38 protein-coding genes (1 of these 38 running past the window's edge) are annotated in these 57671 nt (G+C 69.2%); 23 read left to right on the forward strand and 15 right to left on the reverse strand.

Annotated features, from left to right (window positions below):
- Positions 1-236 precede the first annotated feature (236 nt).
- Positions 237-533: a DUF2288 domain-containing protein gene (locus KEG38_RS36420; protein ID WP_272425005.1), complete on the reverse strand. Its 297-nt coding sequence runs from the start codon at positions 531-533 to the stop codon at positions 237-239.
- A gap of 57 nt (positions 534-590) precedes the next feature.
- Between KEG38_RS36420 and KEG38_RS36425 the strand changes: the two genes are divergently transcribed.
- The 9 genes from KEG38_RS36425 (at position 591) to KEG38_RS36465 (ending at position 10011) form a co-directional block, all read left to right on the forward strand.
- Complete coding sequence (locus KEG38_RS36425; protein ID WP_272425006.1) at positions 591-1313, forward strand: HisA/HisF-related TIM barrel protein; 723 nt, start codon at positions 591-593, stop codon at positions 1311-1313.
- Between the two features lie 72 nt (positions 1314-1385).
- Positions 1386-2723, forward strand: coding sequence for a tetratricopeptide repeat protein (locus KEG38_RS36430; protein WP_272425007.1), 1338 nt, complete (start codon positions 1386-1388; stop codon positions 2721-2723).
- The gene (pgsA, locus tag KEG38_RS36435; protein WP_272425008.1) at positions 2713-3405 is read left to right on the forward strand and encodes a CDP-diacylglycerol--glycerol-3-phosphate 3-phosphatidyltransferase; all 693 of its coding nucleotides are present in this window, start codon (positions 2713-2715) and stop codon (positions 3403-3405) included. The genes KEG38_RS36430 and pgsA overlap by 11 nt, the downstream gene beginning before the upstream one ends.
- 13 nt (positions 3406-3418) lie before the next feature.
- Complete coding sequence (locus KEG38_RS36440) at positions 3419-3841, forward strand: hypothetical protein (protein WP_272425009.1); 423 nt, start codon at positions 3419-3421, stop codon at positions 3839-3841.
- 10 nt (positions 3842-3851) lie between these two features.
- Positions 3852-5123 carry an EF-P lysine aminoacylase EpmA gene (gene epmA, locus KEG38_RS36445; protein WP_272425010.1) on the forward strand — a complete coding sequence of 424 codons (1272 nt, stop codon included), beginning with the start codon at positions 3852-3854 and terminating at the stop codon, positions 5121-5123.
- Positions 5114-5677: a hypothetical protein gene (locus tag KEG38_RS36450; RefSeq protein ID WP_272425011.1), complete on the forward strand. Its 564-nt coding sequence runs from the start codon at positions 5114-5116 to the stop codon at positions 5675-5677. Before epmA ends, KEG38_RS36450 begins: the two co-directional genes overlap by 10 nt.
- 13 nt (positions 5678-5690) lie before the next feature.
- Positions 5691-7022, forward strand: a complete 1332-nt coding sequence (locus KEG38_RS36455; RefSeq protein WP_272425012.1) for an MFS transporter — start codon at positions 5691-5693, stop codon at positions 7020-7022.
- Between the two features lie 161 nt (positions 7023-7183).
- Entirely contained in the window at positions 7184-9064 is a 1881-nt protein-coding gene (locus KEG38_RS36460) for a protein-arginine deiminase family protein (protein ID WP_272425013.1), read from the forward strand.
- Positions 9061-10011, forward strand: a complete 951-nt coding sequence (locus tag KEG38_RS36465) for a hypothetical protein (RefSeq protein ID WP_272425014.1) — start codon at positions 9061-9063, stop codon at positions 10009-10011. Before KEG38_RS36460 ends, KEG38_RS36465 begins: the two co-directional genes overlap by 4 nt.
- Before the next feature lie 332 nt (positions 10012-10343).
- Here the strand turns inward: KEG38_RS36465 and KEG38_RS36470 are convergent, their stop codons facing one another.
- From KEG38_RS36470 to KEG38_RS36485, 4 genes are read right to left on the reverse strand one after another with little or no spacing between them, the layout of a single operon-like run.
- The gene (locus KEG38_RS36470) at positions 10344-10997 is read right to left on the reverse strand and encodes a radical SAM protein (RefSeq protein WP_272425015.1); all 654 of its coding nucleotides are present in this window, start codon (positions 10995-10997) and stop codon (positions 10344-10346) included.
- A gap of 14 nt (positions 10998-11011) precedes the next feature.
- Positions 11012-11869, reverse strand: a complete 858-nt coding sequence (locus tag KEG38_RS36475; protein WP_272425016.1) for a biotin--[acetyl-CoA-carboxylase] ligase — start codon at positions 11867-11869, stop codon at positions 11012-11014.
- Positions 11866-12714: a carboxylating nicotinate-nucleotide diphosphorylase gene (nadC, locus tag KEG38_RS36480; RefSeq protein WP_272425017.1), complete on the reverse strand. Its 849-nt coding sequence runs from the start codon at positions 12712-12714 to the stop codon at positions 11866-11868. The genes KEG38_RS36475 and nadC overlap by 4 nt, the downstream gene beginning before the upstream one ends.
- A gap of 9 nt (positions 12715-12723) precedes the next feature.
- Complete coding sequence (locus tag KEG38_RS36485; RefSeq protein WP_272425018.1) at positions 12724-13719, reverse strand: 3-oxoacyl-ACP synthase III family protein; 996 nt, start codon at positions 13717-13719, stop codon at positions 12724-12726.
- A gap of 201 nt (positions 13720-13920) precedes the next feature.
- Here KEG38_RS36485 and KEG38_RS36490 point away from each other — a divergent pair, with 201 nt between their 5' ends.
- The 3 genes from KEG38_RS36490 to KEG38_RS36500 all read left to right on the forward strand — a co-directional run bounded on the left by KEG38_RS36490 (position 13921) and on the right by KEG38_RS36500 (position 18012).
- Positions 13921-14763 (forward strand): hypothetical protein, encoded by an 843-nt coding sequence (locus KEG38_RS36490; RefSeq protein WP_272425019.1) that lies wholly within the window; start codon positions 13921-13923, stop codon positions 14761-14763.
- Positions 14764-15055: 292 nt separating this feature from the next.
- Complete coding sequence (locus KEG38_RS36495) at positions 15056-17035, forward strand: serine/threonine-protein kinase (protein ID WP_272425020.1); 1980 nt, start codon at positions 15056-15058, stop codon at positions 17033-17035.
- Positions 17036-17091: 56 nt separating this feature from the next.
- Positions 17092-18012: a hypothetical protein gene (locus KEG38_RS36500; RefSeq protein WP_272425021.1), complete on the forward strand. Its 921-nt coding sequence runs from the start codon at positions 17092-17094 to the stop codon at positions 18010-18012.
- 4 nt (positions 18013-18016) lie between these two features.
- Here KEG38_RS36500 and KEG38_RS36505 read toward each other — a convergent pair whose 3' ends face one another.
- The gene (locus KEG38_RS36505; RefSeq protein ID WP_272425022.1) at positions 18017-18718 is read right to left on the reverse strand and encodes an aldo-keto reductase family protein; all 702 of its coding nucleotides are present in this window, start codon (positions 18716-18718) and stop codon (positions 18017-18019) included.
- Between the two features lie 138 nt (positions 18719-18856).
- Here KEG38_RS36505 and KEG38_RS55125 point away from each other — a divergent pair, with 138 nt between their 5' ends.
- The gene (locus KEG38_RS55125) at positions 18857-19393 is read left to right on the forward strand and encodes an FKBP-type peptidyl-prolyl cis-trans isomerase (protein WP_276074184.1); all 537 of its coding nucleotides are present in this window, start codon (positions 18857-18859) and stop codon (positions 19391-19393) included.
- 4 nt (positions 19394-19397) lie between these two features.
- Here the strand turns inward: KEG38_RS55125 and KEG38_RS36515 are convergent, their stop codons facing one another.
- Entirely contained in the window at positions 19398-20258 is an 861-nt protein-coding gene (locus KEG38_RS36515; RefSeq protein WP_272425023.1) for a serine/threonine protein kinase, read from the reverse strand.
- A gap of 74 nt (positions 20259-20332) precedes the next feature.
- Entirely contained in the window at positions 20333-20758 is a 426-nt protein-coding gene (locus tag KEG38_RS36520) for a tellurite resistance TerB family protein (protein ID WP_272425024.1), read from the reverse strand.
- Positions 20759-20878: 120 nt separating this feature from the next.
- Between KEG38_RS36520 and KEG38_RS36525 the strand changes: the two genes are divergently transcribed.
- From KEG38_RS36525 to KEG38_RS36535, 3 genes are all read left to right on the forward strand, one after another.
- Positions 20879-21601, forward strand: coding sequence for a tetratricopeptide repeat protein (locus KEG38_RS36525; protein WP_272425025.1), 723 nt, complete (start codon positions 20879-20881; stop codon positions 21599-21601).
- 27 nt (positions 21602-21628) lie between these two features.
- A complete protein-coding gene (locus tag KEG38_RS36530; protein ID WP_272425026.1) occupies positions 21629-22351 on the forward strand; it encodes a nucleotidyltransferase family protein in 723 nt (240 codons plus the stop codon).
- A 150-nt stretch (positions 22352-22501) separates the two neighbouring features.
- Positions 22502-22705: a hypothetical protein gene (locus KEG38_RS36535; RefSeq protein ID WP_272425027.1), complete on the forward strand. Its 204-nt coding sequence runs from the start codon at positions 22502-22504 to the stop codon at positions 22703-22705.
- Between the two features lie 74 nt (positions 22706-22779).
- On the opposite strand, the gene ileS is transcribed toward KEG38_RS36535, so the two are convergent.
- Positions 22780-26532, reverse strand: coding sequence for an isoleucine--tRNA ligase (gene ileS, locus KEG38_RS36540; protein ID WP_272425028.1), 3753 nt, complete (start codon positions 26530-26532; stop codon positions 22780-22782).
- 72 nt (positions 26533-26604) lie between these two features.
- The gene (locus tag KEG38_RS36545) at positions 26605-26889 is read right to left on the reverse strand and encodes a tetratricopeptide repeat protein (protein ID WP_372518217.1); all 285 of its coding nucleotides are present in this window, start codon (positions 26887-26889) and stop codon (positions 26605-26607) included.
- Positions 26890-27317: 428 nt separating this feature from the next.
- Here KEG38_RS36545 and KEG38_RS36550 point away from each other — a divergent pair, with 428 nt between their 5' ends.
- The 6 genes from KEG38_RS36550 (at position 27318) to lpxB (ending at position 37645) form a co-directional block, all read left to right on the forward strand.
- On the forward strand, positions 27318-29450 hold the full coding sequence (locus KEG38_RS36550) for an OmpA family protein (RefSeq protein ID WP_272425030.1): 2133 nt from the start codon (positions 27318-27320) through the stop codon (positions 29448-29450).
- Positions 29451-29678: 228 nt separating this feature from the next.
- Positions 29679-33554: a MopE-related protein gene (locus tag KEG38_RS36555; protein WP_272425031.1), complete on the forward strand. Its 3876-nt coding sequence runs from the start codon at positions 29679-29681 to the stop codon at positions 33552-33554.
- Between the two features lie 189 nt (positions 33555-33743).
- The gene (locus KEG38_RS36560; RefSeq protein WP_272425032.1) at positions 33744-34352 is read left to right on the forward strand and encodes a hypothetical protein; all 609 of its coding nucleotides are present in this window, start codon (positions 33744-33746) and stop codon (positions 34350-34352) included.
- Positions 34330-35265 carry a matrixin family metalloprotease gene (locus KEG38_RS36565; protein ID WP_272425033.1) on the forward strand — a complete coding sequence of 312 codons (936 nt, stop codon included), beginning with the start codon at positions 34330-34332 and terminating at the stop codon, positions 35263-35265. Before KEG38_RS36560 ends, KEG38_RS36565 begins: the two co-directional genes overlap by 23 nt.
- Positions 35262-36506: an HRDC domain-containing protein gene (locus KEG38_RS36570; RefSeq protein WP_272425034.1), complete on the forward strand. Its 1245-nt coding sequence runs from the start codon at positions 35262-35264 to the stop codon at positions 36504-36506. Before KEG38_RS36565 ends, KEG38_RS36570 begins: the two co-directional genes overlap by 4 nt.
- The gene (lpxB, locus tag KEG38_RS36575) at positions 36503-37645 is read left to right on the forward strand and encodes a lipid-A-disaccharide synthase (protein ID WP_272425035.1); all 1143 of its coding nucleotides are present in this window, start codon (positions 36503-36505) and stop codon (positions 37643-37645) included. The genes KEG38_RS36570 and lpxB overlap by 4 nt, the downstream gene beginning before the upstream one ends.
- 18 nt (positions 37646-37663) lie before the next feature.
- On the opposite strand, the gene KEG38_RS36580 is transcribed toward lpxB, so the two are convergent.
- A complete protein-coding gene (locus KEG38_RS36580) occupies positions 37664-38590 on the reverse strand; it encodes a hypothetical protein (RefSeq protein ID WP_272425036.1) in 927 nt (308 codons plus the stop codon).
- A 1-nt stretch (position 38591) separates the two neighbouring features.
- Positions 38592-40118: a hypothetical protein gene (locus KEG38_RS36585; protein ID WP_272425037.1), complete on the reverse strand. Its 1527-nt coding sequence runs from the start codon at positions 40116-40118 to the stop codon at positions 38592-38594.
- 229 nt (positions 40119-40347) lie between these two features.
- Between KEG38_RS36585 and KEG38_RS36590 the strand changes: the two genes are divergently transcribed.
- A complete protein-coding gene (locus KEG38_RS36590; protein WP_272425038.1) occupies positions 40348-44286 on the forward strand; it encodes a serine/threonine-protein kinase in 3939 nt (1312 codons plus the stop codon).
- A gap of 388 nt (positions 44287-44674) precedes the next feature.
- On the opposite strand, the gene KEG38_RS36595 is transcribed toward KEG38_RS36590, so the two are convergent.
- The 3 genes from KEG38_RS36595 to KEG38_RS36605 form a co-directional block, all read right to left on the reverse strand.
- Positions 44675-55951 (reverse strand): tetratricopeptide repeat protein, encoded by an 11277-nt coding sequence (locus KEG38_RS36595; protein ID WP_272425039.1) that lies wholly within the window; start codon positions 55949-55951, stop codon positions 44675-44677.
- Between the two features lie 68 nt (positions 55952-56019).
- A complete protein-coding gene (locus KEG38_RS36600; protein WP_272425040.1) occupies positions 56020-56931 on the reverse strand; it encodes a tetratricopeptide repeat protein in 912 nt (303 codons plus the stop codon).
- Between the two features lie 346 nt (positions 56932-57277).
- A protein-coding gene (locus KEG38_RS36605; RefSeq protein ID WP_272425042.1) for an AgmX/PglI C-terminal domain-containing protein crosses the window boundary here: on the reverse strand, positions 57278-57671 show its 3' end. 1667 nt of this gene lie beyond the right edge of the window; only the last 394 of its 2061 coding nucleotides appear in the window; the start codon falls outside the window, past its right edge — the gene reads right to left on this strand; it ends in the stop codon at positions 57278-57280.

Below are 57671 nucleotides of genomic sequence, written 5' to 3' on the forward strand. Positions count from 1 at the left end.
CTGCGCGATGCGCAGTTCATCGAACGAGCCGGGGGTTCAAGACCGGCGACGATCTTGCCAACCAAGACAGCAGCGCTGACGTCTCGACGGGCGGGGCGGTCCCACCGGCCTGTGGGAAGAACTGCGCGATGCGCAGTTCTTCCCCCTGAGGTCCAGGGCTTGCCCTGGTCCGGGTCGAGGGGCGGATAGCCCCCGCGGGGCCCGGGGCAGCGCCCCGGCGCAACGGCTCCGGCCCTCTAAGACAAAGCCTTCGCGGCGGGCCGTCGGATCAAAACGAACGGCTGCACGATGGCTGCGCGGAAACGCGTGCTCGCGTCGAGCGACCAGCGTGTGAGCTCCTCGGCCGTGGGCTTCTGGAGTTTGCCTGCGCGGATCCATGCGTCGACGGAGGGCACGTCGTTCTTCGCGAGGGCCACGCCCACGTCGAGCAGATCGAGCGCGTCGTCGACGATGATGACCGCATCGCGCGCGACGTGCGCGCGGAGGTCGCTCCAGTGGACGTCTCCGAGGGTCTCGGCGATGCGTTCGCGCATGATGCGCGAGAGCGTAGCTTTTCCTCGGCCTGGTTCCATCGTAGGCCACGGGTCGTCATGCTGATCCTCCCTGCGATCGATCTCTTCGAGGGCAAGGCCGTCCGCTTGCATCAAGGGCGCTACGACGCCGTCACCGTCTACGACGCGGATCCCGTGGGGCTCGCGGCGAAGCTCCGGGGCAAGGTCGAGGCGCTGCACGTGGTCGATCTCGAGGGCGCGCGGGACGGTCGTCCCGTGCAGAAGGAGCTCGTTCGCGCGGTCGTGCAAGCGTTCGGGCCGGGCGTCGAGGTCGGCGGCGGGGTGCGATCGGCCGAGACTGCGGAGGAGTACCTCGCGCTCGGGGCTGACAAGGTCGTGCTCGGCACCGCGGCGATCCGTGATCTTGCGATGGTGCGCGCGCTCGCGACGGCGCACCCGGGGCGTGTGGTGGTCGCGCTCGATGCGAAGGATGGGTTCGTCGCGGTGGAAGGGTGGGTGCAGACGTCGACGCGCATGGCGCTCGACGTCGCGCGGGATCTCGCGGGCGCGCCGGTGGCCGCGCTCCTGTATACCGACGTTTCGCGGGATGGAACGCAGGCTGGGCCGAACGTCACGGCGACTGCGGCGCTCGCCGAGAAGGGAGGGTTTTCCGTGATCGCGTCGGGTGGCGTGGGCACCCTCGAGCACCTCCGCGCGCTCGCGCGTGTCCCGGGCGTGGCTGCCGCGATCGTGGGGCGCGCGCTGTATGAGCGCGTTTTCACGCTGGAAGAGGCGATCGCCGCGGCGGCCTCCGTTCCCTGACGCACCTGGTTCGGTACGCGAAACACAGCGCCCGCCCTTTTCCTGCGGCGATCATCGTGTACCCTTCGCGCCGTGGCCGATCGAGTATCCCCGCCGCGCCCTCCCTCGGGTGATCCCGGGGAGGACTTTCTCTTCCACCTGTACCGCGGCGGCGAGCTCCTGCAGGACAACCGCGTCGTGGAGGCGCGGGTCGAGCTGGAACAAGCGCTCGAGCTCTCGCCCGCGGATCCGCAGGGCCAGGACCTGCTCGGCGTCGTCTACTTCCGGCTCGGCCTCTATCCGCGGGCCATCGCGATCTACGAAAAGCTCGTCCTGGCGCACCCGGAATCCTTCGAGCCGCGCGTGAACCTCGCGCTCTGCTTCCTGAAGACGGGGCAACCCGCGCGGGCACGGCTGGAGCTCGAAAGAGTGGTCGCGCAGCACGCGAACCACCAGCGCGCGTGGGGCTACCTCGGCCTCGCGCACCAGGCGCTCGGCGACACGGAGCGCGCGCTCCACGCGTTCACGCGCGGCGGTCACGAGGCGATGGCGCGACGGCTCGCGGATGCGACTGGAGGCACGTCGAACCCCCAGCGCAAGCCCTCGATGCCGCCGGGATCGTTCACCGAGCTCGATCGCACGATGGACCTCAACCCTTCGAGCGCGCTGCCGCAGTCGGTCTCGGCCGGCTGGGATGCGCTACTCGCCGCCGCGGAGGGTCCGCCCGCGCGCGCCACGCCTGCCGCGAACGCGACGACCAACGGCGCGGCGAAGTCCGACTCGCCGCCGCGCGGACCGCTCTCGCCGACCGACCTCGGCCGGCGACATACGTTGACGTTTCCCGCGGAGGGGAAGATCGCGGCGCACCCGGGCGGCGTCTTGCTCGTGGCGGCGAGCAGCGGTTTTGCGGTGCGTCCCTCGCTCGTCCGCTCGATGGCCTACACGAACGGCCTTCGTCACAAGTCGCTGATGCGCAGGATGCGCGGGAAGTCGCTCGAAGAGCCGCTCGGCGGCGAGGGGGATGTGATCGTCGAGCTCGAAGGCCGCGGCGATCTCGTCCTCGCGCCGCCGCCCGATCACGAGCTCGTGTCGATCAGCCTCGAAGAAGAGCCGCTCTACCTGCGCGAGGATCTGCTCGGTGGCTTCGAAGGGGCGATGAGCTACGAGAACGGCCGTATGCCCGTGGGTGACGGTGAGGCGGTCGGCATGGTGCAGCTCCGCGGCCCGGGCACGCTCGTGGCGCGCCTCAAGGGGCCGATGCTCGCGCTCGACGTCCGCGAGGGCAAAAGCTCCGCGCTCTACGCGCCGAGTGTCCTCGGCTGGATGGGCCGCGTCATCCCGCGCGCGTTGCCCCCGAGCGAGGCGCCCGCCGGCGCGAAGAGTTTTGTGGTCTTCAGTGGCGAGGGCACGGTGCTGCTCCATGGTCGCTAGCGGCTCGAAGGTGGACAAGGCGTCGCTGCGGCAGATCAAGGCCGCGCGACGGAAAACGCTCTGGGAGGACGCGCGAAACGTCCCGAACCTCCTGACGTTCGCCCGGATCGTCATGATCCCGATCGTGCTGATCCTGCTCGGTCGCGGCAGCCCGCACGACTGCTTCTGGGCCGCGGCCGTCTACGCGCTCGCCGCGATCACGGACATGCTCGACGGCTGGCTCGCGCGACGGCAGGGCCTCGTGAGCGTGCTCGGCAAGTTCCTCGATCCGCTCGCGGACAAACTCATCGTCACGGGCACGCTCGTCTGGCTCGTGCCGATGGGGCGGATCTCGGCGTGGGCCGTGGTGCTCCTGATCTCACGCGAGATCACGATCACGGCCCTGCGCTCGATCGCCTCGTCCGAGGGCATCATCATCGCCGCGGGCGAGGGTGGGAAGACGAAGACGGCGCTGCAGATGATCGGGATCGTGTGCCTGATCCTCGGCTACCCCTACTGGTTCACGATCGGCATCTTCGACTTCGGCGTCGTCGACCTCGTGCACGTGGGGCGGCTGCTCATCTACACGTCGCTCGTGTTCTCGTTGTGGAGCGCGGGCCGGTACATGAGCCTCTTCGTGGACGCCATCGACGCGAAGAACAAGGCGGCGTACGAGGGACCGGAGCAGGCGCGGGAAAAATGATAAGAGAGCCGGCGTGATTTCACGCCGTATCTTCCCGGGGTTCGTCCTGGTTGCGCTCACCGCGGGCCTCGCCTTCGCCGCGTGTTCGAACCAGGGCGTGGGTCAGGCCTGCAGCATCGACAACAACAACACGGACTGCGAGGACGGCCTCGTGTGCGTGTCGAAGGCCGAGTTGCTCGGCAACTCGGACATCTGCTGCCCGCCGACGGGCAGTGACGAGCCCGCGTGCACGCCCGGGGCGCTCACCGGCGGCGTCGGTGGCGCAGGCGGGGCCGGGGGCACAGGTGGCGAAGGCGGCGAAGGCGGCGCAGGCGGAACCGGCGGCGCAGGCGGAACCGGCGGCGCAGGCGGCGCGGGCGGCGCAGGTGGCGCGGGCGGCGCGGGCGGCGCAGGCGGGGCTGGTGGTGCGGGCGGCGCCGGGGGCAGCGGGGGCTAGGGCCCAGCGCGTGCCGACGTCGACCGAACCTCTTTCGCTTCCGTTCGCGCCGAGTGATCTCGACACGCTCGCGGGCGCGCCCGGGCCGATCCGCGTGGCGGGTCGGGTGCTCGAGGTCGTGGACGACGAGGTCGTCCTCGCCGATGCGTTCGCGCGCGTGACGATCACGCTCGCCGAAGGATCTCTCACGCCCGCGGATCTCGCCGTCGTCGAGGTCTCGTTCGTCGCGGGCAAGCTCGCAGAGGGCCGCGTGATCGAGCGGCGCACGCCGAACGCGCCGAACGTCTCGCAAGGCGCGGCGAGCGAGGCGCCGAAGACCGAGGCCGAGCGGCTCGTGTTCCGTGGCGTGGGGCGCGCGCTCCGGGCCCGGGCCGAGGCGCTCGCCGAGGTGCGATCGTTCTTCGTTCGTCGGGGTTTTCTGGAGGTCGAGACGCCCTCGATGGTCCCCTGCCCCGGCCTCGATCTGCACCTCGATGCGTTCGGGGTGGAGGGTGCTCCCGAGGGTCGCCCGCTCTGGCTCATCACGTCGCCCGAGTACCAGATGAAGCGTCTGCTCGCGGGCGGCGTGCCGCGCTGTTTCCAGCTCGCGCGCTGTTATCGCCGCGGCGAGATCGGCAGCCGGCACAACCCCGAGTTCACGATGCTCGAGTGGTACCGCGCCTTCGCGCCGATGGACGCGGTCGTCGCGGACACGGAAGAGCTCGTGCGATCGGTCGTGTCGAAGCTCGCGGGGACGAGCGTGATCGAGGTCGAGGGAACGCGCGTGGATCTCGCAGCGCCGTTCGAGCGGATCTCGGTCGGCGAGGCGTTCGCGCGGTACGCGGGCACGAGCGCGGACGAGGCGATCACGATGGCGAGCGAGGACGAGGACCGGTTCTTCCGGCTGCTCGTCGACGAGGTCGAGCCGAGCCTCGCGCGCCTCGGTCGGCCGGTCTTCCTCGTCGAATACCCTGCCCCGTTCGCCTCGCTCGCGCGCCTCTGCCCGGACGATCCACGTGTCGCCGAGCGCTTCGAGCTCTACGTGGGCAGCTTGGAAGTGTGCAACGGCTTCGGCGAGCTGACGGATCCGATCGAGCAACGCGCGCGGTTCGAGCGGGATCAGGCGCAGCGGCGCGCCGAGGGCAAAGCCGTCTATCCGATCGACGAGCGGTTCCTCGCGGCGCTCGCGGAGGGCATGCCCCCCGCGGCGGGCAATGCGCTCGGCATCGATCGGCTCGTCGCGCTCGGCCTCGGCGCGCGGGCGATCGGCGACGTGACGGCCTTCCCGTACGCGTGGCTGTGAAGGCGCCCGCGCCGAGCCGCGAGGCGCTCGTGGCGCTCGAAAGCAAATACGCCGAGATCGCGGAGCTCCGGCGCGCTCGGGATCGCGGCGAACCGATCCCCGAGCGCGCCGTGTTCAAGGCCCTCGCCGAGCGCTTCCCAGGCGCGCTGCACGAGCTCGACACCTTGCCGCTCGACGTCATCGACACGCGCCTCGCCGCGGTCCGAAGAGCTCTCGCGGGCGGCGCGATCGAGCCGTGGATGGCGTGGATGGCGAGCTACCACGCGCTGCTCCGCGCGGGCCTGCGCATCCGCATCCGCACGACGAAGGACCGCGATCGCGGCGCGGAACGGGCGAGCGAGCTCGCCGCGGACGCCTCGTCGCACGCGGGCATCGAGGTCGATGTCGCGTTCGTACACGCCACGCTCCGCCCGCCGAAAGGCCGGCTCGTGGGCGTCGTCTACGCGCGCCTCGAAGCGCTCTTCGGCGAGCCGGCCGCGTCGATCCGCGCGACGCTCTTCCCGAGGCTGCGCGATCGCCGCGCCCCGGAGACCTCGGGCGACGACGAGGCGTGATAGCCTCGGCTCGATGAGCGAGCCGGCCGAGAACCCCTACCTGGCTCCCGCGGAGGTCGATCCACCGAAGCCGCCGCGCGGCACGACGCTCGCGGAGAGCCGCATCCTCCGCTTCATCTTCTTCGGCTTGCTCTACCTCGCGCAGGGCATCCCGTGGGGCTTCCTCGCGGGCGGCTACCGCGTCTTCCTGATCGATCGCGGCCTCAGCAACGAAGCCCTCGGCACGGTCATGGGGATCGCCTACCTGCCCTGGAGTTTTAAGGTCTTTTATGGGCCGCTGCTCGATCGGTACCGCGGCGGCCGGTTCGGACGGCGGCGCCCGTTCATCATCCTCGCCGAGATCCTGATGGGCCTGCCGCTGCTCGCGCTCGCGGCCGCGGATCCGAGTCGGCTCGGCTTGATCAACGTGCTCCTGTTCGCGCACAACACGTTCGCCGCGCTGCAGGACCTGGCCGTGGACGGGCTCGCGGTGGACATCCTGCCGGCGAACGAGACGGGCCGCGCCAACAGCATCATGTGGGCCGGCAAGACCCTCGGCGTCACGCTCGGATCGAGCGGCGCGGTGATCGCAAAGCACATCGGATGGCAGGCGACGTTCGTCGCGATGACCTTGCCCGTGTGGCTGATCATGATCGTGCCGCTGCTCGTGCGGGAGCGGCCGCCGAGCGAGGACACGCGCCTCGGGCGTGAGGGCAGGCGTCTCGACGTCCATGAGCTCATCCGCACGCTCAAGTTCCCCTCGACGCTCGCGGGGTTCCTCGTCGCGTTCCTCGCGCCGGCCGGCTTCGCGCTCGTCGGAACGTTCACGACGCGTCTCTACCGCAAGGACCTCGGGCTCTCCGAGGAGGCGCTCTTCCTGCTGAGCGTCATCGATGCGCCCGCGGGGATCGTGGGCTCGCTCGTCGGCGGCGCGCTCGCGGACCGCTTCGGCATGCACAAGGCGATCGCCGCGGGCATGGCCTGGATCGGAGGCGTCATGGCGCTCTTCGCGACGCTCTCCGGTCTCTGGCCTCATTACGGGTTTCTCGTCGCCTACCAGGCGCTGCTGCAGATCGGGATCTGCTTCTACAGCGCGGCGGCGCTGAAGTTCTTCATGCGGCTCACGAACCCGGCCGTCGGAGCCACGCAGTTCACGGCCTACATGGCCATGACGAACCTCTGCTACTCGTTCACCGCGCGGTACGGCGGATGGATGGCAGATCATCTCGGCTACGCGCGCGCGATCCTCATCGCCGCGATCGTGCAGGTCGCCGCGATCCCGCTTCTGCTCATCTGCGATCCCAAGAAGGCCGAGGCGCGCTTCCGCGGCGACGAAAAAGACGCGCAGACTGCAACGCGGGGGTGAGCTCCACAGCGTGCGTTTTCCCGCCCAGAGCACACTCGACGAAACATTCTCACCTCACGTGAACCCACACAGTTCGTAACGATTCGGCCGTTGCGGCGCGGCTTTCGATCGGCCTACATCGATTCCCTCACGCGGGACGATACTCGTTCGAGGTGAAACGAATGCGTAGACGATGGACGTGGCTGTGCGCCGCGACGCTCTCGGGAGCCGCGCTCGCGGCAGGGTGCGGCGGAGCCGACGAGGATCTCGGGTTCAACTCGGGCCCAGGCGTCGGGGGCGGCGCAGGACAAGGCGGCGCGGGTCAGGGCGGCGCGGGACAAGGCGGCGCGGGACAAGGCGGCGGAGGGCCGAAGGGCCCCGTCGATCTGCGCGCCGACGTGAACCGCAACGGCACGATCGATCTCGACGATCCCACCGAAGATCAAGGCGAGGACACGTGGGACGGCGCGCACGGCGCGATCTTCCTCGCCAACGTCGACGACGATCAGGAGCTGTGCCCCCCGAGCGGCCAGGCCGATGCGCAGCTCGTCGCGTGCAACGACGCCGCCGACACGGTGGTGAACGGGGAGGACGATCTCGCAGATCTCGCGCGGATCGTGGCCGCTCCGTGGCCGGAGGCATACGCCGACGCCGAGGGCACGATCACGGTGAGCGCGCCGGAGCAGGTCCGGCTCTTCCGGAAGACCGCGCTGGGGTCGTTCGAGGTCTTCAATGTCGCGACGAAGCTCCGCTCCGCAGATCTCGCGGCCGGCGTCGAGTTCGCGATCGAGGCGCGCGACATCGTGCGCGATGAGACGGTGTGGGACGGGTTCGTCGACGTCTCGCTCACGGTGACGGGCACCGATCCCTCAGGCGCGCCGATGCCGGAGACGAAGGACACGGTGCGGCTTCGCGTGGCGCCGGTGCTGTTCCGCCACCACCTGCACCCGGCGCGCACGATCTACGCGGCGAACGTGCAGGGGCAGTCCTCGTCGACCGCGTTCCGCAACGACCTGAAGGCGGCCATGCAGACCGCGGGTCTGTCCGAGTCGCTCTACGAGCACGCGAGCTCGGATCAGTGGACGCAGGACTACTTCGAAACGGCGTACACCTCGATGCCCGGCGCCGGCGGCAAGCAACAGGTGATGCACGTGAACTTCCGCTCGGCGAACCACACGGGCAGCCTGCGCCCCGCGGGCCGGATCGTGTTCGCGCTCCGCGGCAAGGACGTCGGGGGCCTCGCGCAGTTCGATTCAGCGCACTCGAACCAGATGGATTCGCTGAACTCGTTCGGCAACCTGGAGACCGTTCCGCCCTACACGCATGGCGGCAAGAGCTACCCGAACGGTCGGGTGCTGCGCGGCTCGACGCCCTCGTACTACCCGGACAAGAGCTTCGATCGCATGGTGAGCGCGCAAGGCGCGCAGCCGATCATCTACATCGACACGGAGTGGCTGCTGGTCGGTCACGTCGACGAGACGACGACGTTCATCAAGGCAAACACGCCGCGCGGCTGGGCACTCGGCCTGAACGACGCCGCGCTCGCGAAGCAGATGCTCGAGGACGCGCAGGCGGCCGGGCACGGCGACGTGCCCATGTTCGTCGGCCAATACTGGTGGGGCAACGTGCCCGCCGAGGTCACGATCGACGAGGTGCTGAACGACCCCGACGTGATGAACGAGAGCGCATCCTCCGCGGTCGAGGTCGCCGGGCAGCTCGAGGTGCTGAAGCAGGAGACGGGCATCACGGACGCCGAGATCATCCGCATCCCGTTCTTGCACCAGCCGGCGGAGGGTTACTCGGTGGCCTACCAGCCGGGCACGGTGAACGGCATCTACCTCTCGGACACGGTCTTCGGCGCACCGAAGCCGCACGGCCCGACCATCAACGGAGAGGACATCTTCGAGGCGCAGCTCATCGAGGCATTCAAGCCCTACGGGATCACGGTGAGCTTCATCGAGAACTGGAACCTCTACCACCGCAACGACGGAGAGGTGCATTGCGGGTCGAACACGACGCGGGTCGTGCCGGAAACGAACCCCTGGTGGGAAGGTGCACTATGAAGGCGAAGCGTGTCTTGGGGATCGGGCTGCTCGCAGCAGGGCTCTTGCTCTCGGCGTTCACGGGCGCAGCGAGCGCGGCCGAAGGCGTGTGGATCGGGCCGGATCGGATCGCAGCGCAGGATCGGGCGACGCTCGTCCAGGCAATCGGTGTCGCGCGCAAGGAGAACCCCGCAGCGTTCGACACGCTCGCGCGGCTGCGCGAGGACATGCCCGCGCTCGACGCGCAAAAGCGCGGCCGGTACGTGCCCGTCGCGGCGATCTTGAAGGGTCTCGGCAAGGACGCGCTGCTGCCGATGCTGAACGAGCTCGCAGTCGAAGCGAAGCCGCGCGGAGACATGCCCGACGACGCGTGGCACGCGTGGCGCGTGGGCCTCGTGGAAGCCGTGGGCGCGCTCAGGGACGGTCGCGCAGCACCCGTGCTCTTCGCGGTCATCGACGTGACGGAGATGGACACGGATCTCGTGCGTGCCGCGGCCTCGGCACTCGGCAAGCTCGGCACGGACGCAGCGGCGCGGAAGCTCGTCGAGATGGCGAAGAAAGAGGGCCCGAAGCAGAAGGGCGTGCTCGCAGGGATGGGCGATTGCCGGAGGCTCGTGGTGGCCGAGGCACTCGCATCCACGCTGCGCGCGCGTCCGGACGCGGAGACGGCGATCCTCGTGGCGCGATCGCTCGGCGACGTGGGCTCCGCATGGGCCTGGAAGACGCCAATCATCGCGGCAAGCGGCGAGGAAGATGCCGTGCGCGCAGCCGCAGCGCAGGCACTCGTGGATTCGTACCTGCGCTACGAGGGCGAGGCGCGTACAGCCATCACAAAGGCCGTGCTGATGGTGGATCACCCGTCAACGCCAGCACTCGTGGAAGCCGCGAAGCGCAGCGCTCGCCCGGGAGATCAGCCAGCACTCGACGCGCTGATCGAGCGGTTCAAGAACAGCCCGCTCCACCGCTGAACGAGGCCGAAGCCGCTGCGCTGGGGCGTTGCCCCAGGCCCCACCAGGGGCTGTCCGCCCCTGGACCCGGACCAGCCAGGGGCTGGACCCGGGGTCGATGAACTGCGCGATGCGCAGTTCATCGAACAGGCCGAGGCAAGACCAGCGAAGGCCCTGCCAACCAAGACCGCCGTGACTGGCAACGCTGTCCCTGGTCTTGCCACCGGCCCGTTGGAAGAACTGCGCATCGCGCAGTTCTTCCACCACGAGTCCAGGGCTTGCCCTGGTTCGGGTCGAGGGGCGAACAGCCCCCGCGGGGCCCGGGGCAGCGCCCCGGCGCTACGGCGCCAGTATCAAACGCCCTGCGTGTCCGCGCCCCAGATCACCTTGTGGAGCTGGATCTGCACGCGCACGAGCAGGCTGTCCTCGAGCACCCAGGCTACGAGATCCTTCGGGGAGAGTTTGCCCCAGACGGCGGACGCGAGCAGCGTGCAGTTGAGCTGCGCGAGGTTGCGCTCGTGGATCACGGTGCGCATCCACTCGTAGTCGGTGCGATCGGCCAGCACGAACTTGATCTCGTCGCGCGGGCTGATGTGCACGAGGTTCGACCAGCGGTTGCGATGGCTCTCGCCGCTGCCGGGTGCCTTGAGGTCCATGATCTTGTGGACGCGTGGATCGACGCGCGAGACGTCGGCCTCGCCGCTCGTCTCCACGAGCACCGTTCGTCCTGCGTCGCAGAGCTCGCGCAGGAGCGGGATTGCGCCGGGCTGCAGGAGTGGCTCGCCTCCCGTGAGCTCGACGAGCGGCGTGCCGAATGCGAGCGCCTTCTCCCGTACCTCGCTGCGCGGCATTCGTTTTCCGCCGTGAAAGGCCTGCGTCGTGTCGCACCAGGAGCAACGCAGGTTGCAGCCGGTCAAACGCACGAACGTGCACGGCAGCCCGGCGAACGTGGATTCGCCCTGGATGCTCGAATAAATCTCGTGGACGACGAGGGTGTCTTCCTTCACGGCCGGGGACGTTCTTACCCCTCGGCTTCGCCTGCGCCAGGCCCGCCGCGAACCCGAGTGCCCGGCGAGCCGAGCGGACCGTGCGTCGTGACGCTCCCCGAGCCGATGCGATGTGTGGCGCCGTCGCTCGTGATCACACGGAGGTAGCCCTCGCGATCGATGCCTGCGGCCGTGCCCGAGATGCCCGAGACGTCGATGGGCACGCCGCGAAGGACGTCGCGGTGGTCGAGCTCGGCGAGGAACGGGTCGAGCCCGTTGGCCTCGAAGACGCGCACGGTGCGGCCGATCTCGACGAGCAAACGCGCGGCGATCGACGAGCGGTCGAGCCCGCGTCCGCCGAGCACGTGGAGCGAGGTCGCGCGGGAGGCGAGCTCTTCGGGGAACGAGGAGGCGTGCACGTTGAGCCCGATGCCCGCGACGACGGCGTCGATCGCGCCGCCGCGTAGGGCCGTCTCGACGAGCAGGCCCGCGAGCTTCTTGCCGTCCACGAGCACGTCGTTCGGCCATTTGACGCCCGCGCGTGGGCCGCTCGCTTTGCTCGCCCCGAGCAGCTCGTCGACGACACGCGCGACGCAGACGCCGAGGACGAGTGCGAGTGGTGGCAACGCTTGCGGCGCGAGCTTGGGGCGCAGGACGACGGAGAGGTACAGGTTTTCCCCGGCCGGCGAGTGCCACGTGTGGCCGCTGCGGCCGCGGCCCTGGGTCTGCGCGTTGGCGAGGAACGATGCGCCGTGGGGCGCGCCTCCGGATGCGGCGCGGCGCGCGTCGTCGTTTGTCGAGGCTGTGACGGGGGCGACGACGACGGGCTTGCCGATGCTCGCGCCGAGCCTTTCGAGCTCGGCTTCGATGCGGAGAGGATCGAGGTCGTTCAAAGCTGAAAATCGAGCCCGATGTCGGCCGCGGGCGCCGAGTGCGTGAGGGCTCCGACGCTGATCACGTCGACGCCGGCGAGCGCGAGCTCCGTGATGCGCTCGAGCGTGATGCCACCCGAGGCTTCGAGGATCGGCCGCGGCGTGAGAGATGCCGCGCGGGCGACGGCGCGCGCGACGTCCTCGGTCGAGAAGTTGTCGAGCAGGATGATGTCCGCGCCCGCCGCGATTGCTTCTTCGAGTTGCACGAGTGAGTCGACCTCGACCTCGATGCGCGAGGTGTGCGGCGCGTGCGCCCGCGCGCGCTCGACGGCGCGGGTGATGCCGCCGGCCGCGACGATGTGGTTGTCCTTGATCATCACGGCGCTGCCGAGATCGTTCCTGTGGTTGATCCCGCCCCCCATGCGCACGGCGTACCGCTCGAGTGCGCGCAGGCCCGGCGTGGTCTTGCGCGTGTCGGTGATGCGTGTCCGCGCGCCTTTCGGCACCGCGTCGACGTAGCGGCGCGTGACCGTGGCGATGCCCGTCATGCACTGCACGAGGTTCAGCGCCGTCCGCTCGGACGCGAGCACCGCGCGGGCAGGGCCTCGCACGCGCCAGAGCGTCGTCCCGGCGGGCGCCTCTTTTCCGTCGGGCACGAGCGTCTCCACCACGCAGCGCGGATCGACCCGCGTGAACACGCGTCGGAACACCTCCGCGCCGCAAGCGATCACGGCCTTGCGCGCGACGGCGGCGGCGTCGGCCAGCGTGACTGCGTCGACGCAGGCCTCGCCGGAGAGATCACCGCCGGCGAGGTCTTCTTCGAGCGCGCGATCGACGATGGCGTCGAGGATGGGGGGAGCAATCATCGGACTCTTCTACCACCGGAGCACGGCCGCGCCCCAGGTGTAGCCGCTGCCGAAGGCGGCCGTCAGCACGGTCGTGCCCTCCTTGATGCGGCCCTCGGCCACGGACTCGCTGAGGCCGATGGGGATCGTCGCGGCCGTCGTGTTGCCGTAGCGCTCGATGTTGTGGACGACCTTCTCCTGCGGCAAACCGAGCTTGTCGGCCACGTACTGGTTGATGCGCATGTTCGCCTGGTGCGGGACGAACAGGTCGATGCTGCTGATGTCGATGCCGGCCGCGGCGAGCGCCTCGCGGCTGACCTCGGGCATCTTCTCGGTGGCCCAGCGGAAGACCTGCTTGCCGATCATCTTCGGGTACTGCTCGCCCTCGTCGAGCATCTTGTGCGTGATCCGCGGGATGTGCTTCGACGCCGGCGCGGGGATCCAGAGATCCTTTGCGCCCGTACCATCGGCGTGCAGGTGGATCGAGATGAGGCCGCGGTCGTCGGACGGGCTCGGGCCCACGAGCGCCGCGCCCGCGCCGTCGCCGAAGAGCACGGCCACGTCGCGGCCGCGCTCGGTGAACTCCACGCCCGTCGAATGCACCTCGGCGCCCACGACGAGGATGTTCTTGTACGCCCCGGTGCGGACCCACGCGTCCGCGACGCTGAGCCCGTAGAGGAACCCCGAGCACTGGTTGCGGATGTCGAGCGCGGGCACGCCGGGCAGACCGAGCTTCTCGCCGAGGAAACAACCCGAGCCGGGGAAGAAGTGATCCGGGCTCAGGGTCGCGAAGATGATCATGTCGACGTCGGAGACCTTCCGACCCGCGCGCTCGAGGGCCATCTGCACGGCCGGCACGGCGAGGTCGCTCGCGCCGATCCCGTCGTGCTCGATGAACCGGCGCTCCTTGATCCCCGTGCGCTGCTGGATCCACTCGTCGCTCGTCGGCATCAAACGAGCGAGGTCGTCGTTGGTCACCACCTTGGTCGGCACGTAATGGCCGACGCCCAGAATCGCTGAACGCATTCTTGGGCTCGTAATGCGACTCGGCCGGGCATCAAAGGCATAACGACCGACACGGTGCGTTAGCGGACGGAATACGTCCGACCGACCGGACACATCATTGAACTGCGAACGATTTTTTGCGGTGCCGCGTTCGCCCCGTCGCTTCATTTCGCGGCTGTTCTCCGTCATGCTCGGGCGGCTCTGGGAGGAAAGCGACGAACGATGGAAGGACGCCAAGCGAAAGTACGAGAACGAGAGCAGCTCCGGCGCGAGCGCGCGGAGCTTTCGGTGGCGTGTCTGGGGCGCGAGCTCCGCGTGCCGCTGCGAAACCCCGCACGCACGCTCTGGGTCTTCGCGGTGCTCCTCATGCTCGGCTTCGCGCTTGGCCTCTCTGCCGGGATCACGCGTGGCGGCAAGACGGGCCTCGGGCTCGCCGGGTTCGGCGTGGTGCTCTTCGCGTGCGGGATCTACGCGGCAGTCTTGGCGAGACGCTTCGGCGCTCGGCAAGACCTCGCGATCGTGCTCGGGCTGCGCACGCTGACGGTCCCGGCGCTGCCGCTCGTGCGCGGCGGAACGGTGGAGATCGCGTACGAGGATCTGGAAGGCGTCACGCTCTTGCCCTCGGGCAACCGTCTCGTGCACGTGCTGCGCACGTCGGACGGCCTCGTGCCGCTGCTGCTCGACAGGCTCCCGCGGAGTCGGACGGAGACGAAGCTGCCGCTCAGGATCCACGTGCGAGCGGCACTCGCGCGCAAGCGTCCGCGGCTCACGGCGACGCGACTCGCGGCGGTGGAAGCGCAGCTCCTCCACGAAGGCCCGAGCGTCGGGGCGCTGGTGGCGACGACGAACGGCGAGCCGGAGGTGATCGCGGTGGTGCGCGACGAAGCGCACCTCGGCGCGTGGCTCCTCTCGGGCGAGCTCCCCGCGGACTACGAGATGATCTGCGCGCAAGACGTGCTCGACCCGCTCGGCGACGCGCTCCGGGACGCGATCGGTGCCATGGTCGACGTCGCGGGCAGCCCCGTGAAGGCGCAACGGACGAGCGCCACGGACGGGGAGCGCTGAGCGAGCCCCACGCCGGCTCCGCTTCCATAACTGTTTCCGTATCCGCTACCGCCAACCCGCCGACGCCCCCGAGGACGACCTTGCCGCCCTCTGACCCCGCCCGGGGCCCCTGCCCCGCCGCGGCTCACCCCCCACCCGCGATTTCCGTGCCCATCTCCGTTTCCGCCCCGCCCGTCCCTGCCCTGGGACCGCGGGATCATGAACGCATCGTTCCACAGGACGAAATTCTTTGTCGTTCGTCCATAGGGCTGTGACACTCTCCCGCGTCCAAAGTAGCGCCGCACAGGTCCCCATGCGCCCTCAGGTCGGCCAGGTCATCAACAACAAGTACCGGCTCGTCCGCGTCATCGGCGATGGCGGGATGGGTAGCGTGTACGAGGCGCGTCACGAGGTGCTCGGCACCACCGTGGCGCTCAAGTTCCTCCACCCCGAGCTCTCGCGACGCCAAGGCCTCGTGCAGCGCTTCCTTCAGGAAGCGCGCGTGTCGGCGCAGATCCAGAGCCCCCACGTCGTACGGGTCAGCGACGTCGACCAGACGTCGACCGGGCAGGCCTTCATCGTGATGGAGTACCTGGAGGGCAAGACCCTCCAGACCCTCTACGAGGAGCTCTACCACGCAGGCCAGAGGCTCTCGTACGCCGACGCGCTCGAGTACGCGAGCCAGATGCTCGACGGCGTCGAAGCCGCCCATCGCGCGGGCGTCGTGCACCGCGACCTCAAGCCCGACAACGTCATGATCACCCGCGGGTCCAAGGGCGAGCCGCTCCTCAAGCTGCTCGACTTCGGCATCGCCAAGCTGAAGGTCACGGGCGAGCTCGATCGTGGCCTCACGCGGCCCGGCGTGATCATGGGGACGCCCGAGTACATGGCCCCCGAGCAGGCCTACTCCGCAGACGCGGTCGACGTGCGCGCCGACATCTTCTCGCTCGGCGTGATGGTGTTCGAGATGCTCGCCGGTCGACGGCCCGTCGGCGGCGACGAGCCGCACCAGATCGCCTCGGCCTATCTCACGGGGCAGATCGCGCAGCTCACGGACCTCGCGCCCCACGTGCCGCCCGAGCTCGCGAGCGTCGTGCACCGCGCGATGGGGCCGAAGCCGCCCGATCGATACAACTCGGTCGCCGAGTTCCGGAGCGCGCTCGAGCCGTTCGCCATCGGCACGCGCAGCGGCGCGGCCGGCGCAGCGGTCGCCACGCCCCTGCCCGGCAGCGTCACGCCGAAGCCCGCCGTCTCGCCCGCGGCCGCGGTGACGCCCGGAGCAGCCGGCGCCTCGCCCATCCCGAAGACGCTGCCCCCGACCGACGACAAACCCCCGCCCGGGGTCAGTGAGCCCTCGATCCCGCCTCCGCAGGTCGGCGCGACGCCGCTCGGCGGGTTCGATGCGCCGCCGCACCGGCAGCCCCACACGTCGATCGGCGAGCCCCTCACCGAGAGCCTGTCTCCGAGCCCGCGGTACGACGCCACGGCCCCTGCCGCGCCCCTCGCCTCGCATACGGCGCCGCCCGGCGCGTACGACATGTCGCCGCGGCCCGGCGGCACCGCGATCGGGCAAGCCCTCCCGGCCGGCGGCTACGGGCCTGTGCAGACGAACTACGGCGCGGCGCCGGGTTATCCGCCCGCGAACGGGTATCCCGCGCCGCCCGGCTATGGGCCCACCTCGCCGATGAACCCGATCGGGGCGCGGCCCACGCATCAGGCCCAGCAAAAGCGCAGCGGCGGATCGTCGATCGCGCTGATGCTCCTGCTCGCCACCGTCGTGACCGGCGTGGTCGTCGGCGGCGTGTACGTCGGGCAGAAGCTCACGAGCAAAGAGGAGAGCGGCAGCGAGCCCGTCACGCTGCAGCCGCCGACCACCACGGTCGTCTCGTCGGATCCGGGAGCGCAGCAGCCGAGCCAGACGACGGGCGCGGCGAACACGAACCTGCCGGTGCCGCAAACCACGGTGCCGAAGACGACGACCACGGTCGGCGGGACCAAGCCTCCGGGGACGACGAGCGGCGCGGGCACCTCGACGCCGCAGCCCTCCGCCTCGGGGAGCACCGCGCCGACGGGCATCCCGAACCCGTTTGGCTCGAACGGCATCCCGATCCCCTGGGGAAGCACGCAGATCCCGCTCCCCTTCCCCATTCCGGGTCAGCCGACGGCGCAGCCGACGAACACCACGCCGGCCCCGACGGCCACGCCGACGCAGACCACGCCGACGCCGCGGCCCTCGACCAGCGGCAGCGGTCGGCCCCGCATCCGGATCCCGATCCCGGGGCAAAACCCTTGAGGAGTTCGTCCCCGCATGCAGCGCGTAGCTCGTGAGCCCAGGAGAACGTCGGCGAGATGAGCGAACAGCAAGGTGGTCCGCCGGGCGGGCCCTACGGTCCTGGAAAAACCATCGTCGGTGAGCCCTTGTTCGGCCCCGAAGGCCCGGGCGTCGCGCCGGCCCCCGTCTACCCGGCCCCCGCGCCCCACGCAGGCGCGCCCGTGCCCGGCACGATGGTCGATGCCGGCCCCGCACAGGCCCCCGTCTACCCGGCCCCCGCGCCCCCCGCAGGCGCTCCTATGGGCGGTGGATCCGGCACCCAGGTCGGCGGTCCGCCGCCGTACGGCGCGCCGCCCGCCGCTGGCCCGTATGGCGCGCCAGGCCCCGGACCGGCTCCTTACGGCGCGCCTGTCCCTGGACCGGCCCCTTACGGCGCGCCCGCCCCGTATGGCGCGCCCGGCCCGGGCATGGGAGGGCCACCCGCGTACGGCATGCCGCCGCCGCCCGTTCGATCCGTTTCCTCCGGCAGCAGCGGCCCGCCGCTCGTCGCGATCGGGCTCGGCGCCGCCGTCGTCATCGGCGGCCTCTCGCTCGGTGGGTACTTCCTCCTGCGCGGTGGCGGGAGCAGCAGCGCCGAGGACGCGCCGCTCGATCCCATCACCGCGCCGAGCGCCGTGACCGTCGCCTCCGATCCTCCGGCCACGGGCGACACGCCGTCCACGCCGCCGCCCGAGACCACGGCCGCGGCGCCCGAGCCGGTGTACACCACGTCCACGACGCCGACCCCGAAGCCCACGGCGACCACGACGTCGACGAGCACGACAAAACCGCCGACGCAGAGCCCGACCACGACCACGACCGGGACGACGCCCAAGCCTACGACGACAACGACGTCGACGAGCCCGCCCACGCGCCCGACGGTCACGCTGCCCGGCACGTCCTCTCCGTCGCCGAAGCCCACGACCACGACGAAGAAGAGCATCCCAAAACCGTTTTGAGGTCCTACGAAGCCGGGAGCGGCCCGAGGAGGGCGCTCGTCGCGGCCTCGGCGATCTCTTCGAACGTGCGCGGCGCGCAGAGCGCAACGTCCACCACCGGATGGCTCAGCGCGAACCGCACGTGCGCGCCGTCCGCGTCCTTTCGCGTCGGCGACACCACGACGCCTGGACGCTTCCCTGCGAGCGTCGCGAAGAGCTCCGCCTCGACCACGCTGTGCGAGGATTCATAACGGATCGTCAGCACGTCCGGCGCGAGCTCGTCGCAGAGGGACGCCGCGAGCGCGCCGTCGTCGCAGGCGATCCCGATCGCCCGCGCCTTCCCCTCGGCCCGGAGCTTCCGCAGCGCGGGCCACGTCTCCCCGGCCGTCCAGAACCGCGCCCGCACCCCGAGCAGGTGGAACACGTCCACGTGCCCGACGCCCATCCCGCGCGTCACGAGCGCCCACTCCCGCGGCACCATCACGCCGATCGGCACGTGCGCGCCGCACGCGATCACCATCCGATCACGGTGCCCCGCGCGCACGAGCCTGAGCACGCCCGCCGAGAGCGCCGGCCACAGGGGCGAGGCGAAAAAGTAGTTCACCCCGAGCTCGTGAAAGGCGCGCTCGACCGCGTCCGCGTCGATGCCGCCCGAGCCCACGAGCCCGAGCGGCGAGACGCAGAGCCCCGTCGAGCCGAACGGCTTCTGCGGAAGCGCGGTCGTCATGCCTGCCATCGCCGAGCGCGCCGAGCGCCGTCCGCGCGCTCGGCGCGTTCGCAGGAACGTACCACGATCGGAAGCACGCTCGGCGGCTCTCCGCGCGGGGCGCTTGATCGAGCGGCTTCCGTCGAATAGGAGGGGCCCATGATGGCCATCCGTCGTTTGGGTTCGCTCGCGCTAGTCGCCCTCGGCGTCGTCACCGCCGCTTGTGAGAACAAGGTCCCCGAGCCGTCCGCGGAGCCTCGCGCTGCAGCGCCGCGCGAGCCGGAGAAGCCGGAGCCCGCGGACCTCATCAAGGAAGACATCACCGTCGGCACGGGCCCCGAGGCCCAGGAAGGCGACAAGGTCAAGGTCCACTACACGGGCCGGTTGCTCAAGACGAACTTCATGTTCGACAGCTCCGTCGGCAAGGAGCCGTTCGAGTTCGAGCTCGGCAAAGGCGAGGTCATCAAGGGCTGGGACCAGGGCGTCGCCGGCATGAAGGTCGGCGGCAAACGCAAGCTCACGATCCCCTCGAAGCTCGGCTACGGCGACGACGGCAGCCCGCCCAAGATCCCCGGCAAGGCGACGCTCGTCTTCGACGTCGAGCTGCTCGAGGTCGTCTCCCCCAGCCGCGGCCCCGCGGACAGCAAGGACACGAAGGCGAAGGACGCGCCGAAGAAGGACGCGCCGAAGAAGTGAAGCGTCAGCGCCAGGCGACCTGGCGCAGATCTTCCCAGACTTCGCGCGCGGATTGGTAGCGATACGCGTCGCGACGCCGGAGCAGCTTGGCGATCACGTTGCCGACGGGCGTGCCGAGGGCCTCGGCCTTCTGGCGCGGCGCGCCCTCGGAGATCTGCCGCGTGATCTCCGGATACGCGACGTCCACGTCGATCGCGGGCTGACCCGTGTGCATCTGGTACATGAGGAGCCCGAACTGGTAGAGGTCGCTCTGCGTCGTCGTGTATCCGGCGGTGACGAGCTCCGGCGTCAGAATCTTGGGGTTCGCCACCTGCGGGCGGAACCAGCGCGTGCTGCCCTGGAGCTGATGCGCCACGCCGAAGTCCGTGAGCTTGACGATCGGGGATCGATCGAGCTGCGAGATGAGCACGTTGCCCGCGTGCAGGTCCGAGTGCACGACGCCGCTGTCGTGCAGGTACTGCAGCGTCATGAGGAGCTGGCGGCAGAGCTCGACGAGCAAGAGGTCCGAGAAGGGCCGTCCGAGCAGCGCACGCAGGCTCGTGTCGCAGCGCTCGAGCGCGAGGTAGAAGAGGTAGTTGTTCTCGAACGCGTCGTGGATGTAGACGATGTTCGGATGGCGAAACTGCTCGAGTCGCCGTAGCTCCTGCGCCCACTCGTCCTTCACCGCCTGGTAGGACTTGTTCGCGGGGCGCAGCATTTTGAGTGCGTACCGTTGATCGAACGGTCCGATGCACTCGTAGACCGAGCCGTACTGGCCGTCGCCGATGAGCGCACCCACGACGTAGGTGCCGCGCGTGGACGTGAGCGTCGTCCCCGGGACCGGGAACGGGATCTGATGCGAGCCGGTTTGATTCGACCAGTTCACGCGACTTCAATTTAACAAGAATCAGGCCGCCCGGGTCTCCCGCGCACCAAACCCGCCCAGGGCGGCGCGGGGCGTCAGGCGCCTTCCTCTTCGCGCAGCATCTCCTCGATGCCTTCATGGTCGAGCCCGAGCGCCGCGCCGATCTCGTGGATCATGGCCCGCTCCGCCTTCGAGATCGCGCCGTCGGCCGTGATCACGCCGATCGCCAGGCTCAACGCCACGCGGCAAGCGATGGGGCTGCCGAGCGTCTGCCGCGCGCCCTCGAGCAGCGCCGCCGTGCCCGAGGCCTTCCGCGCCGCGTCGAGCCGCGTGATGAGCTGCTCCAGTTGATCCGGCGTCACCTTGCGGTCCGTCAACGACTGCACGCTCCGCGCGAAATGACGCTTCTCGTCGGTGCCGAACCCGCCGTCGGCGTACGCAGCGAGGTACATGAGCTCGACGAGGGCCTCGAGCTTCGGTTCGTCGAGCGTGTGCGAGGATCGCAAGGAAATGGGCGCCATGCCCCTTTCCTACACCGTCCTCGCCGAGGCCAAAAGTCCGCAAAAAAGGCCCCGGATGCCCCGGACGTCCCGAACGAGGAAAACCACCGGCGAGGGCGAGCCGTGTGTCATCCTTCGTGGATGCGCCCCTTCCACCAAGGCGCCGCCTTCTTGACGGTCGGGACGCTCGCGCTCGCCGCCTGCGGCCCCGCGCCCACGCCGAAGGCCCCGCCAAGCGAGGATCTCGCGGCGCAGGACATGCCCGACATGGAAGCCTCCGCGGCGCCACCCGCGCCCGCGCCCGAGCCGCCCAAGCTGCGCCTGCCGTGCGCCGAGAACGATCTCGTGGGCTGCACGAACGGCTGCAACGACGCGATCGTCGAGGACTGCGTCACGCTCGGCGCGATGTACATGCGCGGCGACGTCGTGCGCCCCGATCCGCCGCGGGCCATCGACCTCTTCCGCGGCGCCTGTACGAACGGCAGCGCGCGCGGCTGCATCAAGCTCGGCGACCTCTACCACGACGGCACGCTGAAGGACGATCCGACCGAGGAGGTCACGCTCTACCGCAAGGCCTGCGACGCCGGCGCGAACCGCGGCTGCCTCGCGGCCGGCAAGGCCTACCTGGAGGGGCGCGTCGTCGGCGTCGACCCGGTCTTCGCGGCGACGCTCTTCACCCGCGTCTGCGAGCGCGGCAACGCCGAGGCCTGCCTCGAGCTCGGCCGGCTCTACAATCGCGGCCACGGCGTGCGCAAGGATCCGGCCCGCGCGACGGCGCTCTTCACGAAGGCCTGCCAGCTCGGGCTCGACGAGGGGTGTCTCACGGCCGATCCGTCGGGCGAGGTCGCGCCGCCGCGTCAGTAACCGCCTCGCGTGGTACGTTCGCCGGCGATGAAGGCCATCGTTCTCGCCGGGGGAAAGGGCAGCCGTCTCAAGCCGTACACGGCGCTCATCCCGAAGCCGCTCATGCCGATCGGCGAGCAGACCATCGTGGAGATCCTCCTCCGCCAGCTCGCGTTGTACGGCGTGAACGACGTGACCCTGTGCACGGGTCATCAGGCCGGCCTGATCGAGGCCGTGCTCGGCGAGGGCAGCCGCTACGGCGTCAAGCTGTCGTATCGGCGCGAGGAGCAGCCGCTCGGCACGATCGGGCCGCTCCGCGCGATCGCCCACGAGTTGCCCGAGCGGTTCCTCGTGATGAACGGCGACATCCTCTGCGACCTCGATTTCGCCGAGCTCGCGAAGAGGAGCGCCGAGGCGAACGCGCCGCTCACGGTCTGCGTCTTCGAGCGCGCCACGAAGATCGACCTCGGTGTGCTCGAGCTCGACCCCGAAGGGTCTGTCACGGGGTTCCGGGAAAAACCGACCTACTCGTTCTGGGTGAGCATGGGCATCTACGCGATGAGCCGCGAGACGCTCTTGCGCTTCGTGCCGGAAGGCGTGCCTTTTGGCTTCGATCAGCTCATGCACGCGCTGCTCGCGGCGCGGGTGCCGATCCAGACGCACCCGTTCCGCGGGCACTGGCTCGACATCGGGCGCAGCGACGACTTCGCCGAGGCGCAGGACGAGTTCGAGCGCAATCGCCCGCGTTATTTGCCCGAACCGAAGGCGTGACGAGCCGGCACGGCCATACGTTCGCGGACAAACCAATCTTCGGCGGCCCCCTCGACGCGGACCTGCCTGGCCCCACGTGGAGGGTGGAAGCGGCGATGCGGCCGGCGGGGTTTTCCCCCGGGTGCTCGCCTGCTGGGAGGAGTGTCCGTCATGGCACAGCAGAAAAACCAGGGGAACCAGGGCACCGAGGAGAAAGGCTCGATGACCGTGGAAGAGGCCGGCCGGATGGGCGGCCAGCGCGTGCGCGAGCTTGTCGAGGAGGGCAAGCAGGCTGAGGGCGAGCAGGGCGGAGGCGGAGAGTCGTCCGGCGGAAGCCAGCAGCAGCAGGGCGGCCGCGGAAGCCAGAACCGCTGAGTTTTTTTCGGGAACCTCCCCACGCCCCACGAGGCGAGCCGCGGCGGCCCGCTTCGTGGGGCTTTTTGCGGGGTCTAGGCCCGCGCGATCGTCAGGACGAGCGCCTCGCCGTCGACGTTGAGCTCGCGCCGCTCGCCGGACACGGTGGAGGCGCCGATCTCGAACGAGCGGACCAACGCTTCGCGGGCGATCTCGTCTTGGGCCGCGCGCGTGACGCGGAGAACGCGTTCGCTGCCCTCGACCGCGAGCGCGATGCGGTCCGTGAAGCCGAGGGACAGGTCCTTCCGTAGGCCCTGCACGCGCGAGAGGATCTCGCGGGAGAGGCCGTCGTCGCGGAGCGCGTCCGTGAGCGCCGTGTGGAGCACGACGACGCCGGCCTTGCCGCCGGCCGCGGCGAAGTCCTTGCCGGCCTCGACGACGACCTCGATCTCCTCGGGCCCGAGCGAGACCCGCTCGCCGTCGAGCTCGATCTCGATGGCGCCGCGCGTGACGAGCTCGGTGCGGAGCTCGGCGGCGTTCGCCTTGGCGAGGACCTGCTTGGCGAGCTGCACCTTCTTGCCGAGCTTCGGCCCGAGGGCGCGGAAGTTCGGTTTGAGCACGTAACGAACGGCCTCGCCTTCCTGCCCCGGCTCGAGGAAACGGACCTCCTTGACGTTGAGCTCCTCGGCGATGAGGGCCTCGTGCTGCGCGAGCGCGCGGCGCATGGCCTGGTTCGAGACGATGACGTCGACGCGCGCGAGGGGCTGGCGGACCTTCAGCTTGTTCAGCGTGCGGACCTGGAGGCCGAGGCTGACGAGCTCGCGGACGGCGCGCATCTCGGCGGCGAGGCCCTCGTCGATCGCGGCGAGATCGGGCTCGGGGTACCTCGTGAGGTGCACGCTCTCCGGTTGCGACGTGGTCCAGGGGCCGCGGACGAGCGTCTGGTAGAGCTCCTCGGCGATGAAGGGCGTGAACGGGGCCGTGAGGTGCGCGATGGCGACGAGGGCCTCGTACAGCGTGAAATACGCGTCGCGCTTGTCGGCGAGGGCCTCGGCCGAGACGTTCTCCGCCGGCGACCAGAAGCGCGCGCGGCTGCGCCGAACGTACCAGTTCGAGAGCGCGTCCACGAAGTCGACGAGCCGCTGCGCTGCCTCGTACAGGCGGTAATTGTCGAGGTGCTGCGTGACCTCGCGGGTCGTGAGGGCGAGCTCGGAGAGCAGCCAGCGGTCGAGCAGGCTGCGCTCGCGGGCCGGCCGGTAGCCCTCGCTCTTCGCGAGATCCGCGGGCGAAACGCCCTTCGCGTCGGGGTTTCCGCGGGCCGGATCGAAGCCGTCGATGTTCGCGTAGATCGCGAAGAACGACCACACGTTCCGGATCTTGATCGCGTACTCCTTCTGTGTCGCGCGCACGTTCGTGAGCGAGTGGCGCGTGTTCGTCCACGGGGGCGAGGACGCGTAGAAGAACCAGCGGAACGCGTCGGCGCCGGGCGCGGGCGTGGAAGGATCCTCGACGAAGACGCGGTGATTCTGGGCGAGGCGCAACACGTCGTTCGGCATGACGCGGAGCGGCTCGGGCGCGGTCGCGAGGCCGAGGGCCTCGATGTCCGACGTGTGCATCACGATGACGCGGCGCGGGAACTGGCCCATGCCCGACGTCGGCCGGAGCGTGATGTCGAGCGCCTCGTTCGGTCGATCCGCGCGGTAGAGTTTGACCTTGGTGCGGTCGCCCTGGAGATCGAGGCCCTCGTAGTCCTCGCGCGCGATGCGAGCGACTCCCTTCTGCACGGGCTGATCCTTCAGCGGATCCTGCGCGTCCGAGCAGACGGCGAACTCCATGCGGACGCGGTCGAGGATGACCTCGGGCGGCGTGTAATTGCCCTTCGACTTGCTCTCCTTCTTGCCCTCGCGATCCCCGACGTGCCCGAGCACCACGCAGGTCTGGTACGGGTGCGGAAAATTCCGGATGCGCGAGAGGCCCAGGGACTTCTGCGTCTCCTCGTCGAAGACGAGCGTCGAGATCATCAGCAGCGAGTAGAACCAGCCGCGGGTCTGATCGATCGCCTCGCTGATGAAGTCGGCCGGGAAGGCGCGGTCGAACTTCTCCTTCGACCCTTCCGCGTGCGGAAATCCCCACTGCGCGAAGGGCATCGCGCCCGAGTCGAACCAGCAGTCGATGACCTCCGAGACGCGCCGGTACGTGCCGGGCTCGCCGGGCTTCTGGTAGGTGATCTTGTCGATCCAGGGCTTGTGCACGAGCAGGTGCTCGGCCGTCTTCGGATGCGCGCGGACGAGCTCGCGCTCGACCTCGGCGACGTTGTTGCCGGGCCTTTCGCGCAGCGTCTTCACCGAGTCGATGGCCTCCATCGCGCCCGTCTGGTCGTTCACCCAGATCGGCAGCGGCGTGCCCCAGTAGCGCTCGCGCGAGAGCGCCCAGTCGACGTTGTTCGCGAGGAAGTCGCCGAAGCGGCCCGTCTTGATGTGCTCGGGCAGCCAGTTGACCGTCTGGTTGTTCTCGATCGCCTTGTGGATCAGCGCGGTCGTGCGGATGTACCAGGCCGGGCGGGCGTACTGGATGAGCGGGTCCTCGTCGGCGCGCCAGCAGAACGGATACTCGTGGCGATAGTTCTCGGCGTGCACGAGCTTGCCCGCTTGCGCGAGGTCCTTCTGCAGGTCCTTGTCGGCGTCCTTCACCCAGCGGCCCGCGTACTTGCCCATCTCGTCGATGAACGTGCCGTCGGGCTTCACGGCGCAGAACGGATCCTTCGGCGTCTTGCCCGCCGCAAGGAGCTGCCGATGGGCGCCGTAGTCGTCCTCGCCAAAGGCGGGCGCGACATGGACGATGCCCGTGCCGGCGTCGAGCGTGACGAAATCCGCCGCGATGACCGCGTGCACGGCCTCGTACGCCGCTGCCTCGGACGCGTAGAGGCCGAACGGCGGGACGTACTTCTTGCCGACGAGCGCCGATCCCTTGGTGGTCGAAAGAACCGGCAGATCCTTGCCGAGCTTCTTCGCGAGCGCCTCGCGCAGGCCCGCCGCCACGACGAGCTTCCGATCGCCCGCGTCGACGACCACGTAGTCGAAGTCCGCGCGGACCGCGGCGTACATGTTCGACGGCAAGGTCCACGGGGTCGTCGTCCAGACGCAGAGCGCCGTCGACGGATCCTCGACGAAGGGAAACGCGACGAAGACGCTGGGATCGTCGACGGTCTTGTAGCCCTGACCGACCTCGGCGCTGGAGAGCGCCGTGCCGCCCTGCGCCCACCACCAGACGACCTTGTGCCCCTGGTAGAGCAGGCCCTTCTCGTAGAGCTTCGCGAGCGCCCACCAGACGCTCTCGACGTAGCTCCGGTGGTACGTGACGTACGCGTCGGGCAGGTCGACCCAGAAGCCGATCTTGTCCGTCAGCTTCTCCCACGCATCCGTGTAGCGGAACACGCTCTCGATGCAGCGCGCCACGAAGGGCTCGACGCCGTACTTCTCGATGTCCGCCTTGCCGTGGATCCGCAGCTCTTTCTCGACCTCGACCTCGACCGGCAGGCCGTGCGTGTCCCAGCCTGCTTTGCGGGGCACGTCGTAGCCGCGCATGGTCTTGTAGCGAGGGAACACGTCCTTCACGGCGCGCGTGAGGACGTGGCCGTTGTGCGGCATGCCGTTCGCCGTCGGAGGACCCTCGTAGAAGACGAACGTGCCCTTCGATGGGCCCGTGGCGCGCGTCTCGGCCGAGAGCGTCTTCTGGAAGATGCCCTCCCTCTTCCAGAACGCGAGGATCTCGGCCTCGTCCCTCGGGAAATCGAGCTCGGGCCTTACGGTCTTGAAGAGGTTTTTCCGGGAAGAGTCGCGGCCTGACATGGTCGGCTGCGCTTAGCACGTTTCGCCCCCGAAGGGCGTCGAGCACGCTCGCTTCCCACGTTTACAGGCCGTTCAGGGTGGCGCGGGGACCGGCGATCCCAGCTCGGCGAGCTCCTGCCGGGCGCGCTCGGCGAGGCGGCTCGAGGGGTAACGAGTGGCGAGGAAACGCAGCGTGGTGACGCGCGCCTCCTTGTCGCCCCGCTCGCGGAACTGCTCGGCGAGCTGATAGAGCGCGTCCTCGGGCGGCTCCTCCATGGCCTTCTCGGGATCGGGATCCCGCGCGCATTGAAAGGGGGCGGTGGCGAGGGCGCTGAGGGCGAGGGCCGCGATTGGCGCGCGAAGGAGCGGGAAGAGCACGGAGTGCATCGTCGCCGGGCCGATTCCGCTGTCAACGATCCCGTGAGGCGGGTACGGCAGGGACGATGGTAGGTGGTCAGGCCAAACGGGGAGACCACCATTGAAATTGCGGCTGGTTCCGGATCGTTGCGTAACGGCGAACGTCACGCGCGGTATGGCGCGGCACGCGGGTCCGAGGAGCGGAGACCTCAGTTGAGGCCCGGGGTTGCTGCCGACAAGCCTCACTGGCATCGGGCGACGAACACGTTTTGGCCTGATTGTTTGTGGTCCGTCGCAGGCACAGTCCGTGTATAGGTAGGGCCATGTCTGCTGCCGCCGAAGACATACAGCGATGCGGCGGACATCTTCGGGTCACTCCAGGGCGACGTCTTGCGTCGAGCCTTCCTTTGGCGGACTCCGACACGAAAATCCGAGAGGTCAATCACGCGATGCGAACTTCCAAGGGATATAGGTGGCTGCTCTGCGCGGCAGCGCTGGGGTCGATCGCGGGCATCGCCGCGCCGGCAAGTGCGGACGATCTCGCCATCAACCGGTTCTACCCCGCCCCGGCCGGTGATCGGTTCTTCGGTGCCCAGTCACCCTACGTGGCCGGCGAGCTGACGCCCCACGCCGCGCTCATCGTCGACTACGCGCACAACCCCCTCGTGCTGCGCCGCCAGAGCGATGACGAGTCGCTCGGCTCGGTCGTGAGCAACCAGCTCTATTTGCACCTCAACGGATCGTTTGCGCTGTTCGAGCGGCTGCTCGTCAACGTCGACGTGCCCGTCGCCCTCTACCAGAACGGCGAAAATCCCACGAACACGCTCGGCATCAGCTCGCCGAGCGGGGCCGATTTCGGCGACCTGCGCCTCGGCCTTCGCCTGCGCGTGCTCGGCGACTACGACAGCATCTTCCAGCTCGGCATCGGCGGCTACATCTGGGTGCCGACGGGCACCGGCGCGTTCGTGACGGACGGCAATGTGCGCGGCCTGCCCCAGGTGATCGTGGGCGGTAAGCACGACCGGTTCGTGTACTCGGTCGCCATCGGCCCGGAAATTCGCCCGGATCAGAACTACTTCAACAACGTCCTGCTCGGCACGACGTTCGTGGCGGGCGGCGGCATCGGCTTCCTCCTCGGCGAGGAGCGAAACTTCCAGATCGGCCCCGAGTTCAACGTCGTCGCCTCGATGCGCGAGACGACGCGGCAGAGCCTCAACGCCGAGGCGCTCGTCGGCGCGAAGTATCGCTTCGCGGAGAACTTCGAGGCGGGCATCGCCGCCGGCCCCGGCCTCGCCTCCGGCATCGGTACGCCGGACTTCCGCGTCGTCGGCTCGCTCGCGTACACGCCGAAGTGGAAGGCGAAGGACACGGACGGCGACGGCATCGTCGACAAGGAGGACGCCTGCGTCGACGTGAAGGGCGTCAAGCACTCCGACCCGGCGAAGAACGGCTGCCCGGCGGATCGCGACAACGACACGATCCTCGACGTGCAGGACGCCTGCCCGGATCTCAAGGGCGTGGCGAACGCGGATCCGAAGAAGAACGGCTGCCCGCCCGACAGCGACGACGACGGGATCTACGACGACAAGGACGCCTGCCCGGACGTGAAGGGCGTGGCCGATCCGGATCCGGCGAAGAACGGCTGCCCGCCCGACAAGGACAAGGACGGCATCATCGACGCGCAGGACGCCTGCATCGACGTGCCCGGCGTGGCCGATCCGGATGCGAAGAAGAACGGCTGCCCGCCGGACAAGGACAACGACGGCGTGTACGACGCGCAGGACGCGTGCCCGGAGATCCCCGGCATCAAGACGAACGATCCGGCGACGAACGGCTGCCCCGGCGACACCGACGGCGACAAGATCCGCGACGACAAGGACGCCTGCCCGAACGAGAAGGGCGCCCCGGATCCGGATCCCAAGCAGAACGGCTGCCCGAAGGCGGTCCGCGTCACCGAGACCGAGGTCATCATCCTGCAGCAGGTGCAGTTCGACACGGCCAAGGCGACGATCCGCAAGGTCAGCGATTCGCTGCTCGACGAGGTCGCGGCCGTGCTCAACGAGCACCCGGAGCTCCTCAAGGTCGAGGTCCAGGGCCACACCGACAGCCGCGGCTCGAAGCAGCTCAACACGAAGCTCTCGCAGGCGCGCGCCGACGCGGTGAAGGCCGCGCTCGCCAAGCGCGGCGTGAGCGCCGATCGCCTCACGACGATGGGCTACGGCCCGGATCGGCCCGTGGGCGACAACGCGACGGAGGAAGGCCGCCAGGCGAACCGCCGCGTGCAGTTCGTCATCGTCGAGAAGAAGATGAAGGACGGCTCGATCAAGAAGTTCGAGAACGTTCCGCCGCCTGCGCCGCCGCCCGCCGCGCCGAAGGGTGCTGCGCCGAAGGGTGCGGCTCCGGCCGCGCCGAAGGGCGCCGCTCCCGCGCCTGCGGCTCCGGCCCCGAAGGGCGCTGCTCCCGCGCCTGCGGCCCCGGCCCCGAAGGGTGCTGCTCCCGCGCCTGCGGCTCCGAAGGGCGCCGCGCCCGCGCCTGCCGCGCCCGCGCCGAAGAAGGTTGCACCGGCTCCCACCAAGAAGTGACGGAAGCGGGGCGTCCGCGAAGGCGGGCGCTCCGTTTCACCCGCGGCCCGGAGGCTCGAAAGGGCCTCCGGGTCCCTGGTTTCATCGCCTCGGCTCCCTCCCGTGAGGTGCGTGCCGAGTTCTGCGTGGCGTGACACTCGAGAGACCGCGCCACCCTATCAACAGACGGTCGGTCGGGCCGTCGAGCAATCCGTTGGAGCACCAAAGGACTGCGACAGGGGACCATACATGAGAAGACATTTGCTTTTGGCGGGCCTCGCGAGCGTGACAGCGCTCGGGATCTGCGCCCGCGACGCGGCTGCCGCGCCGAATCTGCGCGTGCAGGTGGACCAGAAGGGCGACTTCATCCTCATCGGCAATACGCTCGGCCACGACTGTCAAAACATCTCGGGCAATCCGCCGCCCGCGCCCGTGGTGGGCAGCGTTCCGGCGCTCGCGCAGTGCGGCAACGCCGCGACCGACAGCGGCATCGACATCCTGTGGCGCTCGGACTCGCCGATGGACGGGCAGGCCGAGGCGAACACGGGCATCACGGTCGCGAACGCGCGCAGCACGGCGGTCCTCACGCTCCCGGCAGGCGCGACGGTCACGCACGCCTACCTGTACTGGGCCGCGACGCGCACCATCGCAGGCGCCGACATCACGGCCACGATCGACCGGCCGGGCGGCTTCAGCCAAGACGTGACGTCGATCCAGAGCTACACGACGAACATTAGCAACAACCCCACCTACCAGAGCGTCGCCGACATCACGTCGATTGTGCAGGCGCAAGGGTCGGGTGCGTATCGCGTCTCGGGCGTCGACGTCGAGAACCCGATCGGCAACACGGCCGACGAGACGATGTTCGCGGGCTGGTACATGATCGTGCTCTACGAGCGCGCCTCGGATCCGCCGCGCAACCTGGCCATCTTCGACGGCTGGGACATCGTGGGCAACGGCAACCCGCAGAACGTGACGCTCTCGGGCTTCCTCGTCCCGCCGGCCTTCGCGAACGCTCGCCTCGGCGTCGTCGCGTTCGAGGGCGACACGGCGCTCAACGGCGACTCGTTCTCGTTCGGCGCCGCCCCGCCGCTCTCGAACGCGCAGAACCCCGCGGACAACTTCTTCAACCGCACGCGCTCGGAGCTCGGCCTCCCGGTCACGGTGGTCGGTGACCTGCCGCAGCTCACCGGCACCGCCGGCAGCTTTGCGGGCATGGACATGGACATCGTGGACATCACGAGCAAGCTCACGGTCGGCCAGACGTCCGCGCCGATCGCGGGGACGAGCACCCAGGACCAGTACTGGCTCGCCGGGTTCGTGACATCGATCCCCACGTTCAAGCCCGACTTCACGACGTCGGTGAAGTCGGCCGTCGACGTGAACGGCGGCGCGCTGCTCGTAGGGGACGTCGTCGAGTACACGATCGTCGCGACGAACACCGGCAACGACACGGCCATCAACACCGTGCTGGTGGACCCGATCCCGATGGGCGTGACGTACGTGCCGGGCTCGATCGAGGTCGTGTCGGGCCCGAACACGGGCGCGAAGACGGATGCGCTCGCCGACGATCAGGGCGAGTACAACGCCGCGACGAACGAGGTGCTCATCCGGCTCGGTACGGGCGCGAACGGCGCGAACGGCGGGACGATGCTCGTCAACGACACGACGACCGTGAAGTTCCGCGTGACCGTGAACCCCGACGCGACGGGCACGATCCTGAACCAGGCGACCATCACGGCCGCGGGCCAGACGGGCGCGCCGGCCCAGGACACGCCCACCGATGGCAACGGCCCGTCGCCGGACGAGCCGCCGACGCCGATCGTCATCGATCTGTGCGAGTCGGACATGAACTGCATGGCGCCCACGCCCGCCTGCAACGTGGCCGCGACGCCGAACACCTGCGTCGAGTGCGTGACGGACACGCACTGCGGCGGCGCCACGCCGACGTGTGATGCCGCGACGAACACGTGCGTCTGCGTTCCCACGGGCGCGGAGATCTGCGACGGCCTCGACAACGACTGCAACGGCACCGTCGACGAGGGCTTCAACGTCGGCATGGCGTGCTCCGCTGGCGTCGGCGCCTGCCAGACCGCGGGCGTCTTCGCGTGCTTGCCGAACGGCACCTCTGCCTGCAGCGCCTTCCCGGACGAGCCCGGCGTCGAGACCTGCAACGGCATCGACGACAACTGCGATGGCGTCACCGACGACGGCTTCAACGTCGGCATGGTGTGCTCCGCGGGCATGGGCGCTTGCATGGCCTCGGGCGTCATCGCCTGCACGGGGCCGGACACGGCCGCTTGCAACGCGGTCCCCGGCACGCCCGGGACCGAGATCTGCGGCGACGGCATCGACAACGACTGCGACGGTCAGACCGACGTCAACTGCCAGGACTCCGACGGCGACGGCGTGTCGGACGACGTAGAGACGCAAAACGGCACGGATCCGAACGACGCGGACTCCGACGACGACGGCGTGTCCGACGGCGAGGAGCCGCAGTGGAACGTCGACACGGACGGCGACGGCCTCATCAACGCGCTCGATCCGGACAGTGACGACGACGGCCTCTTCGACGGCACCGAGCTCGGCAAGGACTGCGCGAACCCGGCGACGGATCCGGACGCGCAGAGCTGCCGCGCCGACGCCGATCCGAACACCACGACCGATCCGCTCGATCCGGACACGGACAACGGCGGCGTGTCCGACGGCGACGAGGACACGGACCTGAACGGCAAGATCGACGAGGGTGAGCGGGATCCGAACGAGCCGGCCGACGATTCGAACGCGCCGACCGACAGCGACGGCGACGGCCTGAGCGACGATCTCGAGGAGCAGATCGGGACGAACCCGAACGACGCGGACTCGGACGACGACGGCCTCATCGACGGCGAAGAGCCGAACCCGAGCGCGGACACGGACGGCGACGGCCTGATCAACGGGCTCGATCCGGACAGCGACAACGACGGCCTGTTCGACGGCACCGAGAGCGGCAAGGACTGCTCGAACCCGGCGACGGATCCGAGCGCGGGCAACTGCATCGCCGACGCGGATCCGAACACGAAGACCTCGCCGCTCGACGCGGACACCGACAACGGCGGCGTCATCGACGGCTCCGAGGACGAGAACCGCAACGGCGCCGTGGATCCGGGCGAGCTCGATCCGAACGATCCGACGGACGACACCACGAAGCCGGACACGGACGGCGACGGGCTGACGGACGACTACGAGAACGAGATCGGTACGGACCCGAACGATGCGGACTCCGACGACGACGGCGTGATCGACGGCGAGGAGCCGAACCCGACCGACGACACCGACGGCGACGGCATCATCAACGCGCTCGATCCGGACAGCGACGGCGACGGGCTGAAGGATGGCACGGAGATGGGCAAGAACTGCTCGAACCCGGCCACGAACACGGCGGCGAACAACTGCGTCGCCGACGGTGACAACGGCGTCACGACGACCTCGCCGGTCGATCCCGACACCGACGACGGCGGCGTGAACGACGGCGACGAGGACACGGACAAGGACGGCGTGGTCGATTCGAACGAGCGCGATCCGAACGATCCGGCCGACGACAACGTCGTGCCGCCCAAGGACTCGGACGGCGACGGGCTGACGGACGACGAGGAGGCCGATCTCGGGACCGACCCGAACGACGCGGACTCTGACGACGACGGCGTGCCCGACGGTCAGGAGCCGAAGCTCGGCGAGGACACGGACGGCGACGGGAAGATCAACGCGCTCGATCCGGACAGCGACAACGACGGCCTGAAGGACGGCACCGAGCTCGGCCTGGATTGCTCGAACCCGGGCACGAACGCAGCGGCCGAAAACTGCGTCCCCGACGCAGACAAGGGCGCGACGACGACCGATCCGCTCGACGCGGACACGGACAACGGCGGCCTCAACGACGGCGAGGAGGACGCGAACAAGAACGGCGTGGTCGACCCGGGTGAAGGTGATCCGCGCGATCCGGCAGACGACGCCCCCGAGGGCATCATCCTGACGGGCAACGGCCTCTGCGCCGCGCGGCCCGGGAGCGATGCGACGCCGGGCGTGGGCTTCCTGCTCGCGCTCGCGGCGGGGACGGCGCTCGTCCGCCGCCGACGGCGCAGCTAACGCAGGGAGCTCTCCGAGCGCGGAAGGCCGCGCCTGGAAGCGATGAGGCGCCGCGGTCCTTTCGAGGGCCGCGGCGCTTCGTTTTTGGAGAGGGCGAACCGCGCGTGTCCCGACGGCACGCGGGAACGCGTGTGCGCATATCGCCCCCACGTGGAGCGCCATCAAGGGGATGGTGGTATCCTTCCCTGCATGCGCGTTCGAGCCTCCCTGCTTGCGCTGTCACTTGCCTTTGCCTTACCGGCGGCGCTGTTCGTGTCGCCACACTCGCCCTACACGGGCCCGAGAGAAGCCGCGGCGGCGGTTTCGGTGGTCGTCTCGCTCGATGAGCTCGTGGCGAGCTCGTCGTACGTCGTCGTCGCGAAGGCGGCCGAACGACAGAGCATGTGGGAAGACACCCCGAGCGGCCGGCGGATCGTCACGTACACGCGGCTCGACGTGGAGCGCTCCGTCGTCGGCGAGCCGGGGACGCAGGTGTGGGTGCGGACGCTCGGCGGCGTCGTGGGCGACGTCGGGCAGTGGGTCTCGGGCGAGGCGGTGCTCAAGCCCGGAGAGCGCTCGCTTCTGTTTCTGCACAAAACGCCGGCCGCGGTCGTCGTGACCGCGATGGCGCAGGGGCATTACCCCGTGATCAGCACGGAGGGGGGTTTGCCGAAGCTCGCGCCGAGCCCGGACGCAGGGACGATCCTGCCGCGGACCGGGCCCAGCATCGGCGCGCGTGAGGTGCTTGTGGGAGCGACGCTTTCGCGTGCGCTCGTGGCCATCGAGGAGGTGAAACGTGCGCCACGCGAACGCAAGTAATCGAGGACGGCTCGCGTCTTTCGCGATCGGGCTCTCGCTCGTCGCAGCGGTGACGCTCTTCGCGCCGACGGCGTCGGCCTATTGCCGCACGACGAGCTGCAAAGGCGTCGGGACCGGCGCGCGCTGCGTGCCCATGCGCACGACCGACTGCGGCATCGAGCTCTTCTGGAAGAACCCGTGCGTCGGCTTCAGCATGCAGCGGGACGCGTCGGTGCAGATCGACCTCGACGACGCGACGAAGATCTTCGAGGAAGCCTTCAAGAAGTGGACCGACGCCGACTGCGGCGACGGCAAGCACCCGCGCATCAAGGCCGTGAACCTCGGCCCCGTGGAGTGCCACGCGCACGAGTACAACAAGAAGGCCGGCAACGCGAACGTCATCCTCTTCCACGACGACGTGTGGCCGCACGCCGGCGCGGGGAGCACGCTCGCGCTCACCACGGTCACGTACAACATCGAGACCGGCGAGATCTACGACGCCGACATGGAGCTCAACGGGGCGAACGTGGAGTTCACGACCGGGACCGACAACGTCCTCTACGACCTGCCCTCGATCGCGACGCACGAGACGGGGCATTTCCTGGGCATGTCGCACTCCGCGGACGGCACGGCGACGATGTTCGCCGACTACACGCCGGGCTCGACGGAGCTCAGGTCGCTGGAGAACGACGACATCGAGGGCATCTGCGCGGCCTATCCACCCGGCGATCCGATCCCCGCCTCGTGTGATCCCACGCCGCGGCGCGGGCTCGAATCGCAGTGCAATCCGGAGCCGATCCCGACCGATGACGGGGGGAGCTGTTGCGCGACGGCCCCGGGCACACCTCGATCGGCGGGCGGGACTGCGCTCGCGGCCCTCGCTCTCGCCCTCGGCCTCGCGGCGAGGCGTCGCGCCGAGCGCACGCGTCCATGACGAGCCCGGAAGCGCCGCCGTACGAGGTCCTCTGGGTCGACGATGCCCGCGCGCTCGGAGGCGCGCTCGAGCGCGCCGTGCAGGCCAAGGCAATCGCGGTAGACGTGGAGGCCAACGGCCTCTTCGTCTACCGCCCGCGCCTTTGCGCCGCGCAGCTCGCCTGGGAGGAAGGGGATACGACGGTCGTCCTGATCGTCGACACGCTCGCCACGAGCGCGGCGGCGCTCGGACACCTCCTCGGCCCCGAGGGGCCCATCAAGGTGCTGCACGATCTCACGTTCGACGCGCGCATGCTCGCCGAGGCCGGCGCGCCGCTCGCGCGCGTGCGGGACACCTCGGTCACGGCGCGATTCCTCGGCCAGAAGGCGACGGGGCTCGCGTCGGTGCTCGCGGCGGAGCTCGGGGTCGTCCTCGACAAACGGTTTCAGCAACACGACTGGTCGAAACGACCGGTTTCGCCGGCGGAGCGGCGTTACCTCGGGGACGACGTCGCGTATCTCCTGAAGCTCGATCGCGCGCTCGCCGCGAAGGCGGCCGCGATCGACATCGAGGCCGAGATCGAGGAGGAGTGCTCGTACAAGCTTCGCGCGGCTCTCGCGCCGCCGCGGGAGACGCGCCCGTCGTACGTGCGGGTCAAGGGCGCGCAGAAGCTCGATCGTCCGGGCCGCGCCGCGCTTCGGAGCCTCGTGGCCGCGCGCGAGGCGATCGCCGAGGCCGCCGACGTGCCGCCGTTCAAGATCGTCACGAACGAGATCCTGCTCGAACTCGCGCGGATGCGTCCGACATCGATCCCCGAGCTCAGCCGCGTGCCCGGCGCGCTCTCGGGTCGCTCGGGGAGGCACGCGGCGCGGTGGCTCGAGGCGATCACGCGCGGCGCCGCCGAAGGGGACGTGCCGCCCGAGGAGCAAGCGCACTTCGAGGTCGCGCCGATCGATCGGAAAGAGATCGCGCGACGACGCGAGATCGAGGCGAAGATCAGCGCATTCCGGCGCGCCGAGGCGAAGCGCCGCGGCGTCGACGAGCAGGCCGTGCTGCCCGGGCATTGCGCGCAGGATCTCGCGAGCGTCCTGCTGACGGCGGCCGGGGAGGATGCTGCGGCGACGCTCGCGCGGATCGCCGCGATCCCGGGCCTCGGGGCGAAGCGGGTCGAGCGGTATGGCAAGCGCATGGCGTCGCTGCTCTCGGCGCCGAGCGAGTCATCCGCGCAAGCACGAGGAAGCGCGCCGCGCGAGGATTCGTGAGCGGGGCGGGCGCGCCGCTGCTCGTCGTCGCGGGCGAGGCTTCGGGGGATCGCATCGCAGCCGAGGTGCTGCGCGCGCTCGGGCCAGCTGTGCACGCCTTCGGGATCGGGGGGCGCGGATGCCGGGCGCAGGGCATGGAGACGCTCGCGGAGACGTCGGACATCGCCGCGATGGGCACGCTCGACGTGCTGCGGAAGGTGCCGGCGCTCGGGCGATCGCTCGGCGCGCTGATCGGGAGGATCCGGAAAGACCCACCACGCGCCGCGCTGCTCGTGAACTTCACGGAGCTGAACGCGCGGCTCGGGCGGGCGCTCCGGCGACGCGGAACACACGTGCTCTGGGCTGTCGCGCCGCAGGTCTGGGCCTGGCGCGCGGGGAGGATCCACGCGCTCCACGACGCCGTCGATCGGCTCGCCGTCGTCCTGCCGTTCGAGGAGCTGCTCTGGCGCGAGGCGGGGTACGACGCGCGGTTCGTGGGTCATCCGTCGGCCGAGGCGCCGCGCCTGCCCCGCGAGGTCGCGCGCGCCCAGCTCGGGCTCGCCAAAGGGCGCACCGTCGCCGTGCTCCCGGGTAGCCGTGCCGGCGAGATCACGCGCCTCGCGCCGCTCTTTTGCGAGGCGGCTTCAATGCTCACGGCGCGTGGCGACGTGGACGAGGCACGCGTGCTCGTGGCTCCGTGGCTCGACGCGCGTGCGCGCGGCGAACTCGAACGAGCGGCCCGCCGCGCCGGGGTCGAGATCGCCGAAGCCGACGCGGAGCATGGCGCCTCTCCCCTGCTCAGTGCCTTCGATCTCGCGCTTTGCGCCTCGGGCACGGCTTGCCTCGAGGCGGCGCTCGCCGGGCTGCCGACGGTCATCGGCTACCGCGTCGATCCCCTCACCTACGCGCTCGCCCGCCGCCTCGTACGGACCCCGCACATCGGCCTGCCAAACGTCCTGCTCGGCCGCCGCGCGTACCCCGAGCTGCTCCAGGACGCGGTCACGAACCGCTCGCTCGCTGCGACGGCCGCTGCCCTGATGAACGACGCGCAAAAGGCACGCGCAAAGGCCGACGCACGGGCACTCGACGCGCTCCTCCGGCCCCCTTCCCCGGGTCCGTTCGGCGCGCGCGTCGCGGCCTTGCTCGATCCGTGGCTCTGATCCTTTGACCGCAAACGATTACGTGCGCGGCGAGGACGTCCCCGAAGCGGTCCGCTTCTCCGGCTTGGCCCGCATCGCTTCGAAGGCGCTCACGACCTCCCGCGAAAATTCTTCCACCACCGCGCGATGCGTCGCGAGCCCGCCGTCGAGCCCTGCGCGCGCCTTCTCTAGCGCGGTGGTCACGTGCTCGGCCCGCTGCCGCGAAAGCACCCGGAACGCGAGCATCCGACCCGCGGGCACCGCGATGAGCGCGATCGTCGCCGGCGTCCAAGCGAACGTCGGCGCCGCGCGCGTGATGGAACCGAGATCCGTGAGCGGCGAGCGCGAGAGCCACGCCGCGAGCGCGATCTGGTAGCCCTCGGCGACCGTCGACGGGAGACCGTCGCACATCTCGTGCAGCGGCACCCGCTGCGTCTCCACGTGCACGCGCCGCAGGTTTTGCCACATCAAGAGCCGCTTCGGCGGAGGCACGCCGCGGAAGCTCGCCGAGCCCGTCCACCAGCGCACCGACGTATCCGCGCGGCCGAGCTCCATCACGCGGGCGAACGTCGCGTGACGGGCGAGCGCCGCGCCCACGTCGCGCGGCGGCGGAATCTGGCCACACAAATCGAACACGCTCCGCACGAGGCGCATGTAACGCCCCTTCGTGAAGAGCCCGCCGAGCTCGTGGTTCGTCACCTGCAAGAGGTCGTTCAGCGCCGCGGCGAGCGCCCACTCGTGCGCGTCGAGATCCGGCAACGTGTCGACCGGCGCGACGAGCCGCGCGCGCCTGACACGCGCGACGTCGATCCGCGAGCGCACATCCGCGTCGACGATGTGCCTCCCCTCCCCGAGCTTCGTCCCGAGCTGCCCGAACGGCCGCGCGAGGCGCAATTTTCCGCCAAGGACGAGGGGCGCGACGATCCCCGTGACGAGCTCCTCGAACCGTTCGTCGTCGCTCGCCAAGCTAGCCTCCGCTGCCCGCGCCCCCGGGGAGCGCAGGAAGAGCGCCGTCGTCGCTCGCCGAGACGTCCCGCAGCGGCCTGAGGCCCACGCCGCCGAGCGTGACCTCGGGCAGCTCCGTGGCGAGCGCCGACGAGAGCGCGTCCGCGAAGCGATCGGCCGCGAGCGGGAGCCACGCCTGCGCCTCGAGCACGGCCGCTTCGAGCGAGACGAACCCTTCCTCGGGTATGCCGAGCACCGTGCCGTCGCGACCGATGAAGAGCACCTGCCCCGGCGGCGCGCCGAGCGAGCGGTAGAGCACGTCGGGCGCGACCGCGGGCACCACGTCGTAGCCCGCGGGCACGTAGAGCTGCTTGTGGACCTCGCGGAAGAACTGGCCCACGGGGATGCCCTCGATGCCCGTCGGATGCCGGACGATCGCGCCGCGCTCGGTGAACGCGACGCGCGCCGCGCGCAGGCTCTCCGGCCCGAGCGCGTAGGCGATGCGGCGCAGCACGGGCAGATCCTCGGCCTCGACCCAGGTCGCCGTGACGTGACGCCACGGATCGAGCGTGGGCACGAGGCGAAGCGCGACCGAGACCGAGGTCGTCGGCTGGGCACTCGTGCGCGCAGCAGCCACGTCCTTGCGCATCTCCATGCGCGCGAAGGCGCGCACGTCGCCGAGCGCGGGCAGCTTCGGGATCTCCAGCGGATCCAGGCCATGACCGCGAAAGAGGACGAGGCCCGTCTCCGCGAAGACGGGGCACGCGCGGAGGTTCACGGGGTGCCGGAAGCCCACCTCCACGGCCGTGCCCGGCGCGGCCGGCATGAACATCGAGACGCCCGGCGTGCGCGTGAGCAGCGGGATCATGCGCTCCGGCAACTCGGGAACGCGGAAGAGGTACCGGACGACCGGTCCATCATCGAAGCTCGACGCGGGCGGCCACTCGGCGACGCCGACCTCGGCCGTCACGCCCGAGCGCACGAAGTAGTGAATCAGCGCCGGCCCGAGCCCCGCCTCCGCGGAGAGCCAGCGCGGCCCTGGCTCACGCCCCGTCGAGGGATCCGCGTGCGGCTCGAGGCGCAGCACGAGCGAGCGCACGTCGATCTTCCGCTCCGTCTCGTAGCTCTGCGAAAACGTGTTGTGGTAGAGCCAGAGCGTCGCGTCGCCCGCGCTGATCTGCGCGACGTCGTAGCCGAAGGGCGCCGCCGCGTCGCGGTACTGGACGAAGTGACGGCTCGTCCCGGTGAACGTGTACCCGCCTGCCAGGCGCGCGATCTCGGCGATCCGATCCATGCGATCGCTCGTCTCGGCCGCGAAGGTCAGCGTCACCTCGCGCGCGCCGAGCTTCGAGCGCACGACCTCGATCGCGAGCGACCGGAGGATGTCGGCGAGCGAGCCTTGCCTCGTGTAGAGTGCCAGGAACGCGACGAGCCGGTCGATCGAGGGCAAGAGGACCACGCCCTTCGCGCCGAGCGCCACGCCGCGCGCGTCCAGGCCGAGGCCCGGTGTGCGGAGCCTCGTCTGGTGGACCGCGACCCGCTCGAGCATGCGCTAGCTCCTCTTCGCGTCTCCTGCGCTCGCCGGTTCACTCGAATCCGGGCGGACGCGTGGCCGTGAGGCTAGGGGCTCGGCCCGGGACCGTCAAGCGAGCGCGCTCTCCGATGCACCTGCCGCCTTTTGGCTCGTGCGACGATTGTGTACGCTTGGGCGGGCCCGCGTACCACGGGTCTACTACACCCTCGGCCGGCAATCGGCGATAGGGAGTCCCGAGCAAGGCATGGCACGCACCCAGCAGCTCATCGCCGGGCGATTTCAGGTCGAGCGCGAGGTCGGACGCGGCGCCGTCGGCATCGTGTTCCGCGCGTTCGACACGGTCTCCCAGCGGCGCGTCGCTCTGAAGATCATCGCCGCAGGCGAGTCGGATCCAGGCGAACGCATGCGCCTCTTGCAAGAGGGCAAGATCCTGAGCGAGCTCGATCATCCAGGGATCGTCCAGGTCGTTGCCTACGGCGCCCTCGACTCGAGTTACACCGCCGCGCTCGGCCGAAAGTTCGACGAAGGCACGCCCTTCATCGCGATGGAGTGGCTCGAAGGCGAGGACCTGCTCACGCGCCAGCTCCGCGCCGCGCTCACCATGCGCCAGGCCCTCGACATCGTGCGTCAGGTCGCCTTCGCGCTCGCCGCCGCCCACGACGCCGGCGTCGTCCACCGCGACATCAAGCCCTCGAACATCTTCGTCCTCTCGAGCCGCTTCCCCGATCCCGACTCGCCCCCCGTCTCCACGCGCACGACGCGCAGGACGCGCGACGAAGGCGAGCCCGCCCCCGAGCAGCTCACCTCGAAGCTCGTCGACTTCGGCGTCGCCACCTCGCGCGACATGCGCCTGACCGGCAACGACATCTTCGTCGGCACCCCCGCGTACATGGCCCCCGAGCAAGCCCGCGGCGACGCCATCGCCGACGCGCGCAGCGACATCTACTCGCTTGGCGCCACGCTCTTCGAGCTGCTCACGGGAAGGCCCCCGCACATCGGCTCGAACTCGATCGCCACGATCGCGCTGCTCGCGACGACGCCCGCGCCTCGCTTGAGCGAGCTGCTGCTCGACGTGCCCGAGGCCCTCGAGGAGCTCGTCGCGCGCATGCTCATGTCCGAGCGCGAGCACCGCCCGTCCTCGTCGCGCGAGGTCGCGCTCGAGCTCGACGCGCTCTGCCGCGATCCGTCCGTCCCCGAGGTCGCGCGCGCGCTCGCCACCTCGACCGAGCCGCCGCCCATGAACACGCGGCTCGTCACGACGCTCGTCGCGCTCCAGGTCGGCTCGCGCAAGGAGCAACGCCTGCAGCTGCTCGAACGGCTGCGCGAGCGCGGCGCGGATGCTCTGCCCCTCGGCACCGACTCGATCGTCGCGCACCTCGGCATGCGCCAATCGCACGGCGACGAGGCCACGAACGCCCTCGATCTCGGCCGCTGGCTCGCCGAGCTCGGCGCGTGCGTCGGCGTCTCGACGGGTCGCACGCGGCTCGATCGCGTCAAATCCGCGGGCGACGTCGTCGATCGCGCGAGCGCCCTCGCCCGGAAGGCGGGCGAGGCGAACCTGCTCTGCGACAGCACCACGAAGGAGCTCGACAAGGGCTTCTTCCAGTTCGACCCCGTCCCCGGCGGCCATTTCAAGGTCGGCGCACGCGCCAAGCCCGAGGGACGCAAGACCGAGCAGTTCATCGGTCGCGAGGCCGAGCTCATCAACGCGCTCGCGCAGTACGAGCGCTGCGTCGACGATCGCACGCCCATCATCGTCACGATCTCGGGCCCGCCCGGCATCGGCAAGAGCCGCCTCGGCCGCGAGTTCGTCAACCGCATCACGACGCGCGACGAGCCCCCGCTGCTCGTCCGCGTGCGTTGCGAGTCCTTCGGCCGCGCCCAGGCCCTCGGCGTCGCCACGGACGCCCTGCGTGCCCTGCTCGGCCTGCCGAAAGGCGCGAGCCTGGAGCAAGTCGAGCAAGCTCTGCGCGTGCGCAAGATCCGCAGCGGCGACAGCGCCTTGCTTTCGCGCCTGCTCGCAAACCAGCCCTTCGACGACGGACTCGATCCGCGCGGCGCCCGCGACTCGCTTTACCTCTCGATGACCGAGCTCGCCCTCGGCGCCGCCTCCGCCGGCCCCTGCGTCCTGCTCTTCGAGGACGCGCAGTGGTCCGACCCCGAGAGCATTTCCTGGATCGAGCACCTCCTCGGTCGCGCGACAAACCTGCCCCTGTTCGTGATGATGGTCATGCGGCCGTCGTTCTGGCGTGATCAAGGCCAGCGCTTCGTCGGCCGCGATCACGTGCGGATCGACCTGCGCCCGATGTCGAAGAAGGCCACGCGCGAAATCGCCCGAGCCATCATCGGCGAGAACGCGGACGAGGCCGTCCTGAACCGCGTCGCCGAGCAGGCCGCCGGCTCGCCGCTCTTCGCCGAGGAGCTCGCGCGCGTCATCGCCGCAGGCAAGGACGTCACCACGGCCGCCACGATCGAGGCCGCCATCCAGGTCAGCCTCGACGCCCTCGACGACGCGACCCGCGAGGCCGTCGTGCGCATGAGCGTCCTCGGTCTGAGCGTGTGGGACTCCGGCATCAGCGCCGTCGGCGTCGCAGACGCGGACGGCGCCTTGAAGAAGCTCATCGCCGCGGAGCTCTTGGTCGAGCATGGCGCGAGCCGTTTCGCCGGCACGCGCGAGTTCCTCTTCAAGCACGCCCTCGTCCGCGACGTCGCCTACGCCTCGGCAAGCGAGGAGCTCCGCAAGCAGATCCACGCCGCCGCGGCCGAATGGCTCGCCAACATGGGCGAGGACGCCGCCACCGTCGCGCAGCATTTCGATCTCGGCGCGCAGCAAGAGAAGGCCGCCGTCCACTGGGAGACCGCCGCGCGCCGCGCTCTCGCCACGAACTCGCTCGGCGAAGCCGTGAAGATGGCCGAGCGAGCGCTCATGTTCGCCACCGACAAACCCACCGCCTTCGGCCGCGCGGTGTTGCTCGACGAAGCCCACAGCCGTCTCGACGCGAAGTCCTCCGAGCGCAAGGAGGCCATCGATGCGATGGCCGAGAACGTCTACGACGAGGAGAGCGAGATCCGCTCCCTCGGCGCCCGCGTGCGGTACGACTACGTGCTCGGCGCCGGCTTCGACGTCGAAGCCCGGCTCATCCAGTGCCGCGATCGCGCCGCGAAGCTCGGTCTCGTCGAGGAAGAAGCACGCTGCTCGGCGTCACTCGCAAACCTCTACGCCTACGCAGGCCAGCTCGATCTCGCCGAGCGCGAGACGCGTGTCCTGCTCGACCTCACCGAGCGCCGCTCGATCGACTGGGCCGCCGTCGACGCCTGGCAAGCTCTCGCCGTCGTGCGGCAGACGCAGGGTCAGCTCGGCGCAGCGCTCGACGCCCGGCGCAACGCAGCCCGCGCCGCGAAGAGCGCAGGTCTGCAAGAGCGCGAGGCCATGCTCATCACGAACGTCGGCTTCGCGCTGACAACGATCGGCGCGCGCCAAGAAGCCCTGCACCAGCTCGAAGCAGGCCTCGCAAAAGCCTCCGCGATCGGCAGCCCCGGCACCGTGCGCAACGCGCAGATGAACCTGCTCTGCTGGGCCGCGACGTTCGGCCCGGAGAGCCGGCTCGACGTGGCCCTTGCCGAGCCCCGCACGAGCGCCGACGAGGCGACCGTGGCCTGGTTCCACAAGGATCGCGTGACGCTCGGCACGCTCTTCTACCGCGGCTGCGAGCTCTTGCGCACCGACGGCGCGGGCAACATCCCGCGGGCGCGTTCGCTGCTGAAGACGGCAACCGAGGCCTACCGCGCGTCGCAAAACCGCGACGTCCTGCCCGTCGCCCTCGGCTTCTGGGCCGAGGCCGAGCGTCGTTTCGGCAACTCCGACCAGGCGATCGAGCTCGCCCGCGAAGCCGCACGCCTGGTCGAATCCGGCGCCCCGAGCCTGCTCAACGAGGCCTCGATCTACCTGACGCTGCACGACGCCCACGTCGACATCGGCGATCTGAAGAGCGCCCGCGACGCGATCGAGCGCGCCATCCCGCACCTCGAGCGCCGCCTGAAGGGCCTCGAAGGCACGCCCTACGCGCGCGCCTTCCTCGTGAACCTCCCGCACAACGCAGGCCTGCTCGCCGCCGCCGAGGCCTACGGCTGCGTCACGACGCCCATCGAGCAGGTCCTCGCGCTTCCTCCTTCAGAGTCCTGATCCCTAGGGAGTATTTCACGGCGTGGCGCCGGGGTTTCACCCCGGACCCGACCAGGGGCTGTCCGCCCCTGGACCCGGACCAGGGCAAGCCCTGGACGCGGGGCGACAGCGCGCGATGCGCGCTGTCGACAGGGAAAACGTCCCCAGCACGTACGGCAGTGCCGCTGTCTTGGTTGGCAACGCCGTTCGTGGTCTTGCCACGGGCCCGTCCGAGAAACCGCGCATCGCGCGGTTTCTCGGCCCTCGGTCCAGGCCGCGCCTGGTCCGGGGTGCAGGGGGCGGACAGCCCCCTGCTGGGGTCCGGGGCAACGCCCCGCGCAAGCCCACACAAACGAAACCGCCCTCCCCTTTCGAGGAGGGCGGCTCGTTTTGGTCCGCGCGGTGAGGGTTACTCGCCGCCGATTGCGATGCCCAGCGTCTGCCGCAGCGCGAAGTACTGATCCGACACCGAGAACAGGAGCAGCTCCTTCAGCTTCTCCTGCGGCGGCAGATCACCCGGCTGCTGCGGCTCGGCCGCGATGATCTTCTTCGCGATCTCGAGGTCGCCGCAGAGCAGGTACCCGGCACGGTTCGCCGTGATGTCCACGCACTGCGACCACCGCTTCAGGTTTGCCTTCGCGCCGTCCGCCACGAACTTCTTCACGACCATCCGCAGACCTTCGATCTGCATCGGCTGCATGAACTGGCGGATCGTCTGCGCCGTCGCCAGCACCTGCTTGTCGATGTCCGGCGGCGACGGCGCGTCCGGCTGGACGAGCTTGATCGCCGCGAAGAGGAGCACCGTCAGCTCGGTGACCGTCGGGAACAGCGTCTTGATGTAGTGCTCGCCGCGATACATCGCGAGGTGCTTGCCGATGATGAACGTCAGCTCCTGCGGCGAGAACCCGGTCAAGACCGTTTGACCAGCAACCGATGAGGGCGGCTCGGCCGGAACGGCGACGAGGGCCCCCGGCACGTCGCTGCGCACGTACAGCGCCGGGCACGGGATCCCGAGCACCTGCGAGGCCCAGCCGAACGTACGCGCGAACGTGACGGTCGACGTGGCCGGATCCTGACGGAACCGCGGATCGAGAACTGGCTTCTCCTTCTTCGCCTCCAGCGTCGCGATCTTCGCCTTGAGCGCCGCGGAGGCGATCATCTCGAAGATCTTGCCGATGTAGAGGTTCTCTTCCTCGTGGAAGAGGTTTCGGAGCCACTGCTCGTTGTCGAGCCGGTTCTTGACCTGCAGCATCCCCTGCGGACGGTAGTCCTCGAAGAAGCGCTGCTCGTCCTCGTCGGCCTTGCGGATGAACGCGAGCGCTGCCGCCGTGCACCACGCCGGATCGTACGCCTTCTGCTCCACGTAGAGCCGGTAGAGCTCGTGGTAGGAGTCGGCGTTCGTCGCGTCGATCTTCACGAGCGACTGGTACTCGGCGATCGCGTCCTCCGTGTTCCCGAGGCCCGTGTAGAGCTGCGCCAGGATCTGGTGCTCCTGCACGTCCTCCGGCTTCAGGCGCGCGGCGATCTTGAACGTCTCGACCGCCGCGTTCACGTCCTCGAGCCTATCGCGGTAGATGAGGCCGAGCGCGTGCCAGAGGGTGAACTCGAGGTCGATGTTCCCCTTGCCTGCCACGCGGTGCAGCATCTTCCGGTAGGCGCGCTCGAGCTGCTTCCAGTCCCTCTGCGACGTGAGGATCTTGTTGATGCGCTCGAAGGCGTCGAGGAAGGCCGGATCGAGGTCCAGCGCGTCGTTGAACAGGTCCACCGCGCGCGGGAGATCCTCGAGTTTGTCGCGGTAGATCTGCGCCATCGTGAAGAAGTAGCGCGACTTGCGACCGGGCTGCGTCTCGAGGTCCGCGATGCGCTGGAGCGTGTCCACCATCTGCTCCCACTGCGCGACCTTCTGGTACAGCGTGAGCATCCGGTGCAAGAGGACGTGGTTCTGGGGCTCCAGATCCAGCGCCTCTTCGAGCGCCTCGACGGCCTTCGTCGGGTTCTGATCCTTCTCCCACGTATCGGCAATCTCACCGAGCAGCTTGAAGCGCTCGGCGCCGTCGATGACGTTGTCGAGGATCTGGCGCTTGTAGTGCGCGACCTGCTTCCAGTCCTTGAGCCCGTCGTAGACGGCGACGAGTGCGTCGAGCGTCGGCCGATGGGCGGGCTCCACGCCGAGGGCCTTCTCGAAGTTGTTGATCGCCTGCTTCGCCTGGCCCTGGTTCTGCTTGATGAGGCCGAGCTTGTAGTAGACGTTCGCCCGCGCTTCGGTCTCGGCCTCGTCCGTCGTCCCGAGGACCTTCTGGTAGTTCGTCAGCGCGCCGGCCCAGTCGCCCAGGCGGAAGCACACGTCGGCGAGACCCTCGATGGTCTCTCGATCCGTCATGTCGATCCCGTAGGCCGCCTGGTACGCCTTGAGCGCCTGCTCGTTCTTCCCGACTGCGACGAGCACCTTGCCGAACGTGTTCTGCAGCCGGTGTTGCTCCGGCTTCTCGCGCTTGCCTGACTTGCGGACGAGCATCTCCGCGAGGGGTTCCGCCTTCGCCCACTTCTCGTTGCTCACGTACTCCGCGAGCAGCGGCATCGCCGCGTCCTCGTTGTCGCCGTCGCTCTGGAGCGCGAGCTCGTACGCTTGCACCGCGAGATCGTGTTCACCGATCTGGTGATCGCGCAGCCTGCCGAGCTCCACGAGGAGCTTGGCGCGCTGGCGCGGCGCCTCGGTGTTCATCTGCTCCTGATCGAGGTACCGGGCAGCGGTATCCCAATCCGCGGAGTCGATCGCGATCACGCGCAGCGCGGCGAGGGTCGGCAGGTGCGCCGGATCGAGATCGAGCGCCATCTCGAAGCGATCGCGCGCTGCGATCCGATCGCCCTGCTTCTCGTCGAGCTGCTTACCGATTCGGTAATACATCTCGACGCGCTGCTTGCCGTCCGGGGTCAGGTCGGCGACGCGCGTCATGTAGTCGATGGCGCGCGACGTATCCTCCTGCTTCTCGTAGAGCTTCGCGAGCGCCTCGAGCGCCGGGATGTGCTTGTCGTCGAGGTCCGTGATGTTCAGCCACGCGTCGATCGCGCGGTCGAAGTCCTGGACCTCCTCGGCGTACACCTTCGCCGTCGCCGACCAGAGCTCGATCTTCTTCTGCCTGTCGATCGTCGCGTTGATGTGGCGATCGTAGGTGCTGATGAGATCGTGCCACTGCCGCAGTCGGCGGTAGCAACGCTCGAGCGAATCGAGCGCAGTCTCGTGCTGCGGATCGATGTCCACGACCTGCTCGAGCCTCGCGGCCGCGAGATCCGGCTTGAGGAACTGCTCCTCCTGGATCTTCGCGATCTTGAGCAGCACGTCGATGCGCTCGCGCTCGGTCGTGACCACGTCGAGCTGCATCTCGAGGACGCCCACGAGATCCGGCCACTGGTGCGTCTGGTTGTAGACGCGCTCGAGGCCGCGCATCGCGAGCAGGTTGGCCGTGTCCACCTCGAGCACCTCGCGGTAGACCTGACCCGCCTTCTCGATCTGGCCGAGGTCCTTCTCGTACAGACCCGCGCAACGCAGCTTCGTGGCCGCGATCTGCGAGGCTTCCGTCTGCGCCTTGCCCTTGCGGGTGAGGACGTCGACGAGCTCGGGGAGCAGGCCGCGATCCGTGTAGATGCGGTCGAGCGCTTCGAGCGCCTGCAGGTGGTACGCGTCCACGTCGAGCGCGCGCTTGTAGAACGAGAGGCCCTGCTCCACGTCGCCCGCGTTCTTCTCGAGCACCTCGCCGAGCTCCGTCAGGATCTCCTTGCGATCGGTGTCCTTGACGGCGATCTCGAGGGCCCGCGTGAGCATCTGGCCCTGCTGCTGCCACTGGCCGCCCTTCTTGTGGAAGTTCGCCATCTGGCGCAGCACGTCGACGTTGTTCGGGTCGATCTGCAGCACCTTGCCGTAGTACGGCTGCGAGTACTCGGGGTGCCCGAGGTCCTCCGCGTACCACTTCGCGAGATGCAGGCAGAGCCGGATCGTGCGCAGCGGATCCCTATCGGGGTTCAGCGCCTGCAGCCAGCCGTTGACCGTCTGCACGAGCTCCGGCCAGCGGTTCGTCGCCTGCGCCATGCGCTCGAGGTAACGAACCGTGTCCATGTTGTCGAAGTCGAGCTCGAACGCCGTGAGCAGCGCGTCGAACGCCTGCATGCGGTCCTCGAGCTCGGTCTCGAACACGCGCGCGACCTTGCGGAGGATGTCCGTCTTCTCGTCCGTGTCCTCGCGCGTGTCGAGGCGCGCGAGGTACAGCTCGATGAGCGGCTCGGCCCGATGCGCGGCGCCGTGCAGCTCCTCGAGCGCGAGGTAGGCCCGATCGTGCGTCGGCTCGATCTCGAGGACCTTCTCGTACGCCGGCGTGCCCTTGTCCTTGTCCTGGACCTGGTGCTCCCAGATGTCGGCGACCTCGAGGTACTCGCGGATCTTCTCTGCGCCGTCCTCGTACGCGGCCGCGCGGCCCATCTTGACGTCGATCACCTCGACCCAGCGCTCCTCGGCGCGGAGCAGGTTCTCGAGCGCCGCCATGGCCTCGAAGTCGCGCGGGTCGACCGCGAGCAGCTTCCGCCACGCGTCGATCGCGTCGTACGGCTGGACGAGCACGTTCTGGTACGTCGTCCCGAGCTCGCGGTAGAGGGCCACCACGTTCTCGGCCGGCAGCACCGAACCCGCGCGATCCACCGTCTGGTGGAGGATGCTCACGAGCTCGTTCGGATCGTTGCGCTTCCGCCAGATGTCCGCGATCGCGTAGAGCGCCTCGACGTTCGCGTACTCGATGTCGAGGGCGCGGTTGTAGTCGTCGAGGGCGAGGTCGTCGCGCGTGAGCTGATCGTTGTAGAGCTTCGCGCGACGGAGGAGCACGGCCACGCGCGCCTCGTCGGTCGGCTCGACGTCGAACTGCCGCTCGAGGACCTCGCAGAGCTCCGCCCACCGCTGCTCGCGCTCGTACAGGTTCGCGAGCGCGAAGAGCGCCTCCGTGTCCTCGCCCTTGATGTCGAGGACCTGCTTCCACATGTCGATCGCGGCCGGGATGTTGTTGAGCATCTCCGGCTCGGAGAGCAGGCGCGCCATCTTCGCGCGCACGTCGCCCTCGTTCGCCGTGATCTGGAGCTCGCGCTCGTAGACACCCATCAACTCGGTCCACGAGCCCTTGCTGCCGTACAGGCGCTCGAGCGCGTAGATCGCGGCCTCGTTGTTCACGTCGAGCTCGTCGAAGAGCCGGCGGAAGGCGCGGATCGCGTCGTCCACCTGCCCGAGCTGCTCCTCGTACACCTGGCCGAGGCGGCCGTAGAGCTCGATGAGCTCGTAGGGCTCCATCGGCACCTTCACGCGCTGCTCGAGGATCCCCGCGAGGTCGGCGTACTGCTCGAGCCCCGTGTAGATCCGATCGAGCTCGGCGAGCGCCTTCGGATCGAGCGGATCGACACCGAGCACGTAGCGGTACGTCTGCTCCGCCTTCTCGATGTCGCGCAGCTCCTCCTCGAACACGCGCGCGAGCCGCGTGCCGATGTTCGTCTGCACGGCCTTGTCGGAATGCAGGCCGAGCACGTCGGCGTACGCGTCGCCGAGCGTGTTCCAGCCGCCGTCCGTCGAGCCGCCGAGCCGCTCGACCTCTTCGAGCGTCTTCTCGTCCGCCGGGTACTCCTTGAGCGCGCGGACATACACGCCGAGCGCGCCGTCGAGCGCCACGAGCCGCTCCTCGTGGATCTCCGCCATGCGGTAGTACATGGCGAGCCGATCCGCGGGCTCCGTGAGGTGCGTGAGTTGCGCCTCGAGAACGCCCACGAGCTTCTCGAAGTCGCCCGAGGACTGATAGAGCGGCTCCAGGATCTCGCCGATCTCGAGCTGCTTCACGCCCGCCGCGAAGAGCCCTTCGAGGGCCTCGAGCGTCGCCGTGTGATCGGGCGCCGCGTTCAGGATCTCGCGGTAGACGCCGATCGCCGCTGACAGATCGTTCAGGCGGAGCTGGTGGACCTGGCCGAGCCGGTACTTGAACTCGAGCGAGTCTTCCGGGTTCGGCGACGACTCGGCCTCGCGTGCGAGCACGGGCACGAGATCGGTCCAGCGCTCGGTCATCGTGAAGAGCCGGTCGAGCGAGGAGATCGCCGTCCAGTTTTCCGCCTCGACCTCGAGCACGCGCCGGTAGCGCGCCACCGCGCTCTCCACGTCCTCGAGCTGCGTCTCGAAGATCCCCGCGAGCCGGAGCCCGAGCTCCACGAACTGATCCGGCTGCTCACCGAGCTTGCCGAGCTCCTGATCGTAGAGCGCCGCGACGTCCTTCCACCGCGTCACGTACATCGCGAGCCGCTCGATGTTGCCGAGCGAGTCCTGGTTCGCGATGTCGAACGTCACCGCCCGCGCGTACGTGTCGAAGGCCGCCTGGTGGTTGCCGAGCATCTCCTCGTGCAAGCGCGCGATGCGGTGGAGCAGCTCCACCTTGGCGTACGGATCGTCCGCCTTCGCCACCTGCACTTCGAGGACGCTGATCAGCTTGTCCCACTGCTGCGCCGTGTCGTAGATGGGCTCGAGCACGAGAGCTGCTTCGAGCGCCGCCGACGCGCCGCTGCTCTTGATGCCTTCGAGGGCCACCAGCGTGGGCTCGTGGTCGGGCATCACCTGCAGGAGATCGCGATACAGCTCGATCGCGCGCTGCACGTCGCCGAGGTGCTTCTCGTAGAGCTCGGCGATTCGGTAGTTGTAGCTGATCTGCTCCGCCGGATCGGCCGAGATGCGGGAGAGGTGCTCGAGCACGCCGAGCAGCTCGTGCCAGTTCTGGGCCTGCTGATAGAGCACGTCGAGCCGACCGAGCGCCTGCTGATCGTCCGGATCGAGCTCGAGAACGCGCTGGTACGTGTCGATCGACGCCGGCACGTCCTTGAGCTCGCTCTCGTAGACCGCGCCCATCTGGTAGTAGATGCTCTTCTTCTCCTCGGGATCGCCGACGAGATCGACCTTCTTCGTGTAGACCGCGAGCAGGTCGGCCCACCGCGACAAACCGAGGTAGAGCTTGATGAGCTGATCGATCGCGCCGAGATCCTCCGGATCGAGCTCCAGGATCTTGCCGTACACCGCGATCGCCGCGTCGTGCCGCTGGAGGATCTCCTCCTCGATCGACGCAGCCTGGAAGAGCGCGCCCTTCTTCTCGCCGAGCTCGTCGAGGATGTCGGCCTTCTGCTGCAGGATCTGCGACAGCTCCTCGAAACGATCCGCGGCCCTGAAGAGGTTCTCCAGCGCCTCGGCCGCGCCGAGGTTCCGCACGTCGATCGTGAGCACCTTGCGGTAGTGCTTGATCGCGCTCTCGATGTCGCCGATGTCCGACTCGTAGACGCGCGCGCTCATCGTGAAGAGCTGGCTCGCGAGCTCCGGCTCCTGCTGCTGCGCCGCGAGCTCCTCCAGCACGCGCGCGAGGTCGGCGAACCTTCCTGTCGCGCGGGCCAGCCGATCCAGGCCCTGCTGCGTCGTGTCGAGCGCCGGGTCGTGCCCGAGCGCGCGCGCGTACGTGTCGAAGGCCGAGTTCAGATTACCGCCGGCGTCCTCGTAGAGCGTCGCGATCTGGTGGAGCAACTCCACCTTGCGGCTCACGTCGTCGCTCCGTCGGACCTGCACCTCGTGCACGCCGATGAGCTTCATGTAATCGCCCGACGCCCTATAGAGCGGCTCGAGGATCTCGGCGATCGCCACCTCGTGCTCGGGCAGCTTGCCGAGACGTTCGAGCGCGCCGAGCGCCTCCGCGTTCGAGGGCTCGCGCTCGAGGACCTGGCGGTAGCCCTCGATCGCCGTGTCGAGCAGGTTCATCGGTGCCGACTCGCGCAGCGCCGCCAGACGGAGCATGAGCCGGATCTGCTGCTCGTCCTCGGTGGCGTACCGGAGCTGCTGCTCCAGGTTGTCCGCGAGGTCCTCCCACATGCTCTGCCGCGAGAAGAGGCCGTCGAGGGCCGTGAGCGCGACGTGGCTCGTCGGATCCTCGCGCAGGACCTCCTGGTAGGCGGCGATCGCGTCGCCGGGCTGCGAGAGCTTCTCCTCGTAGACCTCGGCCATCTGCGCGAAGAGCGCCTCGCGATCCGTGAACTCCGGCGCGAGCGCGATCCGACGGCGGAAGACCTCGATGAGGTCCTGCCACCGCTCGGTGCGGCGATAGAGCGCGTCCATCGCGGCAAGCGCCTCGCCGTCCGCCGGATCGATCTCGAGCACGCGCTTGTAGCCGTTCGCCGCGTCCTCGATCTTGCCGAGCTTCTCCGAGATGCCCGCGAGCCGCATCCAGTACTCGCGCGCGAGCCGCTCGTCGCTCAGGCCCCCCGCGATCTCGCTGAAGACCGCGAAGAGTTTGTCCCACGAGCCGGCCTGCGCCGCGAGCTGCTCGAGCTCGCCGCGCGTCTCGCCGTTCGACGGATCGTCCTTCAGGGCGCGGCTCTGCGCCTCGAACGCCCGCGCGAGATCCGTCAGGTGCTCGGCCGCCGTACGGGCCACCTTGCGCAGGAGGTTCACGCGCGTCCCGACGTCCGCCTCCGCGGCCGCGAGGATCTCGAGCGACTGGATGAGCTTCTCCCAGTCGCCGCGCGTCTCGTAGATCTCCTGCAGGATGCCGGCCGCCTCGGCGCGGAGCTCCTCGTTCTCGAGCAGCTTCTCGAGCGCGATGCGCGCGCCGTCGTTCGCCGGATCGAGGGCCAGGATCTCCCGGTAGTTCTCGAGCGCGCCGTGCGCGTCGCCGAGCTTCTCGAGCGTCGAGCCGAGCCGGTACTTGAGGTCGACCGTGATCGCGTCGCCGAGGTTCAGCTCGATGCGCCGACGGAGCACGTCGACGTAGCTCTCCCACTGCTCCTGCTCGCGGTAGAGCGTATCGAGCGCCTCGAGCGCCGGCGCGTCGGCCGGATCGTCCTGGAGGACCTCGTTGTACGTCGTGATCGCGCTCGCGGGCTCCTTGATCTCGTTCACGTAGAGCTGCGCGATCGCGTAGCGGATGCTCTTCGTTTCCTCGGTGTCCTGCGCCAGCTCGAGCTTGCGCTTGTAGATCTCGAGGAGCTCCGTGAACCGACCCGTGTCGCGATAGAGACGCTCGAGCGCCGAGATCGCCGCGGCGTTCTCGCTGTCCGTGTCGTACACGGCGCGGAACTGCGCGAGCGCGTCGTCCACGCGCTTGACCTCGTCGACGAGGACACGGCCGAGACGGAGACGCAGCGCGATCCCGAGATCACGATCCGCATCCTCGTCCGCGCGCGCGATCGTCTTGCCGTACGACGCGATGAGGCTGTCCCAGCTCCCCGTCGTGCGCGCGACGCGCTCCACGTCCTCGACGCATTGCTCGTCGCCGGGCGCGAGCTCGAACGCGGACAGGAATCGCTCGAACGCCCTCTGCGGCTCCTTGAGCTTCGCCTCGTAGAGCCCCGCGACCTCACGGTAGAGCGCGAGCTTCGTGTCGGCGTCCTGATCGTTCGCGAGCTTGACCTCGATCGCGACCGCGAGCCCCTTCGCGTTGTTGGCCTGCGTGTAGAGCGGGATCAGGGCCTCGGCCGCCGGCAGGTACCCGGCGTCGATCGTCCAGACCTTCTCGTAGGCCTTCATCGCCCGATCGGGCTTGCCCTTCTGATCCAGCCAGAGCTGGGCCGTCTTCATGAGCAAGCTGATCTTGTTCTTGTCCTCGGTCTCCTTCGCTTCCTGCGACTCGAGAACACGGATGAACTCGTCCCACTTGCCCTGCTCTTCGTAGAACCGCTGCAGGTCCTCCCAGCGAGCAACCTTCAGGTAGAGCTTCTTCAGCGCCTCCTGGGCCTTGCGCTCGTTCGGGTTCAGCGTGAGCAGCTGCTCCCACGCATCGATCGCAGCGTCGTCGTTGTTCAGGCGCTCGCCGTAGAGCGCGCCGAGCTTGCCGAGCAGCGCCTCCTTCGCCTTGAAGTCGGCCGTGATCTCGACCTGCTTCTGCAGCACGACGGCGAGTTTGTCCCAGTCCTTCGAGCGCTCGTGGAGGCCCGACAGCGCGTTCAGCGCCTCGACGTTCTCCGGATCGTCGGCGAGGACCTCGTCCCAGAGCTCGACGCAGACCTCGGGCTTCTTGACGCGCTCGGTGGCGAGCTTCGCGATCTCGAGGAACTTCTCGGCGCGCGACGGCCCCGGCGGCATCATCTGCGCCTTGCGACGGTTCAGCCCGATGAGCTTCTCCCAGTCGCGGCGCTTCTCGTAGCTCTGCTGCAGGTACTCGATCGCCTGCGCGTTCTCGCCGTCGATGACGAGGATCGCCTCGAAGCACTTCACGGCCTCGGCCGCGTTCGAGAACTTGCCCGTGTAGAGATCCGCAGCCTGCAGGTAGTACGCGATCTTGTCCGCCGCGTCGGGCACCGCCTCCGCGAGCTCGACGAGCGTCTTGACGTACTCGTTGAAGCGCTTGGCCTGCTCCTGCTTCTGGGCCTTCGCCTTGAGCTCTTCGATCTTCGCCCAGTCGACGGCGACCTCTTCCTCGACGATCTCCGTCGACACCTCGGTCTCGACCTCGGGCGCAGCAGCAGACGGCGCGGGCTCGGAGACCGCGGGCACCGAAGCCGCGGGCACCGACGCCACGGGAACGGACGCCGCCGCGCCGAGGCGCTCGCCGATCTGGGTCTCGAACGCGAGCAGCGTGGGGTGCTGCGGCGCGACCTGCGAGAGCTTCTCGAACCAGGGCCGCGCGCGGATCACATTGCCGAGCTTCTGCCAGATGATCCCGCCGGCCTGCGCGAGCATGAACGACGAGCCGTTGCCGCCGTCCGACGCGATCTTCTCGGCGAGCGTCGCGACACGCTCCCAGTCGCCTTCCTTGGCGCCCCAAAGATCACGCAGGTACGTGAACGCGCCCTCGGCCTCGGGATCGTGCGTCAGCGCCTCTTCGAGCAGCTTGGCGCCGAGCTCCGCGTTCTGATGGCGCGTCGCCCAGCGCGTGCCGAACCGAAGCGCGGCCTCCGCGCGCGTACGACCGCGCATCGCGTCGAGCACGCGGCGCTGCGCATCGACGAGCGCCTGCGAGCGCTCCTCCTCCACGAGGATCCCCTCGTAGAGCGCGGCCACCTGGCGATCGAGCGGGTTTGCCTCGTACGCCTTCGCGAGGAGATCATCGACCTCCGCCGGCGCGAAGCGACGCGCGAGCCGCGCGGCCCGCAGGAACAGGCGCGCCCGCGAAGCCGCGTCGCTCGACGCGTCGTTCGCGCGCTGGAGGATTTCGGCGACGTGCGCCTCCCACCCTTCCAGCTCGACCTGCGCGTCGGCGAGACCGGCGCGCGCCTCCTCACTCGTGCCCCCGGACGCGCCGAGCGCGCGCGCGTACGTCGACACGGCCTTCTCGTTCTCGCCGATGTCGCAGTACACGTCCCCGAGCTCCACGAGCAGCGAGGTCGCTTCGGGGCCGTCCCCGAGCCCCTTCAGCTCGAGCTCGAGGAGCCTCTGGACCATGTTGATCTTGCCCAGATCCCAGTACACGAGCCGCGCGAGGCGAAGAGCCTCGGTGAGCGTCGAATTCAGCTTGAAGGCGTCCTGCAAATGCTTGAGCGCCTTGACGCCCTGGAGGAATTTCTCCTCGAGGAGCCGCCCCAGACGCAGGTGGTATCCGGCCTTCGCCGTGGCATCCGCCTCGCTGGCGAGCCCCTTCTCGAGCTCTTCGGCGAGCCCCTGCCATTCACGAACCGACTCGAGATGCTTCAGACGCTGCGCAAGATCCATGGATTCCTCGGCCCCTGACCTGACCTACAAAAGGCCTTGCAAACGACGTCGTCGAACCGCGCCCCCGACTAGTTGCCACCGAGCCGCGTGACCAGCGTCTGCGCGGTCTCGCACTCGGTCTTGAAGCTCGCCGCCTTCGCCCCCTTGCATGCCCGGGTGGTGAAGCCCTTGAGCATCTGGACGGCTTCCTGCGTCCTCGGCGGCGTGAGCTGCGCGTAAGTGCTGCCCAAGCTGAAGAGAATTTGCACCGACTCCGGGCCTTCGTTGCCCGCGACCGCCTTCGCTGCTTCGAGTTCCGTCACCATCTCCGGGAGTGACCCGCGATCCTGGTGAACCTGCGAGAGCAGCACGTGCACACCGAAGAGAGTCTTGTCGCCGGGCTTCGCGAAGTTCTTCGCTTCCTTGAGCACCTGCTCGGCCTCCTTCGTGTATCCGAGGCGGATGTAGAGATCCGCGAGCGCCGTATAGTAACGGATCTCGGCCGGATTGTGCTCGACCGCCTTGGTGTAGTTCTCGAGCGCCTTCTGCTCGTCGTCGGTCCAGAGGAACACGTTGCCGAGCTGGTGGTAGCAGTCAGCGAAGTTCGGATCGTTCTCGATGCACTTCTGGTACGGCTCTTTCGCCTCGTCGTACGAGATCGTCTTCTTCTTCGCCTGCATCTCGAGTGCGTACGCGCGCTCGAACCAGTAGTTCGCGAACTTCGGCGCGAGCTGCGTGGCGCGGCTCAAGGTCGACGCGGTCTTGTCCCACTCCTCCTTTTTCTTGTAGGCCATCGAGAGCTTGTAAAAGATCCGATGGTTCGTGGGATCGAGCTTGGTCGCCTGCTCGTACTTCGTGGCAGCGCCATCCGGGTTCAGCGTGACCTCTTTGTCCGCCTGGTTTGCGAGGATCACGGCTTCCTGCCGGTTCCGGCTGCACCCGAGCCCCAGCATGCTCGAGACCACGAGACCGGACGCCATCACCATTGCGCCAAGCTTCATTGCTTCGCTCACCTTTCTCTTGGAGCCGGCTCCGCCGCTCCTCGCGTCACCCGCGCGCGGACAGGGCCACGGCAGCCCCACCCGCACGAAGCACGCACATAAGTCCTCGAACTTGCAGCCCAAATTGCCGCCCAGGCACAGGACGAGACGTTCTCTTGCGCGCCGAGAATAGGCGGATGGCGCGCCGAAAGTCCAGTTGGATTGTGCCCATCTCCCAAAGCGCCAAGCGTCCGGGCGTACTCGGGAGGCCCGGACGCTCCCCCGCGAGCGCCGATGCTCGTCCACAAAAACACGAAGCCCCGCGAACTCGTGACCCGCGGGGCAACGCTTCCGATTCAGACCGAGATCAGCCGCCGGGGCTGAACATGATCGGGTACACGACGGTCACGATGCCGCCTTCCGGCTGCGGGAAGGACAGACCGTAGAACGCGCGGACCACGCACGACACCACGCCGCCATCCGGCATGTCCGAGCCGCCGTTGCCCACGTTCGACACCGCGCCGTCACGACCGATGACGAAGCGCACCGCCACGCGGCCCTGGAGGTTCGGGTTGTTCCGCAGGCCGTTCTCGTAGCAGAGGCGGAAACGACCGAAGTTCTGGCGCACGATACGCTGAATGACCTCGGGCGGGAGGCGACCGCTCACGCTCGTGGCGCCCATGCGCACCTGCGGCGGCTTCGTGCGGTGCGACCCCGACAATCGGCCGTGACCGGAGCCGAAGCCCTGGCCCGTGCCGGTG

This window comes from Polyangium jinanense (genome assembly GCF_028435265.1).
Lineage (GTDB): Bacteria > Myxococcota_A > Polyangia > Polyangiales > Polyangiaceae > Polyangium > Polyangium jinanense.

What these genes read in the sequence shown, in the direction of transcription:
- KEG38_RS36490 (WP_272425019.1), top strand. Translation starts at nt 13,921, where the DNA reads ATGGAAGGACGCCAAGCGAAAGTACGAGAACGAGAGCAGCTCCGGCGC.
- KEG38_RS55125 (WP_276074184.1), top strand. Translation starts at nt 18,857, where the DNA reads ATGATGGCCATCCGTCGTTTGGGTTCGCTCGCGCTAGTCGCCCTCGGC.
- KEG38_RS36555 (WP_272425031.1), top strand. Translation starts at nt 29,679, where the DNA reads ATGAGAAGACATTTGCTTTTGGCGGGCCTCGCGAGCGTGACAGCGCTC.
- ileS (WP_272425028.1), bottom strand. Translation starts at nt 26,532, where the DNA reads ATGTCAGGCCGCGACTCTTCCCGGAAAAACCTCTTCAAGACCGTAAGG.
- KEG38_RS36460 (WP_272425013.1), top strand. Translation starts at nt 7,184, where the DNA reads ATGCGTAGACGATGGACGTGGCTGTGCGCCGCGACGCTCTCGGGAGCC.
- KEG38_RS36590 (WP_272425038.1), top strand. Translation starts at nt 40,348, where the DNA reads ATGGCACGCACCCAGCAGCTCATCGCCGGGCGATTTCAGGTCGAGCGC.
- KEG38_RS36525 (WP_272425025.1), top strand. Translation starts at nt 20,879, where the DNA reads ATGCGCCCCTTCCACCAAGGCGCCGCCTTCTTGACGGTCGGGACGCTC.
- KEG38_RS36550 (WP_272425030.1), top strand. Translation starts at nt 27,318, where the DNA reads ATGCGAACTTCCAAGGGATATAGGTGGCTGCTCTGCGCGGCAGCGCTG.
- pgsA (WP_272425008.1), top strand. Translation starts at nt 2,713, where the DNA reads ATGGTCGCTAGCGGCTCGAAGGTGGACAAGGCGTCGCTGCGGCAGATC.
- KEG38_RS36570 (WP_272425034.1), top strand. Translation starts at nt 35,262, where the DNA reads ATGACGAGCCCGGAAGCGCCGCCGTACGAGGTCCTCTGGGTCGACGAT.
- KEG38_RS36425 (WP_272425006.1), top strand. Translation starts at nt 591, where the DNA reads ATGCTGATCCTCCCTGCGATCGATCTCTTCGAGGGCAAGGCCGTCCGC.
- KEG38_RS36535 (WP_272425027.1), top strand. Translation starts at nt 22,502, where the DNA reads ATGGCACAGCAGAAAAACCAGGGGAACCAGGGCACCGAGGAGAAAGGC.
- KEG38_RS36595 (WP_272425039.1), bottom strand. Translation starts at nt 55,951, where the DNA reads ATGGATCTTGCGCAGCGTCTGAAGCATCTCGAGTCGGTTCGTGAATGG.
- KEG38_RS36485 (WP_272425018.1), bottom strand. Translation starts at nt 13,719, where the DNA reads ATGCGTTCAGCGATTCTGGGCGTCGGCCATTACGTGCCGACCAAGGTG.
- KEG38_RS36500 (WP_272425021.1), top strand. Translation starts at nt 17,092, where the DNA reads ATGAGCGAACAGCAAGGTGGTCCGCCGGGCGGGCCCTACGGTCCTGGA.
- nadC (WP_272425017.1), bottom strand. Translation starts at nt 12,714, where the DNA reads ATGATTGCTCCCCCCATCCTCGACGCCATCGTCGATCGCGCGCTCGAA.
- KEG38_RS36560 (WP_272425032.1), top strand. Translation starts at nt 33,744, where the DNA reads ATGCGCGTTCGAGCCTCCCTGCTTGCGCTGTCACTTGCCTTTGCCTTA.
- KEG38_RS36495 (WP_272425020.1), top strand. Translation starts at nt 15,056, where the DNA reads ATGCGCCCTCAGGTCGGCCAGGTCATCAACAACAAGTACCGGCTCGTC.
- KEG38_RS36505 (WP_272425022.1), bottom strand. Translation starts at nt 18,718, where the DNA reads ATGACGACCGCGCTTCCGCAGAAGCCGTTCGGCTCGACGGGGCTCTGC.
- KEG38_RS36600 (WP_272425040.1), bottom strand. Translation starts at nt 56,931, where the DNA reads ATGAAGCTTGGCGCAATGGTGATGGCGTCCGGTCTCGTGGTCTCGAGC.
- KEG38_RS36420 (WP_272425005.1), bottom strand. Translation starts at nt 533, where the DNA reads ATGCGCGAACGCATCGCCGAGACCCTCGGAGACGTCCACTGGAGCGAC.
- KEG38_RS36530 (WP_272425026.1), top strand. Translation starts at nt 21,629, where the DNA reads ATGAAGGCCATCGTTCTCGCCGGGGGAAAGGGCAGCCGTCTCAAGCCG.
- KEG38_RS36455 (WP_272425012.1), top strand. Translation starts at nt 5,691, where the DNA reads ATGAGCGAGCCGGCCGAGAACCCCTACCTGGCTCCCGCGGAGGTCGAT.
- KEG38_RS36465 (WP_272425014.1), top strand. Translation starts at nt 9,061, where the DNA reads ATGAAGGCGAAGCGTGTCTTGGGGATCGGGCTGCTCGCAGCAGGGCTC.
- KEG38_RS36585 (WP_272425037.1), bottom strand. Translation starts at nt 40,118, where the DNA reads ATGCTCGAGCGGGTCGCGGTCCACCAGACGAGGCTCCGCACACCGGGC.
- KEG38_RS36520 (WP_272425024.1), bottom strand. Translation starts at nt 20,758, where the DNA reads ATGGCGCCCATTTCCTTGCGATCCTCGCACACGCTCGACGAACCGAAG.